Here is a 57368-nt window from a genome sequence, read left to right on the forward strand (position 1 = left end):
AAAACAGGGCATGGCAAAAAACAACAACAAACAAAAACCACCAAACACACTATTGAGTTCTCAAACAACACACCCGCACGGCCGCGCCACTAGTTCGCGGCTTTGAAGCCGCGTACTCGTAGTGCGGACGCTCAGGAACCCACCGAAGTGGGATTTCCCTCTGGGAGTCGCCGCGCTCTTCGGGCTTGGCCCGTGTCGCAGCGACGAGTCCATAAGTTACGTGAGGGAAAAGTAGGAGTCAAATGGCCTGATAGAACGGGTTTTTCAGATCGATACCCGTCGCGCGCACCGGAGTGCGTTGGCTCCTACCGATGGGGTTCAACGCTTCCCCCCGCGTTATTGTTCCCGCCTCGCTCGGGCCCTCAAGCCACCCGTTCGATGCCGGCAATGTTGCGCTTACCGCGACGCAGCACCAGCCATCGCTCATGCAGGAAGTCAGTGGGCTGTGGAACCCAGTCTTCGCTATCGACCCGGGCGTTGTTGACGTAGACGCCGCCTTCGGCGACGGTGCGCCTGGCCGCACCCTTGCTCGGCGAGAGCCCACTGGCCACGAGCAGGTCGATGATCGTGTCGGGCCCGCCGGGGTCCAGCTGAGCCACGGCGGCCTCGCGCAGCGCGGCACCCAGCGTCGGCTCGTCCAGTTCTGCCAGCTCGGCCCGGCCGAAAAGGGCCTGGCTGGCGTGCTCGACGGACTGCGTCGCGGCTTCGCCGTGCACCAACGTGGTGAGCTCGCGCGCCAGGCGTCGCTGCGCGGCACGTTCGTGAGCCCGCTCCGCGGTCGCCTGTTCCAGCTCGGACAACTCCTCGGGCGACAGGAACGTGAACCAACGCAGATAGCGGACGACGTCCGCGTCGGCGGTGTTGATGAAGTACTGGTACCAGGCGTACGGGCTCGTCATCTCGGGGTCCAGCCACAGGCTGCCGCCTCCGGTCGACTTACCGAACTTCTTGCCTTCGGAGTCGGTCACCAACGGGGTGGTCAGAGCGTGCACCGTGGCTCCGTCCTTCTGGCGGACCAGCCGGACGCCGGCAATGATGTTGCCCCACTGATCGGAACCGCCGATCTGCAGAGAACAGTCGTAGCGCCGATGCAGCTCCACATAGTCGTTGGCCTGCAGCAGCATGTAGCTGAACTCGGTGTAGGAGATGCCCTCGCCCTCGAGGCGGCGCCGGACCGTGTCGCGGTCGAGCATGACGTTGACAGAGAAGTACTTGCCGACGTCGCGCAGGAACTCGATCGCCGACAGCGGACCGGTCCACGACAGGTTGTTCTCGACGACGGCCCCGGTGTCGGTGTCGTCGAACTCGACGAAGCGCTCGAGCTGCCCGCGGATACGGTCCGCCCATTCCGCGACGGTGTCGGCGGTGTTCAGCGTGCGCTCCCCGGCATCGCGGGGGTCACCGATCATGCCGGTCGCACCGCCTGCAAGAACGATGGGCCGATGGCCCGCCTGCTGGAAGCGGCGCAGTGTCAGCAGTGGGATGAGATGGCCCGCATGCAGGCTCGGAGCGGTCGGGTCAAAGCCCGAGTAGACGGTGACCGGTCCGGCCCCAAATGCTTCGGCCAGCGCGTCGCGGTCGGTGGATTGCGCGATCAGCCCGCGCCACTCCAATTCGTCGAGGATCGACGTACCCATGCGTGCGATCTTTCCGTACTAGTCGCTTTCTCCGGGAGCCGGTGCCCGCGGGCTCCGCCGATACGCCGACACCTCGGGCCGGCCTTCCAGCCAGAATCGCCAGGGACGGTCGGCGGCCTTGCTCACGCCGACGCGCGGCCCCTCGGCGGACACATGCCGCTCCCCCAGCGTCAACTGGACCGGGCTGTCGGGGTCAAAGATGTCGATCCCGTTGTCTTCCATCGTGATTCCCAGTGCCGAGCACAGGTTGCCCGGCCCTCGAGCCAGCGCGGCGGGGCGGACCGACTCTCCGCGGCGGGCGTATGCGGCACTCAAACCCGCCTCGATGGCGGCGGCCCTGAGCAGCACGGCACCTGCCACGCCGTCGGTCGCGCACACGACGTTCGCGCAGACGTGGACGCCGTGGCTGCGGTAGGTGTACAGCCGCCCCGGCGGGCCGAACATCACGCGATTGCGCGCTCCGGGTCCGCGGTACGAATGGGCGGCGGCGTCGGGCCACGGTCCGTCCGGTGGCCCGCCGTAGGCCTCGACCTCGACGATCATTGCGCTGACCCCGCGGCAGGTGAGGTCGGCGCCGAGCAGTCGATGGGCAGCGGTCAGCGGGTCGACCGACAAGAGTTCAGTGGTCACCGTCGACCGGGGCCTTCTCGATTCATCGATGGCGATCCTACGGAGGCTCTTGACACAACGACGCAGCGCGAGGATATTTCATCACATGACGATTTCATCGTATGATGAATTATTCGAGCAGCGTGTTTCTCCGGCTGTTGAGATCAAGAATCTGCGGGTCATCCGCGGTAATCGCCTGGCGGTCGATGACGTCACGGTGTCCGTCGCCCCCGGCACGATCACGGGCCTGCTCGGACCATCCGGCTGCGGCAAGACGACGCTGATGCGAAGCGTTGTCGGCACCCAGATCGTCAGTTCCGGCACGGTGACGGTGCTCGGGAAACCGGCCGGCTCGGCCGGCCTCCGCCACCGTGTCGGCTATGTCACCCAGAACCCCACGATCTACGACGACCTACGGGTCATCGACAACGTTCGCTACTTCGCTTCGCTGTACGGCACCGGCGCCGACTCCGCCGACGACGCCGTAACCGCCGTCGGGCTCAACGACCACAGAACAGCGTTGGGGGCCAACCTTTCCGGCGGCCAACGCACGCGGGTCTCGCTGGCGTGTGCGTTGGTCTCGCATCCCGATCTGCTGGTGCTCGACGAACCCACCGTGGGACTCGATCCCGTCCTGCGCGTGGAGCTGTGGGCCCATTTTCAGCAGCTGTCCCGCCAAGGGACCACTCTCCTGGTCTCCAGCCATGTGATGGACGAGGCCGATCACTGCGGCGACCTGCTGCTCATGCGTGAAGCCCGGGTGCTCGCCCACACCACGCCCGCGAAACTACGAGAGGACACGAGATGTCAGTCACTGGAGGAGGCGTTTCTGTCCGTCATCAAGCACAGCACCGCAGCCAGCGCAGCCGGAGCCGCCTGAGTCCGCAGGCGTACCTGGCCACCACCGGGCGCATCCTGCGCCAACTCGCCACCGATCACCGCAGTGTCGCGATGATCCTGATCGTGCCGAGCGCAGTCATCGCCCTGATGTACTTCATGTTTCAGAATTCCCCGCACCCGCCCGGCGCACCGAGTCCGTTCAACACCGCCTGCCTGATCATGCTCGGTCTGTTCCCGCTGGTGGTGATGTTTCTGATCACATCGATAACGATGCAGCGGGAACGGGTTTCGGGCACATTGGAGCGGATCCTGACCACTCCCCTGCGCAGGCTCGACCTGCTCGCGGCGTACGGCACCGCGTTCTCGCTTGCCGCCGCAGCTCAGGCGACGATCGCGTGCGTCGTCTCCTACGCGTTCTTCGGCCTGCACACCGAAGGCAGCCCGGTGTGGGTCTTCACGATCGCGATCATCAACGCCGTCCTCGGAGTCGGGTTGGGATTGTTGTGTAGCGCGTTCGCGCGCACCGAATTTCAGGCCGTGCAGTTCATGCCCGTGGTGATCGTCCCCCAACTTCTGCTGTGCGGGATCATCGTGCCGCGCGCCATGCTGCCGGAGTGGCTGCAGTGGATCAGCAACGTGATGCCGGCAAGTTACGCTCTGGAGGCGCTGCAACAGGTCGGGGCATACGCAGAGCCGACGTTCACCGTGGTGCGCGACGTCGCGGTCGTCATCGGCTTCGCGGTCGTCTCCCTCTGCCTGGCCGCGGCCACGCTACGACGAAGGACACCGTGACTACGTTGACCACCAACGCCGAACGTAAACGGCCGGGACGCCCACCCGGGCCGTCCGATACCCGCGAACGGATCCTGAACAGTGCGCGGGAGTTGTTCGCGCGCAACGGTATCGACAAGACCTCGATACGCGCGATCGCCGCGGCGGCGGGCGTCGACCCCGCGCTGGTACATCACTATTTCGGAACCAAGACCCAGCTGTTCGCCGCGGCGATTCACATTCCGATCGATCCCATGCAGGTCATCGGCCCGCTACAGCAGGTCCCCGTCGAGGAGATCGGCCGCACGCTGCCGTCCCTTCTGCTGCCGCTGTGGGATTCGGAACTGGGTAAGGGTTTCATCGCGACGCTGCGGTCGATCATCGCCGGCAACGACACCTCGTTGGTGCGGTCGTTCCTGCAGGAAGTGATCGCCAGAGAAGTCGGTTCGCGCGTCGACGATCCCCCGGGCAGCGGACCGGTCCGCGTGCAGTTCGTCGCCTCGCAACTGGTGGGCGTGGTAATGGCCCGCTACATCCTCGAACTCGAGCCGTTCAAATCGCTGCCGGTGGACCAAGTCGTCGACACCATTGCCCCGAACCTGCAGCGTTACCTCACCGGAGAGCTACCCGGGTTCACCTGATGCGCGATCCAGCATCCGCTGATGCTCGGCGTCATCGGTGATGTCGACGGCCTCGTCGATCAGCAGCACCGGGATGCCGTCGTCGATGCGGTACGCCCGGCGCAGCCGCGGGTTGTAGAGGAATTCGTCGCCGATGAGCAGCAAAGAGCCCTGGTCCTGCGGGCATACCAGGATGTCGAGCAGTTTCTCGTCGAGGGCCACGGCGATCAGCCGGCTGGGACGGGGACGGCGGGCGTGACGGGAATCCCGGCGATCGATCCGCCGCCGGCAGTGGCCTGCTGCGCGGCGCGCGCCTGCATCTTGCGCTGGTGGGTGATCGTTTCCTTGAGCGCTTCGACGAGCGGCGTCTGATTCGGCCGGTCCTCGAGGGCTTCCTTGAGCGCGGTGGCGTTCGCGTTGGACGGTCGGAAGCCCAGCCTGCGCAGCTTCACGGCGTCGTCGATCAGCACAGAGACCTGACCGCCGCCGTCGCCCTGCCGGTACTCCTCGTGGATCATCTGCAGCACCTGGTCAGCGTTGACCTTCGGTGCGGTCTCCTCGGCCCTGTTGCAGTCATCGCCGGTGCACGGTGTCTTCGGGCCATCGGCTTGCGGCTCGGGCGCCTCGGTCTGAACGGTCGGCTCGGCGGGCTGCGCCACCGCGGTCGGACCCGCGACAGCGGTGAGCACACCGACTGTCAACACGCCTCCGGCCATACCGCCGATGACGAGGCGGCGCCAGATGTCGCGTGGGCTACCGGTTCGCGATGTCATCAATCCTCCAGCTCGGTGGCGCGGTCGCCAGGCTGCCGACTTGCCGCCAGCGGGAGCCTAACAGCGCTCGGCCCCGCCGGCAGGTCGTCATGACCGACCTTCGCTACTGGCCTTCGGCGATCTCGGAACGGACCGCCACGGTCAGCCGCTTGTACCGATTCGTATCGGGGTCGAGGTACCACGCGTTACGCGACGGCTTCGGAACGCCTTCCGCTTGCAGCGGTCTGACCAGCGGCCGGTATGACGCGCTGAGCGCCATCCCCGGCACCACGTGGACGATGTCGGGTGGTTCGCCGACCGCCAGGTCCGCGAGGGCCTCGGTCAGGTCCGCGGACGGAATGCTGCCGCCGGGCTGCAACTCCAACGCCGTGATGGCCAGCTGGCGTCCGTTGGCTTGCACCCCGTAGGTGACCGCGAGGTCGACCGCGCCGAGGCAGCCGACCGCATCGTTGACGGTCGATGAGTAGACGCAGCCACGGTCGGTCTGGATGACCAGTCCCCGGCTGTCGACAAGCCAGTAGTCGCCGTCGTCGTCGCGGCGGAACAGGTACTCCGTGGACACCCAGGTGTCGGCCGGAGCGAAAACGCCCCGCTTGATCGGGGCGGTCGGGTCGATCGGCCCGCGTGGTCGGGCGAGCAGCACACCAACCTCGTTGGTTTCGGCACGGCGGACGAAGCCCTGGTCGTCCTCCAGAATCAGGTCCTCGGCGGGGTCGTAGGCCGCCAGCGCCAGTTCGCGTGCACCCGGCAGCGGGCGACCCTTGCTGCCGATCTTCGCGCCGGACACGTTGGCCAGCACGGCTTGTCCGTCGGTGGTCGCGAAGAACTCGACGACGTGGGCGGGTTGGAAGATCTCGACCACCCGCTTCCACAGTCCGGTCGGCATGCCAGAACCGATGAACAGCCGAACCGGGTGGCTGCCGTGCAGCGCGAACGACGGGTCGTCGATGACGTCGCGCAGCATCGCCCACGTGTAGCTGACGACCGTGACGCCGTACTGGCGAAGCTCGTTGAGGAATCGGTCCGGCCGCAGGCTGCGCGACAGCGCGATCCGCGAGCCGCCGACGGTGGCGCCGCCGATCGCCACCAGCAGACCGGACTGGTGGTGTAGCGGCGTCAGGCAGTAGACCGTGTCGCTGCGGCTGAGATTGGCCGCCGACGCGGTGCCGAACGCTGAGATCGCCCACCGAGCGTTGGTGATCTGGCGAGCGACCAGGTCGCCGCTGATCGAGCTGAAACCGATGAAGGCGAGGTCGCGGGCCAGACCGGGGTTCGGCCGGTACCACCCGGGCAAGTCGACCGCTTCCGGGTCGATCTTCTCCATGTCGATGACGTCGCTGTCCTCGGGAACGTCGAGGTCGCGTGCCTCACCGCCACCGAGCACCAGCACACGCATATCGAGTCGCCGGGCGGCTTCGAGGTTGCTGGGGTCGGTGATGATGTCGGACACCGAGCCGAGCCGGGCAGCGGTGGGCAGATCGACGTCGGGCGGCATGAGCACCGCCACCGCGCCCAGTCGCGAGAGCGCGGCGATCGCCACCAGCGCGCTGGGCCTGGTCTCCATCAGGACGCCGACGCGCGTGCCTTGGCGTACCCCGACCTCGATGAGGCCTCGGACGACGTTGTTGATGCGTCGGTCCACGGCTTCGTAGGTGTGGACTCGGCCGTCGAACAGCAGGCAGTCACCGCGCGGGAAGTCGCGGGCCTGTTCGGACATGATGCGGCCGAACGAGATCCGCGTGTGCTCGTTGATCTGGCCGAGCCGGGCCAGGCGCGGCAGCGTGCGGGCCGTCTCGACGGCCAGGGCTCTGGCCGACTTGTTGGCGCTCACCACGGCATCGGCAGCCGAGCGGGCCAGGGTCCATGCCATCTCGGTCGCCGCGGCCGTGCCGTGCGCCAGGCGCGAGCTGATCGAGACGCCGGTCTCGTTGGGTTCGGCTTGCTGCAGCGCCATCGGGTTGACGCCTTCGGGCCGCTCGCCGGTGCCGTCGAGCCACTTGACCCACTGCGCGACCGCCGGCCACGTCTGGCTGGACGCCTTCGAACCGACGACAAGCCCGAAATGGCCTGCGCGAATGAGGAATTCGTACACGTTGGCCTTCGGGGCGGCGCGCTTGATACCGCGCACCGAAGCCGGCTGGCCGATATCGTCGACTTCGCCGACCACGGCCAGCACCGGGCACTCGATATCCGACAGCGTGACAAGGTCACCGTGAATCGAGAAGCCACCGCTCATCATCCGGTTGTGCGCGATGAACTGTTTCAGCAACTCGGCGATGGCGGGGCCCGACCACGCGATCCAGCCCTCGGAGGCCAGGAACCGGCGTTGTTGCTCGCGGGGCAGCAGGGCCTCGCGATCGTGTAGTTGGCGCAGGAAGTCGAGGCGCGACTGGGCGGTCTTGATCGGATCGAGCATCTGGAAGCCGGTGCGGGCCAGCCAGCCCGGGATGTCGATCCGGCTGAACACGTGGTCGGCCATGAAATCGGCGGCCACGGGCGCGACGCTGGCGGGCAGGTTCATCGGTAGCGCGGCCAGGGTGTCGACCGGCGAGCCGAACGCGATGATGCTCGCCAGATCTTTCGACCTGCGGTAGGCCGCGACCTGGTAGGCGAACATCCCGCCCTGCGAGTAGCCGGCCAGGTGCACGTCGCGACCGGTGACCTCTTTGACGGTGTCGATGGCCTCGCTCAGCGCGACGACGTGGTCGGCCAGCGTGCGCTCCATGCCGCCTTCAACCTTGTCGGGCGAGCCGAAGTCGATGACCCACGGGTCGATGCCCGCGTTGTGCAGGATGCCGACGGCCCCGTCGTCGCGGGTGACGTCCCACATGTCGGCGGACATCATCATCGGGTGCACCATCAGCACGGGTGGGCCGGGTTGCTTCGCTCCCGGCCTCGTGTCGGGCGGGAAATAGCGCCGCAACCGGTACATCGGCACGCTCTGGATGATCTGGAACGGCGAGGGTACGGCGCCGGTCTCCAGGCCGCCGTAGCGCAACACTTCCAGCCCGTTCTGGGCGGTCGCCACCAGTCGTCCGACCGGCTTGGTTATCGCCGACAGATCCACGCCGCACGCTCCCCTTCTGGCCGCCATAGAACCCCCGAATCGACCGACGTCATCATGGCACAGGGGCCCGGCCGGCAGGGCCGACCTATCATCGGCGGCTGATGGCGAACCTGATCAATGTCGAGCGCGTGACCGTCGGCTACGGCACCCGCACGCTCCTCGATGCGATCAGCCTGGGCATTGACGACGGTGACGCGATCGGCGTGGTCGGGCGCAACGGCGACGGTAAGACCACGCTGCTGCAGATCTTGACGCTCACCCGCGAGCCGGATTCGGGCCGGGTGACCCACACCTCGGGGTTGTCGGTGGGCTATCTGCGGCAGAGTGACGACTTCGCCGCCGAGTCCACCGTGCGCGACGTGATCGTCGGTGGCCGTCCCGATCACGTCTGGGCGGCCGAACCCGAGACCCGCGACGTCGTCTCGCATTTGTTGGCCGACGTCTCCCTCGACAGTGCGGTCGGCCCGCTCTCGGGCGGAGAGCGGCGCCGGGTGGCGCTGGCTGCAGTGCTGATCGCCGGTCATGACGTCCTCGTGCTCGACGAGCCGACCAACCACCTCGACGTCGAGGTGATCGGATGGCTGGCCGCACACCTCAAGCGGCGCCGGGCCAAGGCACTGGTGGTGGTCAGCCACGACCGCTGGTTCCTCGATGCGGTGTGCACCAGGACGTGGGAGGTGCATGCCGGTAGCGGAAAAGGGAAGGTAGAGGGCTACGAAGGCGGTTACGCGGCCTACGTGCTCGCGCGGGCCGAGCGGATGCGGCTGGCGGCCGGCGCCGAGGCGCGCAGGCAGAACCTCATGCGCAAGGAGCTGGCATGGCTGCGGCGCGGACCGCCGGCGCGGACGTCGAAACCGAAGTTCCGCATCCAGGCCGCCAACGAGTTGATCGCCAACGAACCGCCGCCACGGGACTCCCTGGTTCTACAGCGGTTCGCCACCAACCGGCTGGGCAAGGACGTGTTCGACCTGCACCGGGTGCGGCTCGAGGTGGGCGACACCGTCGTGTTGGACCAGGTCGACTGGTCGATCGGCCCCGGCGCGCGCATCGGGCTGGTCGGCGTCAACGGCACCGGCAAAACGTCGGTGCTGCGACTGCTGGCAGGTGAGCTGGCGCCGACGGCGGGCACGATCAAGCGGGGCGCGACGCTGCGGATCGGTTACCTCAGCCAGGCCCTGGCCGAACTCGACGGCGCCGACCGGGTGCTGGACGCGGTCGAGGATCGGCGAAGAATCACCCAACTGGCCGGCGGCGGCGAGATCAGCGCCGACACGTTGCTGCGGGACTTCGGGTTCACCGGCGACAAGCTGACGACGCGGGTGTCAGAGCTCTCAGGTGGTGAACGGCGCAGGTTGCAGTTTCTGCGGCTGTTGCTTGATGAACCGAACGTGCTCCTGCTCGACGAGCCGACAAACGACCTCGATATCGACACGTTGACCGTCATCGAGGATTACCTCGACGGCTGGCCGGGCACGCTGATCGCCGTCACCCACGATCGCTACTTCCTCGAACGGGTCTCCGATGTCACCTACGCGCTGACGGGTGGTGGCCGCTGCGAGCTGTTGCCGGGCGGAATCGAGCAGTACCTGGCGGACCGCGCGGCGGCCGCATCACCAGCACCTGCATCGACGGCGAGTGCAGCGGCGGCGGGTTCGCAAGGCGAAACGGCGTCGGCGCGGGAGCGCCGCACCGGCAAGGAGATGGCACGCATCGAGGGGCAGCTGGAAAAGCTGGAGTCGCGCATCGCCGCACTCCACGAGTTGATGGCGGAGGCCGCCGCGGACCATGTCCGGTTGGGCGAGCTCAACGCCGAGCTCCAGGAGCTGTTGAATCGCAAGGAATCTCTCGAAGAAGCGTGGCTGGCCGCCGCAGGCGGCTGACGCCGTAGCCTGGGAGCATGGCAACCAGATCGACCGGTGCCACCGCGCTCGCCGGGGTCGCTCTGCTCCTGCCGGGGTGCGGCTCGGGCGCCGAACCCCAGTCCACGGTGACCGTCACGGAGTCCGCCTCGCCCTCGAACAGTCCGCAGGCCACGCCGACCCAGAACACACCGCCGCCCGCGGCGCCGCAGACGGGAGTCGCCGCCCCCGCCCGGCCCGGCCGCAACCAATGCGTCCGCCTCGAACCCGCCCCGGATGGTCGCTACCAGGTGTACGACGCGGGGTCAGCAGTCGTCACGTTCGCTGACGGTCGCCTCACCCTCGAGTCGGTGACCCCGGCGGAGGGTTGGACGCATCAGGTCGACGATCAGGAACCCGAGGAGGTCGAGATCTCGTTCCGCAGAGGAGCTGAGGACCTCGACCTGGAAATCGAGGTCGACGACGGTCGTCTCGAGGTCAGCATCTGCAACGACGACGACTGATGCCGGGCGGCTAACCGAGGACCCGGCGCAGGAATGCGATCTGATCCGCAATCACGCGCTGGCGGACGTCGTCGCGGTAGAAGTCGAAATGGGCGAGGTCGTAGCTCTTTAGCTCACCTCGGGGCGCGAGTTCGGCCAGTCGTGCCGCATCGGCCTCCTGAGTTTCCTTGTCTCGCTTGCCGACGCACACCAGCACGGCCGCAGACACGTGCGGTGCGTGGTTGCCGGGTTTGTAGCGCATCATCGCGAACAGCGCTCGCGGTGCGACCTCGTTGCGCCACGTCGCGCTCTGCATGCCCTCGATGGTCTGGTGTGCCTCGGAACTGGCAATGACCGCGAGCTCACCCGGATCCCCGATCGCTTTGATGTAAGCGGGCGATGCACCCAGAGCGCCGCGCACGGTGTCGGTGGTCATCGCCCACAGCAGCCGCAGCGTGGCCGCCGTCGACCGGCCCTCGACCTCCTTGGGGAATCCGTTGAACGGGATCTGGGCGATCACGGCCGCGATCCGTGGATCCCGTGCCGCCGCCGTGACCACGTGGCCGCCACCGAGCGAGCTGCCCCACAACACGATGCGGTCGGGGTCGATACCGCTGCGGCCGCGGGCGAACGTGACCGCAGCGGCGATGTCGTCGAGTTGACCGCCGATGTCCACCAATTGCCTAGGCTCACCATGGCTTTCACCGAAGTTGCGGTAGTCGAACGTGAGGGCCGCGTAACCGGCGGCGGCGAAACTCCGCGCGTTCGCCGTCAACGCCGGGGTGTCCTGCGTGCCGCCGAAGCCCTGGCACAGCACCACACAGGGCCGGGGTTCGTCCTGGCCGCCGTCATAGAGGTGGCCCACCAGAGTCGTCGCACCGGAGCTGAACTCGACGCGTTCGGTCATCTCCTCAACCGTAGCCGCAGCCGCTCAGCGGTTTCGCGCACGGCACCGAGCTGCCGGGCGACCTGCGTCGGTGCGGTGCCGCCGCGGGCGTCGCGGGAGTCCACCGATCCCTCGATGGTCAGGACCTCACGCACCTGCGGGGTGAGTTCGGGATGGATTGCCGCGAGTTCGGCGTCCTCGAGTTCTTCCAGCCCGATGCCGCGCGCTTCGGCCGCGCGCACCGCGGCACCCGCGGCCTCATGCGCTACCCGGAACGGCACTCCCCTGCGCACAAGCCATTCGGCGACGTCGGTGGCCAGGGTGTAGCCGAGCGGCGCGAGCTCGGTCATCCGGTCGACGTCGAAGCGCAACGTCGCGACCAGCCCCGCCATGGCCGGCAGCAGGAGTTCGAGCTGGGCGACGGAGTCGAACACCGGTTCCTTGTCCTCCTGCAGGTCCCGGTTATAGGCCAACGGTTGAGCTTTGAGCGTCGCCAGCAGCCCGGTGAGGTTGCCGATCAACCGGCCGGACTTGCCGCGAGCGAGTTCGGCGATGTCGGGGTTCTTCTTCTGCGGCATGATGGAGCTACCGGTCGACCAGGCGTCGTGAAGGGTGACGTAGCCGAATTCGGTTGTGCTCCATAAGATGATGTCCTCGGCCAACCGGGACAGATCGACGCCGATCATCGAGAACACAAATGCCGCCTCCGCGGCGAAGTCCCGCGATGCGGTGGCATCGATCGAATTGTCGGCGGCGGTGTCGAAGCCGAGATCCTCGGCGATCGCGTCGGGATTCAAGCCCAGGGACGACCCGGCCAGCGCGCCGGACCCATAGGGCGACACCGCAGCCCGCTTGTCGAAGTCGGCCAGCCGGTCGACGTCGCGCAGCAACGGATGCGCATGCGCCAGTAGGTGATGCGCGAGAAGCACGGGTTGCGCGGACTGCAGATGCGTCTTGCCCGGCATGATCGCGGTCGGGTGGGCGGCCGCCTGGGCGGCCAACGCGTCGACGACCTGCAGAGCGCCGTCGGCGACGCGCCTGATCGCGTCGCGCAACCACATCCGGAACAGCGTGGCCACCTGATCGTTTCGCGACCGGCCCGCCCGCAACCGCCCACCGAGTTCCGCGCCGACCCGATCGATCAGGCCGCGCTCGAGGGCGCCGTGCACGTCTTCGTCCGTCACCAAGGGTCCGAAGCTGCCGTCGGTGACATCGGCAGCCAGGCTGTCGAGGCCCGCGAGCAGCCCGTCGCGCTGATCGTCGGTCAGCAACCCGGCGCCGTGCAGCACCTGCGCGTGCGCTTTGGATGCCCGGATGTCGTAGGGAGCGAGCACCCAGTCGAAGTGCGTCGACCTCGACAGGGCCGCGAGCGCGTCGGACGGTCCGTCGGCGAACCGTCCGCCCCACAGCGAACCTTCGTTCGTGCTCATCTCAGGACCCTCACTTCCCTCGAGTGACCGCGTTTGTACGCCCGAACCCGGTGTGTCGCCGTACAGACACGGTCGCTCGCGGTAGTGGATCGGAGGGCATCACGTATCGAGGTCCCGGCGGGCGGCGATGCTCGACGACAGACCGTGGATCTGCACGAAACCGCGGGCCGCCGATTGGTCGAACGTATCGCCCTCGTCGTAGGTGGCAAGGTTGAAGTCGTAGAGCGACTCGGCGCTGCGACGGCCGTTCACCGCGATGTGTCCGCCGTGCAACACCAGCCGGATCTCTCCGGTCACGTGCTCCTGGGTCTTGGCGACGAAGGACTCCAGCGCGGTCTTCAGGGGTGAGTACCAGAGCCCGTCGTAGACCAGCTCCCCCCACTTCTGGTCGGTGTGGCGCTTGAAGCGGCCGAGTTCGCGCTCCAGCGTGACGTGTTCGAGTTCGGTGTGCGCGGTGATCAACACCATCGCGCCCGGCGCCTCGTAGATTTCGCGGCTCTTGATGCCGACCAGCCGGTCCTCGACCACATCGAGCCTGCCGACACCTTGTTCACCGGCCCGGCGGTTCAACTCCTCGATCGCCTGCAGCACCGTCACCGGGCGGCCATCGATCGACACCGGCACGCCACGCTCGAAACCGATGATGACCTCGTCGGGTGTGCTCCAGTTGACCGTCGGATCCTCGGTGTAGTCGTAGACGTCCTTGGTCGGGGCGTTCCACAGATGCTCGAGGAAGCCGGTCTCCACCGCGCGACCCCAGACGTTCTGGTCGATCGAGAACGGCGAACGCTTGGTGACGTTGATCGGGATCGCATTCTCCTCGGCGAACGCGATCGCCTTCTCCCGTGTCCACGCGTAGTCACGCACCGGCGCCAGCACCTTGAGATCCGGTGCCAGCGAAGCGAACCCAACCTCGAAGCGGACCTGGTCGTTGCCCTTGCCGGTGCAGCCGTGCGCGACGGTGCCGCCGCCGTGTTCGCGCGCCGCGGCCACGAGATGCTTGACGATCAGCGGTCGGCTCAGCGCCGAGACCAGCGGGTAGCGGTCCATGTACAGCGCGTTCGACTGGATCGCGGGCAGGCAGTACTCGTCGGCGAACTCGTCCTTGGCGTCGACGACGACGGCTTCCACGGCGCCGCAGTCGATGGCGCGCTTGCGCACAACCTCCATGTCCTCGCCGCCTTGGCCGAGATCGATTGCGACAGCGACGACCTCGCGCCCGGTCTCCTTGCCGATCCAGCTGATCGCCACCGAGGTGTCCAGGCCACCGGAATATGCCAGGATGACGCGTTCGGACATCAGCAGGTCTCCTTTTGTCTAATGCTCTCGAGTTTCGTTGCCAGTTCGGCGCCGGTCATCGGCTCACGCGCGACCACCAGGATGGTGTCGTCACCGGCGACGGTACCGACGACGAACGGAAGTGCCGCGCGGTCCATCGCGCTGGCAAGGTAGTGCGCCGCCCCGGGCGGGGTGCGCAGGATGGCCAGGTTGCCGCTGGAGTCGGTCGACACGAGCAGTTCGGCCAGCAGCCGCGACATCCGCTCGGTGCCACCGGAAACGCCGCGCACCGGGCTGCCGTCCTCGGGGACGATGTACACGCCGACGCCGCCGTCGGCACCGCGCAGTTTCACCGCGCCGAGTTCTTCCAGATCGCGCGACAGCGTGGCCTGCGTGACCTCGATGCCCTCCTCGGCCAGCAGGGCGGCCAGCTCGGTCTGGCTGTGCACCGACCGCGACGACAGGATCGCCACGATGCGGGCCTGCCGCCCGGCACGAGTCGCCGCCGACGTCACTGCCCGGCTCCCGCCCGCTCCAGCAGCCACACCAGCAGCGCCTTCTGCGCGTGCAGGCGGTTCTCGGCTTCATCCCACACCGCGCTCTGCGCGCCGTCGATCACCTCGTCGGTGATTTCTTCACCGCGGTGCGCCGGAAGGCAGTGCAGCACAACCGCATCGGCGTCGGCACGGCCTAGCAGGGCTTCGTTGACCTGGTACGGCCGGAACGGCCCTACCCGGTCCAGGCCGTCGTTCTCCTGACCCATCGACGTCCACGTGTCGGTGACCAGGACGTCGGCGCCGTCGGCGGCTGCGTTCGCATCATCGGTCACGGTGACCGTCGCACCGGTCTCCGAAGCCCGTTTCTGCGCGGCGTCGACGAAGTCCGGATGCGGGTGGAAGCCGTCCGGTGCCGCGATCGTCACATTCACACCCGCGGTGACGCCGCCCAGCATCAGCGAGTGCGCCATGTTGTTGGCGCCGTCGCCGAGGTAGGTCATCCGCAAGCCCGACAGCCTGCCTTTGCGCTCGGCGAGCGTCTGCAGATCGGCCAGCACCTGGCACGGGTGGAACTCGTCGGACAGCGCGTTGACGATCGGCACACTCGCACCCGCCGCCATCGCGGTCAGCCGGTCCTGGGCAAAGGTGCGCCACACGATCGCCTTGACGTAGCGCGAGAGCACCCGGCCGGTGTCCTCCAGTGTCTCGTCTCGACCCAGCTGAGTGCTGCGGCCGTCGACCACGACGGCGTGGCCACCGAGTTGGGCAACGCCCAGCTCGAACGAGAACCGGGTCCGCGTGGAGTTCTTGTCGAAGATCACCGCCACGCCGCTCGGGCCCTCCAGAGGGCGACGGCTGAACGGCTGGGCCTTCAATTCGGCTGCCAGAGCGAGCACCTCGGCCTGTTCGGCGGGGCTCAGATCGTCGTCACGCAGGAAGTGCCGGATGGTTGCGGTCATGAGGTTGCGCCCTTTTGGAGGCCAAGGTCGAGGACGGCGGGAAGCGCGGCGAGGAAGTCGTCGACCTGAGCCTCGCTGATCACCAGCGGCGGGGCCAGCCGGACCACGTCGGGAGCCGCGGCGTTGACGAGGAAGCCGGCGTCGCGGGCCGCGGCCTCGACGGCTTTGGCGGCTTCGGCGGTCAGCACGACACCGAGCAGCAGGCCACGGCCGCGGACGTGGTCGATCAACGGATGCCCAGTGGCCTCGATGCCCGTCGACAGCGTTTTGCCGAGCACGTCGGCGCGGCTGATCAGATCGTCGTCGGCCAGCACCCGCAGCACCGCCAGCGCGGCGGCGGTGCAGACAGGGTTGCCGCCGAACGTGCTGCCGTGCAATCCGGGCGTCAACAGCTCCGCGGTGGCGCCCGTCGCGATGCATGCGCCGATCGGCAACCCGCCGCCGAGGCCCTTGGCCAGGGTTACGACATCCGGAGTGATCCCGTCGTGCTGATGCGCGAAAAACGCTCCGGTGCGGCCCATTCCGGTCTGCACCTCGTCGAGCACCAGCAGTGCGTTGTGCTGCGCAGTGATCTCGCGGGCGGCGACGAGGTAGCCGGCGGGCGGAACCACGACCCCGCCTTCGCCCATGATCGGCTCGAGGAACACCGCGGCGGTTTCGTCGTCGACGGCGGCTCGCAGCGCATCGATGTCGCCGTAGGGCACATGGGTCACCTCACCCGGCAGCGGCGCGAACGGCGCCTGCTTGGACGGCTGACCGGTGAGGGCAAGAGAGCCCATGGTGCGACCGTGGAAAGCGCCTTGCGCCGCAACCAGTTTCGTGCGCCCAGTGAGTCGTGTGATCTTGAAAGCGACTTCGTTGGCTTCGGTGCCGGAGTTGCAGAAGAACACCTTGGCCGGCGCGGCCGGGCCCGCTCCGAGCAGCCCGACCAGCGCTTCGGCCAGCGCGACACCGGGTTCGGTCGCATACAGGTTCGACGTGTGGCCCAGCGTGTTGAGCTGAGCGGTGACGGCTTCGATGACCGCGGGATGTCGGTGGCCCAGGATGTTGACCGCGATGCCGCCGAGCAGATCGACATAGGTCTTGCCGTCGACGTCGGTGACCACCGCGCCGTCACCGCTGGACAACGCCAGCGGCGGGGTGCCGTAGTTGTTCATCATCACGGTCTGCCACCGCTCGAGCAGGGTCATGACCGCACCACTTTCGTCCCCGTCCCCTCGTCGGTGAGCAGTTCGACCAGCACGCAGTGCTCGACGCGGCCGTCGATGACATGTGCGCTCGGCACACCACCGGCCACCGCGCGCAGACACGCCTCGATCTTGGGCACCATCCCGGCCTCCAGTGTCGGCAGCATTTGCGTCAGTGTGGCGGAGTCGATCTCGCTGACCAGCGAGCCGCGGTCGGGCCAATTCGTGTACAGGCCCTCGACATCGGTGAGCATCAGCAGTTTCTCGGCGCCCAACGCCTCGGCCAGCGCGGCGGCTGCCGTGTCGGCGTTGATGTTGTGCACCACCCCGCCGATGTCGGGGGCGATGGTCGACACCACCGGAATCCGACCCGCGGCAATGAGATCCAGCAGCGATTCGGCGTTGACCCTCTCGACGTCGCCGACCAGGCCGATGTCGGTGGCCACACCGTCGACGGTCACGCTGCGCCGCACCGCGGTGAACAACTGGGCGTCCTCGCCGGTGACCCCGACCGCGTACGGGCCGTGGGCGTTGATCAGCCCGACCAGTTCCCGGCCGACCTGACCGAAAAGCACCATGCGCGCCACGTCCAGCACCTCGGGTGTGGTGACCCGGAACCCGCCCTTGAAATCGCCTTGAATGCCGAGGCGTTTGAGCATCGCGCTGATCTGTGGACCGCCGCCGTGCACGACGACGGGATGGACGCCGCAGTTGCGCAGGAAGACCATGTCGGCGGCGAACGCGGCCTTGAGCACGTCGTCGGTCATCGCGTTGCCGCCGTACTTGATCACGACGGTCTTGCCGTGCAGCTGTTTGAGCCACTCCAGCGCTTCGGCCAGAACCTTTGCCTTGATCGGGGTTTCGACGCTCATGAGCTGTACGCCGAGTTCTCTTCGACGTAACCGTGCGACAGGTCGGTGGTGCGGACGGAGGCCTGGGCCGCCCCGTCGCCGAGGTCGATGGTGACGGTGATGTCGGCACCGGAGAGATCCACGTCGCGCGAACCCGGTTGCGGCGTCCCATCGCACCAGACCGCAAACCCGTTGAAGGACACGGTGACCCGCTCCGGATCCACCTTGAACGGCGCCATGCCGATGGCTGCCAGCACCCGGCCCCAGTTCGGGTCCGAGCCGAACAGCGCGGTCTTGACCAGGCTGTCCCGCGCGACGATGCGGGCGCCGAGCAGTGCGTCGTCCTCGGAAGCCGCACCGGCCACCGTGATGAGGATCCGTTTCGTCACACCCTCGGCGTCGGCCTGCAGCTGTTGGCACAGGTCGTCGCACACCCTCAGGATCGCCTCGTCGAGTTCGCTCTGGCTGGGCTTGACCGCGCTGGCGCCGGACGACAGAAGCAATACCGAGTCGTTGGTCGAACAGCTGCCGTCGACGTCGAGGCGGTCGAAGGTGAGCGAGGTGGCCTTGCGCAGCGCCTCGTCGAGTGCGGTGGAATCGGCGACCGCGTCGGTGGTGATCACGCACAACATGGTGGCCAGCGACGGGGCGATCATGCCTGCGCCCTTGGCCATTCCGCCGACGGTCCAGTTGTCGGCGTGGTGCAGCGCGACCTGCTTGGGCACGGTGTCGGTGGTCATGATGGCCCGCGCGGCCTCTTCACCGCCGTGGAGTCCACCCGACAGTTCGTGCACGATCTCGGTGACGCCGGGCAGCACTTTGTCCATCGGCAGCCGGTCTCCGATCAGCCCGGTCGAACAGACCGCGACCTCGATCGCGCCGGTTTCGGTGCCCCAGTCGCTCATCGCCGCCGCGACCGCCTCGGCGGTGGCGTGGGTGTCCTGGAAGCCCTGCGGCCCGGTGCAGGCGTTGGCGCCGCCGGAGTTCAGGATCACCGCGCGTAGGCGGCCGGTGGTGAGCACTTGGCGGCTCCACAGCACCGGCGCGGCCTTGACCTGATTGCGGGTGAACACCCCCGCAGCGGCGTAGTCGGGGCCCTCGTTGAACACCAACGCCAGGTCCAGCGCGCCGGATGCTTTGATGCCTGCGGCGATTCCGGTCGCGCGGAAGCCTTCGGGGGCCGTGACGCCCTGGGTGCGAAGCAGCCGGGTGCCGGAAGTCACGGTGCCATGCCCACGATCGAAAGCCCCTCGGTCTCGGGCCAGCCCAGCGCCAGGTTCATCGACTGCACCGCGGCGCCGCCGGTGCCTTTGACGAGGTTGTCGATCGCGGCGACGGCGATCAACGTCTTCGCATCCTCGTCCAGGGCGACGGCCAGCTGGGCGGCGTTGCTGCCCAGCACCGAACCCGTCTTCGGCAGTTGTCCTTCCGGCAGCACATGAACGAACGGTTCGGCATCGTAGGCCTTTTCGTAGGCGGCGCGGATCTCCGGAAGCGAGGCGTCGGTGCGCGCGGTGCAGGTGGCCAGGATGCCGCGAGACGTCGGTATGAGCACCGGCGTGAACGACACGGTCACGTCCTTGTTACCGACCGCGCGCAGCCCCTGGGCGATCTCCGGTGTGTGCCGGTGCTTACCGCCGATGTTGTACGGGCGTGCCGATCCGATCACCTCGGCGCCCAGCAGATCGGGTTTGGCGGCCCGGCCCGCCCCCGACGCGCCGCTGACCGACACCACGGTCACGGCCGGCTCGATGAGGTCTTCTGCCACCGCGGGCCACAGCGCCAGCAGGGCCGCGGTCGGATAGCACCCGGGCACCGCGATCCGCTTCGCACCGCGCAGCCGGTCGCGCGCACCCGGTAGCTCCGGCAGCCCGTAGGGCCAGGTACCGGCGTGCTCGGAGCCGTAGAACCGCTGCCAGGCCGCGGCGTCGGCGAGCCGGAAATCGGCGCCGCAGTCCACGATCAGCGTGTCACCGCCGAGCTGTTCGGCCAGCTGAGCGGAATGCCCGTGCGGTAACCCCAGAAACACCACATCGTGTCCCCGCAGCACCTCTTTGTCGGTGGCCTCCAGCACGCGGTTGGCCAGCGGCAACAGGTGCGGATGGTGCTCGGCCAGCGCGGTGCCCGCACTCGCCGCTGCGGTCAGCGCGCCGATCGTCAGCCGGCCGTCGGCATAAGCGGGATGTCCGAGAAGCAGGCGTAGGATCTCACCGCCGGCGTATCCGCTGGCGCCCGCTACCGCAACTGAAACCATGCAGGCAATTCTGCATGTTTATGCATACCTATGCAAATTCATTAATATCAGCGGCGTTGCTCGGCGCCGATGCGCTCGGTCGCGGCCTGCACGGCCGCTTCGCGTGCCGCGCTGGCCTCGTCCTCGGTGAGCGTGCGATCGGCGGCACGGAACCGCAGCGCGAACGCCAGCGATTTGCGGCCCTCGCCGACCTGCGGGCCGGTGTAGACGTCGAACAGCCGCACGTCCTCCAGCAGCGGCCCCGCTCCGGCCCGCACCGCCTCGACCACGGCGGCCGCGGCGACGTCCTCGTCGACGACCAGGCTGATGTCCTGAAACACGGCGGGAAACGGCGACACCCTCGGAGCCGGAAGTCGCTCGACGATGGGTATGGCGTCCAGATCCAGTTCGAGGGCACAGGTGCGCTTGGGCAGACCCGACCGCTCGACGACCGCCGGGTGCAGTTCACCGGCGTGGCCGACGACGGTTCCGCTCTGCCGGTCGCCCAGCACCACTTCGGCGCAGCGCCCCGGATGCCACGGCAGGCGCTGAGCGGCGCGCAGGCTCAGCTCGACACCGGCGGCGCGAGCGATCACCTGCACCGCCTCGAACACGTCGCCGGGCTGCACCGCGCGACCCGGACCCCATGGGCCTGCGGGTTCGCGCAACCCGGCCACCACCAGGGCGACGTGCTGGGGCTGTCGCGGCAGCGACGCGTTCAGGGCGGCGATCTCGTCGTCGCTGGGTCGCCGGTCGGTCGGTATCCGCTCGAGGGAACGGGTGTCCGGCGTCGGTTGGACGACCTGCTGGATCGCGAACAAACCGACGTCCACGGTTCCGCGAGACACGTTGCGGCTCAACGCCTCCAATAGTCCCGGCAGCAGGGTGGTGGCCAACCGCGGGCGGTCGGAATCCAGCGGGTTGAGCACGTTGGTCGTGGTACGGCGGGGGTCGTCGGCGGGCAGGCCCCACTGGTCGAACACGCCCGCCGGCAGAAACGGGGTGGGCAGGATCTCCACATACCCGTTGAGCCCCAACGACTTACCGACCGCACGCCGTCGCCTCTGCACCGGAGTCAGCCCGCGGCCGGCCGGGGCCAGCGGCAACACCGACGGAATGGTCTCCAGATCCTCGAGACGCAGCACCTCTTCGACGAGGTCGGCGGGTTGACGCAGATCGGGCCGCCAACTCGGCGGCGTGACGGTGAGCGTGCCCTCGGCGGCGACGACCCGTGCGCCGATCTGAGTGAGCCGCCGTTCTGCGGTGCCCGGTGCGTAGTCGACACCGGCGGTGCGGTCGGGCAGGTCGGCCGCCATGGCGACCGGCGGTTGCGACCAGTCGTCTCGGGGTGGCTCGCCGCGCCAATCGGTCAGCGTGGGTTCGACCGTGCCGTTGGCGATCTCGGCGAGCAGCACAGCGCAGCGGTCCAACGCGGCGACCGAAATCGCCGGATCGACGCTGCGTTCGTAGCGCCGACCCGCCTCGCTGTACAGGCGCAGCCGCCGCTGCGTGCGCGAGACGGCGGCTGGGTCCCACACGGCGGCCTCCAGCAGTACGTCGGTGGTCGTCTCGCGCACCTCGGTGGTGCCCGCGCCCATAACGCCGCCGATCGCGGCGGTCGCTTCGTCGTCGACGATCAGCACATCGGCCGTGTCGAGGCGGCGTTCGACATCGTCGAGGGTGACCACGGTCTCCCCCGGTTCGGCGAAGCGCACGCGGAATCCGCCGGTGATCAGGCTGCGGTCGTGGGCGTGCATCGGGTGGCCGAGCTCGAGCATCACGTAGTTGGTGACGTCCACCGCGGGAGAGATGGCCCGGATGCCGGACAACAGAAGCCGTCGCTGCAGCCACCACGGCGAGACGGCGCCGGCATCGATGCCGGTCACCGGGCGTAGTCCGAACCGCTGGACTCCGGTGCCCGGGTCGATCGACACGGGCAGCGCCTCGCCATCGGCCGGTAACGGGGCAACGTCGGCGGGGTCGACGTAATCGAGGTCGTAGGCGGTGGCGACCTCGCGGGCCAGCCCGCGCACCGACAGGCAGTAGCCCCGGTCCGGTGTGATGGCCAGGTGGAAGACGACGTCGTCGAGGCCGAGGAGATCGGCGGCGGGGTGACCCGGTTCGGCGGTGTCGGCAGGTAGCACGAGGATGCCCGAATGGTCGGTGCCCAGATTCATTTCGGCCGTCGAGCAGATCATCCCGTCGGAGATCCGGCCATAGGTCTTGCGGCTGGCGATGGTGAAGTCGCCGGGCAGCACCGTACCGGGCAGTGCCACCACGACCAGATCGCCGACGACGAAGTTTGTTGCACCGCAGACGATGTCCCGTGGCTCGGCTTCTCCGACGTCGACCTTGACGGCGCGGATGGGCTTCTTGAACTCGGTGAGCTCCTCGATGGCGGCCACCCGTCCCACCGTCAGCGGGCCCGTGACGGGGCCGACCGGAATGACCTCCTCGACCTCATGGCCGATGCGGATCAACGTCTCTTCGAGGTCGGCGGGGCTCACGTCCCAACCCGGCGCGCCGGCCCGCACGACGTCGCGCAGCCAGCTGTACGGCAGCCGCATCAGGCCCCGACCCCGAACGGCAGGGAGAACCGCACGTCACCTTCGACCATGTCGCGCATGTCCGGAATTCCGTTGCGGAACTGCAGGGTTCGCTCCAGGCCCATGCCAAACGCGAAGCCGGAGTAGGCATCAGGATCGATCCCGCAGGCGCGCAGCACGTTCGGATTGACCATGCCGCAACCGCCCCATTCGACCCAGCCGGCTCCGCCCTTCTTGTTCTCGAACCAGATATCGACCTCGGCCGACGGTTCCGTGAACGGAAAGAAATGCGGACGGAACCGTGTGCGCGCCTGAGGACCGAACTCGGAGCGGGCGAAAGCATCCAGCGTGCCGCGCAGATGGGCCATCGTCAGTCCTTTGTCCACCGCGAGGCCTTCGACCTGATGGAAGACCGGAGTGTGGGTGGCGTCGAGTTCGTCGGTGCGAAACGTGCGCCCGATCGAAACGATGTAGACCGGCGGCTCGCGTTCTAGCAGCGTGCGGATCTGCACCGGTGAGGTGTGGGTGCGCAACACCTGCCGCGATCCCTCGGGGCCGATGTGGAAGGTGTCCTGCTCGCTGCGCGCCGGATGGTCGGGAGCGAAGTTCAGCGCATCGAAGTTGAACTGCTCGGTTTCGACCTCGGGTCCCTCGGCGAGTTCCCAGCCCATCGCGACGAACGTGTCGGCGATGCGCTCGCCCAGAATCGTGATCGGGTGGCGGGCGCCGACCGGTTGTCGGGTCGAGGGCAGCGTCACATCGATACGCTCGGCCACCAGCACCTCGGCGTCGCGCTCTGCCCGCAGCGCCGCCAGCCGCTCGTCGTACGCGCTCTGCGCCTGTGTGCGGGCGACGTTGACCCGTTTACCCGCGTCAGCCCGCTCGGCCTTGGACAGCGACCCAAGCGACTGGCGCGCCAACGCGATCGGAGACCGGTCGCCGAGATGCTCGGTTTTCGCCCGCGCGAGCGCATCGAGGTCGGCGGCCGCGTCGAACGCACGCCGAGCAGCGCTGACAGCCTCGGTCAGCGCTTCTTCGGACAGGTCTGCGGGCCGATCAGCCACCCGGCGATCATAGGCGATGTGCCGATGGCCCTCGAACGCGTGCCGAGGCCGGCGCACGCACCGCAGCCCGCTATTCCGTCGCGGGCCGCTCCTCGTCGTCGCCAGCGTCCGGCGGGTGACTGAGAGTCTTCAGTCGATACATGACGAGATCGGCCGGGACACCGTCGTGTTTCGCAGCGAAGAGTTGCCGACGGAGTCGTTTGGCCTCGACTTCGAGCGAATCGAACTCCTCGGCGGAGATGCGGTCCAGTGTGGTCTGCGACACCACCAGCTCTCCGCGCGTCGCGCGGCCCATCACCCGGGCCGCGATGTTGACATCGACTCCGACCCAGTCCGACCCGATGCGCTGGGGATGGCCGGTGTGCACACCGACCCGCATTCGCGGCGTGAACCCTTCGACGTCAATGCTTTTCACCCCGTCGCGCGCGGCGATCGCGGCCCGCACCGCCGTCGTCGGATCGCGGAAAACCGCCATGAGGCCGTCGCCCATGCGCTTGACGATCTGCCCGCCGGCCTCCAACAGGGGCGGCTCGGCCACCTGGGACACGCGGCGCAGCAGCCGCAGTGTGGCCTCGTCGCCCGCATCGAGCGACCACGTCGAGAAGCCGACGAGATCGGTGAAGACCAGTGTCGCCTCGCGGTTGGCCGGTTTTCCGGACACGCGCTCAGTAAGGGCCTGCCAGACTTGCAGCGCGCCGAGGCTCACCTCGCGGGTGGCGACGTTGTGCTGGAGCAGCCGATCGGCGGCGCGGGCGGCGGCGCGCGGCCCACCCACCCCGTCTGCCGACAGGGGATCCCCGAACTCCGGATCACCGGGCAGCGCGCGCCGCGTACGTCGCAGGAACGCGATGATGTTCTCGTTGCGATTCGTGTTCTTCAGCCAGCCCAGGGGCCCGGTCGACCGCCCGAACGGCTCGACATCCACGCCCGCCAGCCTAAGCGGGCCGCTCGACGCCGAGCAATCTCCTAAAGCGAAGCGGTCGTCCGAATGACGAAAACGGAGCCCCTGAAGCGGCTGGTCACGGGTTTGTGGCGAGCCAGTAGCCGCTGAATAACGTTGTCCGACGACGCGCCCCGCAAATCGTAGACAACGTTGGTTGTCAACATTATCGTGGAGTTCGACGCCGATTCAGCGAGGAATCACATGACCGCGAGCAGCACCGCCAACCCCTTAGGTCCCGACTCGTTGACGTGGAAGTACTTCGGCGACCTCCGCACGGGATTGCTGGGTGTGTGGATCGGCGCCGTCCAGAACATGTATCCGGAACTGGGCGCAGGCGTCGAGGACCATTCGATCCTGCTGCGCGAACCGCTACAGCGCGTCGCGCGCTCGGTGTATCCGATCATGGGTGTGGTCTACGACGGTGAACGCGCTTCCCAGACCGGCGAGCAGATCAAGAGCTACCACACCACGATCAAGGGTGTGGACACCGAGGGCCGCCGCTACCACGCGCTGAACCCCGAGACCTTCTACTGGGCGCACGCCACCTTCTTCATGCTGATCATCAAGACGGCCGAGTACTTCTGCGGCGGCCTGACCGAGGCCGAGAAGCGACAGCTGTTCGACGAGCACGTGCAGTGGTACCGGATGTACGGCATGAGCATGCGGCCGGTGCCGGACAGCTGGGAGGAGTTCTGCGAGTACTGGGACTGCAAGTGCCGCGAGGAGCTCGAGATCAATCGCGCCACCCTCGACATCTTCTCGATCCGGATTCCCAAGCCCTGGTTCGTGTTGATGCCCACCGGGCTGTGGGACCAGCTCTTCAAGCCGATGGTCGGCGCGCAGCGCTGGATCGCGGCGGGCGTGTTCGACGACGCCCTTCGCGAGAAGGCCAACATGCGCTGGACGCCCGGGGATGAGGTGCTTCTTCGGCTGTTCGGCAAACTGGTAGAATTCGCTTTCGTGGCGGTGCCCGACGAAATCCGTTTGCACCCAAGGGCTTTGACTGCCTACCGGCGGGCCCAGGGCCGCCTTCCCTCCGACGCTCCACTGGTCGAGGCGCCTGCGTTCATGGCACCGCCGAGCGATCGGCGCGGGCTGCCGATGCACTACGTCCCGCCGCGCAAGTCGCTGCTCGATCGGGCCGGGTCGCTGGTGCACACCACGTTCTCTTTGGCGGGGCTGCGTCCGGCCCGCGGACGCCATAAGGCAGCCTAGGGGGCATGCTCGAATGGTCTGATGTCGATCTCGCCGTGCGCGATGCCGTCCGCGAGTTCGTCGATAAGGAAATCCGCCCGCACGTCGATGCGCTGGAAAGCGGCGAGATGGAGCCCTACCCCATCGTCCGCAAGCTGTTCGCGACGTTCGGCATCGCCGACATGGCGCGTGAGTCGCTGAACAAGCGCCTGGCCCGGCTGCGCGACGGCGGCGGTTCGTCGGAGAAGTCCTCGGGCGGCGGCATGTTCGGCGAGGGTTCCGGCGGTATGGGGTTCGTCGTGGTCAGCGAGCTGTGCCGGGTGTCGATGGGCGTCGTCACGGGCATGGGGGTCAGCCTCGGCCTGACGGTGCCGACGATCATGAGCCGCGGCACGCTGGCCCAGCAGGAACGCTGGCTACCCGATCTGGTCACCTACGACAAGGTCGGCGCATGGGCGATCACCGAGCCCGACTCGGGCTCTGATGCGTTCGGCGGTATGAAGTCCTACGTCGTACGTGACGGCGACGACTACATCCTCAACGGCCAGAAGACCTTCATCACCAACGGCCCCGACGCCGACGTCGTCGTGGTGTACGCGAAGCTCAATGAAGACGAAGCGGGCGGCTCGGTTTCGGACAAGCGCGATCGCAAGGTGCTCACCTTCGTGCTCGACCGCGGCATGGAAGGTTTCGTGCAGTCGAAGCCGTTCCGCAAGATGGGAATTCACAGCTCACGCACCGGCGAGCTGTTCTTCAACAACGTGCGGTTGGGCCGGGACCGGTTGCTCGGCGAGACCGAGGACAATTCCGCCGGTGACGGGCGTGCCAGCGCACGGTCGAGCTTCAGCGCCGAACGCATCGGCGTCGCCGCGATGTCGCTGGGCGTGATCGAGGAATGCCTTCGGCTGTGCGTCGACTACGCCAAGAGCCGCACGCTGTGGGGTCAGGAGATCGGCCAGTTCCAGCTGATCCAGCTCAAGCTCGCGAACATGGAAGTGGCGCGGATGAACGTGCGCAACATCCTGTTTCGCGTGATCGAGGCGGCGCAGGCCGGTGTGTCGATCTCACTGCCGGAGGCGTCGGCGATCAAGTGGTACTGCTCGCAGGCCGCCACCGACGTCGCGATGGAGGCGGTGCAGCTGTTCGGCGGCAACGGTTACATGACCGAGTACCGCGTCGAACAGCTTGCGCGCGACGCCAAGTCGTTGATGATCTACGCCGGCAGTAACGAGGTGCAGATCACCCACGTGGCGCGGGGCTTGTTGAGCTAGCGGCGGTGTGCGCGTGCGCTCTGGTATAGGCAGATCGCCGCGGCCGCGGCCACATTGAGGCTCTCGGCGGCCCCCGGCATCGGGATGTGAACGCGATGCGTGGCCGACGCGGTCAGTTCTGCGGGCAGACCGTGGGCCTCCGGCCCGAACAACCACGCCGTCGGTTCGGCCAGCGCGGCCTGCAGAGCGGGGCTGTCCAATGACATCTCGCCCTCGATGGTCGTCGCCAACACCTGCAGGCCGGTGCCCGCGAGCTCCGACAGCGCCGAACCGGGATCGTCCTCGGTGACAACGGGAATCGAGAAGATACTGCCCGCGGACGCGCGCAAACACTTGCCGTTGTAGGGGTCCACGCTGTGCCCGGCGAACACGACGGCGTCCGCCCCCATCGCGTCGGCGATCCGAATCAGCGTGCCCGCGTTGCCCGGTTCGGAGATCTCGACCGCGACGGCGACCAGCCGCGGCGAGGCGGCCAAGACCTCGCCCAGCGACGTCTCCGGTGTCGCGCACACGGCGACCAGGCCGACGGGAGTCACCGTCTCCGACAACGCTTTGGCGGCGCGTTCTGTCACCAGGTGCACCGGGACATCGGCCAGCATCGCAGCGAACCGGTGCGCGGCGTCCTCGGTGGCGAACACCTCGGATACGAGTCCGCGCCGCAACGCCGCCTCGAGGAGGTTGGGACCCTCGGCGAGGAAGCGTGCGGCGCGGCGTCGCCCGACGTGGCGGTGCAGCTTGACCGCTGCGACCACCCGGGCGGAGCGTTCGGTGAGCGTCAGGCAGCCTCGCCCGACGGCGCGTTCACGTCCGCGGGCAGTGCGCCCTTGGCGACCTCGACCAGCGCGGTGAACGCCGCGGGATCGCTGACGGCGATCTCGGCGAGGTTCTTGCGGTCCACCTCGACGCCAGCGGCCTTCAGCCCCTGGATCAGCCGGTTGTAGGTGATGTCGTTGGCGCGGGCCGCGGCATTGATACGCGAGATCCACAGCTTGCGGAACTCACCCTTGCGGGCGCGCCGGTCACGATAGGCGTAGTTGAGCGAATGCAGCTGCTGCTCTTTGGCCTTGCGGTACAGCCGCGACCGCTGCCCCCGGTAACCCTTGGAGGCCTTGAGGATTGTCCGCCGCTTCTTCTGGGCGTTGACTGCGCGCTTGACGCGTGCCATGGGAATGTCCTTCGTTCAGGTCGTACGTGTTCGTCGGTCAGCCGTTGAGCATCTTCTTGATGCGGGCGTTGTCGGCGGCCGACACCTCGGTGCGGCCGGCGAGTCGCCGGGTGCGCTTGCTCGGCTTGTGCTCGAGCAAGTGGCGGCGGTTGGCCTTCTGGCGCACGATCTTGCCGGTCCCGGTGCGACGGAACCGCTTGGAAGCGCCGCTGTGGGTCTTCGCCTTGGGCATAGGTCCTCTGCTCTGTTGTTCTAACTGTTTCGGTCGGGTGCTGCGGCCGGCTCTGCGGAGCCTTCGGCCTGTTGCGCCGCCTTGGCGCGAGTCTTCGCGCCGCGGTGCGGGGCCAGCACCATCGTCATGTTGCGGCCGTCCTGCTTGGCCGAGGTCTCGACGAAGCCGTAGTCGGCGACGTCGGCGCCCAGCCGCTGCAGGAGACGGAAGCCCAACTCGGGTCGCGACTGTTCGCGGCCGCGGAACATGATCGTCACCTTGACCTTGGACCCGGCCTCCAGGAAGCGGATCACGTGACCCTTTTTGGTCTCGTAGTCGTGCGGGTCGATCTTGGGACGGAGCTTCTGTTCCTTGACGACGGTCTGCTGCTGGTTCTTGCGAGACTCGCGCGCCTTCTGAGCCGTCTCGTATTTGAACTTTCCGTAGTCCATGATCTTGCAGACCGGGGGTTTGGCATCCGGTGCTACTTCGACGAGATCGAGATCGGCATCCGCGGCGACGCGGAGGGCATCTTCGATGCGCACGATGCCTACCTGTTCACCGCCCGGTCCGATCAGGCGGACTTCAGGTACGCGGATACGCTCGTTGACGCGGGTCTCAGTGCTGATGGGGCCTCCTATGTTGTCCTCTAGGAGCCCACTCCGTCAGCTCTGCTCAATGAACAGAAAAGCCCTGCTCAAAGCAGGGCCCGCAGCCGACCAGGACAGGCAATTTGTTGCCTGTGACCGGACCGCTGAGCCGGTATGGCCAGCGGTGGGAGGGGGACTCCACTTGCTGTCCCTGGCGTTTGCCGGGACGGTCGCGCATGCCAGTCTAGCAGGCATGACCGATGACCCGAACTCAGCTGACCTCGAGAACGCCGGCGTTCGTGAACTCGCGGAGATCCCCGCCGTCGAGGTGATCACCCGGTCGGCCGTGATGCTGATGAGCGCCGCCGCTGAGAAGCTCGGGCTGTCGTCCGACTGTCCCGACGAGAGCCCGTACCGCGATCTCGACGAGGCCCGCAGGTTGATCACCGCCCTGGCCGGGTTGGTCACCGCGTCCGCGGAGTATCTCGGACCCCACGCCGGACCGGTGCGGGACGGCCTGAAGACGCTGCAGCTGGCCTTCCGTGAGGCCAGCGCATCACCCGACGAACCAGGGCAAGGCCCCGGCGAGAAATTCACCGGACCCGTCTGGTCGTGAGTCGCCACCCATTTGGGTCCCAACCGAATAATGTCGCGGCCTATGACCGTCGCTAGCCTGCCCGTTACCCGCCGCAGGTTGAGGTACTGGTGGGTGCCCGCGGCGGCGGGCTGGACGGTCGGCATCATCGCCACGCTCTCGTTGTTGGCGAGCGTCTCGCCGTTCGTGCGGTCGGCCATCCGGGTTCCCCGCGAGTTCGTCAATGACTACATCTTCAACTTCCCTGACACCAGCTTCGCGTGGGCGTTCGTGCTGGCGCTGCTGGCCGCCGCGCTGGCGGCGCGCAAGCGGATCGCCTGGTGGATCCTCGTCGCCTACATGGTGGGCGCGATCGTCTTCAACATCGCGGACCTGGTGTCCGGCGACGAGTCGGTGGTCGAGGAGATCGGCGAAGTCATCGGCCTGGTCTTCCACATTGCCGCGATCCTGTTCCTGCTGTTGGCTCGCGGCGAGTTCTGGGCGAAGGTGCGCCGCGGCGCCCTGTTGAAGGCAGCGGTCGTGCTGGTCGTGGGAATGGCGATCGGCACCCTGATCGGATGGGGCCTGCTCGAACTGTTCCCGGGCACGCTGACCAGTGACGACCGGTTCTGGTACGCGCTGAACCGGGTCAGCGCGTTCGCGGGCGCCGACTCCTCGAACTTCACCGGTCATCCGCACGTCCTGATCAACGCTGTGCTCGGCCTTTTCGGCGCACTGGCCCTGATGGTCGCGGCGATCGTGTTGTTCCAGTCCCAGCGCGCCGAAAACGCGCTGACCGGTGAGGACGAATCCGCGCTGCGCGGGCTGCTGGAGTTGTTCGGCAAGAACGACTCGCTCGGGTACTTCGCGACGCGCCGCGACAAGGCGGTGGTGTTCGCGCCCAACGGGCGGGCCGCCATCACCTACCGCGTGGAAGTCGGCGTGTGCCTGGCGAGCGGGGACCCGGTCGGCGATCCCAAGGCGTGGCAGGCGGCGATCGAGGCGTGGCTTACGTTGTGTCAGACCTACGGCTGGGCCCCCGGGGTGATGGGCGCGAGTTCGGCGGGCGCCGAGGCGTTCCGCGAGGCCGGGCTCAACGCCCTGCAGCTCGGCGACGAGGCCATTCTGTATCCCGACAGTTTCCGGCTGTCCGGGCCGGATATGCGCGCGGTCCGGCAGGCCGTGACCCGGGCGCGGCGTGCGGGCGTGAGCGTGCGCATTCGCAGGCACCGCGACCTGAGCGCCGAAGAGATGGCCGACGTCATCGCCCGCGCCGAGGCCTGGCGCGACACCGAGGACGAACGCGGCTTCTCGATGGCACTCGGCCGGCTCGGCGACCCGGCCGACGGCGACTGCCTGCTTGTGGAGGCGGTCCAGAACGCGGGCGGGACAGACGAAGTCGTCGCCATGCTGTCACTGGTGCCCTGGGGCACCAACGGCGTCTCGCTGGACTTGATGCGGCGCGCACCCCACTCCCCCAACGGCACCATCGAACTGATGGTCAGCGAACTGTGCATGCAGGCCGAAGACATCGGCATCACACGGATCTCGTTGAACTTCGCCATGTTCCGCTCGGCGTTCGAACAGGGTGCCCAGCTAGGGGCGGGCCCGGTCGCTCGGCTGTGGCGCAGCCTGCTCGTGTTCTTCTCCCGGTGGTGGCAGCTCGAGACGCTGTACCGCTCGAACATGAAATACCAACCGGAATGGGTGCCGCGCTACGCCTGTTACGACGACGCCCGGCTGGTGCCCCGGGTCGGGGTGGCGTCGGTGATCGCCGAAGGGTTTCTGGTGCTGCCCTTTTCACGGCGTCACGAACAGCCGCACACCGGACACCATACGGCGGTGCCGCAGGATCTGATGGCGACCGGACTGCTGCACCACGACGGCACGGCCCCCGACGTCGGCGGCTTGGCTGCGGATCTGCCCGACGCCGAAGAAACGCGGCTGCCAGAACAGGTGCGGGTGCGCATTGCCAAGCTGAAGGCTTTGCAGGACAACGGAGTCGATGCCTATCCCGTAGGTACGCCGCCGTCACACACCATCGCCGAGGCGATCGAGGCCGACGACGACGTTCCGGTGACGGTGGCGGGCCGCGTGCTGCGCAGCCGCGACTACGGCGGCGTGCTGTTCGCCCAGCTGCGCGACTGGTCCGGCGAAGTCCAGCTGCTGCTGGACAATTCGCTGCTCGAATCGGCGACGACGGCTGACTTCACGCACGCCATCGATCTCGGCGACCTCATCGAGGTGTCGGGCACGATGGGCTACAGCAAGAAGGGCACCCGCTCACTTCTGGTCCGTGACTGGCGGATGATCGGCAAATGTCTGCGTCCACTGCCGGACAAGTGGAAGGGGTTGACCGACCAGGAAGCCCGTGTGCGCGCCCGCTACGTCGACCTGGCGATCAACGCCGAGGCTCGCGACCTCATCCGCGCGCGTAGCGGCGTGCTGCATGCGATTCGGGAAACGTTGGTGGGCAAGGGGTTCCTGGAGGTCGAGACGCCGATCCTGCAACAGATCCACGGCGGCGCGAACGCCCGGCCGTTCCTCACCCACATCAACGCCTACGATCTGGACCTCTACCTGCGGATCGCTCCCGAGCTGTACCTCAAGCGGCTCTGCGTGGGCGGTGTCGAGCGAGTTTTCGAGCTAGGCAGGGCGTTCCGCAACGAAGGCGTCGACTTCAGCCACAACCCCGAATTCACTCTGCTGGAGGCGTATCAGGCGCATGCCGACTACAACGTCTGGATCGACGGCTGCCGGCAGCTCATCCAGAACGCCGCCGAGGCCGCCAACGGTGCCCAGGTGTTCTACCGGCCGCAGGAAGGCGGTGGACTCGAACCCGTCGACATCTCCGGTCAGTGGACGGTCAAAACCGTGCACGATGCGGTGTCCGAAGCCCTCGGTGAACAGATCGGCCCCGACACCGAACTGCCACGGTTGCGCAAACTGTGTGACGCCGCGGCCATTCCGTACCTGACGCACTGGGATGCAGGCGCGGTGGTGCTGGAACTCTATGAGCGGCTGGTCGAGGACCGCACCGAAGCGCCGACGTTCTACAAGGACTTCCCGACGTCCGTGTCGCCGCTGACCCGTCCGCACCGGAGCATTCCCGGCGTCGCCGAGCGCTGGGATCTGGTGGCCTGGGGAGTCGAACTCGGCACCGCCTACAGCGAACTCACCGATCCGGTCGAGCAGCGACGCCGGTTACAGGAGCAGTCGCTGCTGGCCGCAGGCGGCGATCCGGAGGCGATGGAGCTCGACGAGGACTTCCTGCAGGCGATGGAGTATGCGATGCCGCCCACGGGCGGTCTGGGCATGGGTGTGGACCGCATCGTCATGCTGATCACCGGACGCAGTATCCGCGAGACGCTGCCGTTCCCGTTGGCCAAGCCTCGTTGACAGCTTCTCCACAGCGCACCACAAAGCATCACCCCTCATCCTGTTGTCCGTGACACTGGTGACACTGGCTCATTCGCTGCGTGGGCACCTGTCGTTGATGCATGGCTGGATTCCGACCACGGTTCAGATCGCCGCGGCGATAGTGCTGCTCGCCGCCGTCGGATGGCGCACACGTCGATGGCGGCTGGTGTGGGTGCCGTGGGCCGCGCTGTGCGGTATAGCGCTGGCAATGGCAACGTACGCGTACATTGCATCGGAAGGGCTTGCCGCCAACCCCGCTCCGCTCTCGTTGTGGGTGTGGGTGGCACTGACGGGTGCGGCGTGCGCCGTGCTGGTTGCGGGTTGGCGTGGCGTCCGGTGGTGGCGACGCGGCGTCTCGCTGATGTCGACGCCGCTGTGCCTGCTGTGTGTCGCACTGTCCGTGAACCTCTGGGTGGGCTATGTCCCGACCGTGGGGGCCGCGTGGAATCAACTGACCGCGGGCAGCAGGGACTCCCGGCAAACCTGCAGGACTACGACGGACAGTACGACTGCGTCGCGGCACCGACGAAGAACCCGCTCTGGTCCAGGCTCCAGTGGGCCGGTTCGCTGATCTCGACCGCGACCTGTTCGGGCTTCTGCCCGGCGGCCACGTAGTCACATACCGCGTGGGCGAGGGTGATTGCGTCCTTGGGTGTCGAGAACGGGATTCCCTCTTCTTCGAGCACCGCGACGAAGATGTCGTCGGTCTCGTCGGCCAGGGCCGGCGCCGCCGTGCCCAGCGCCATGGCGACGCCGACAACCCCTGAGAAGATGATGGTGCCGCGCATGGTGGTTCCTTTCGCAGTGATAACGGCAAGACGCTACGCGCAGCGTTCGCGCAGCGCCGGACTTTCGTCAAAATTGTCACAACAGTCTTGACCTGTGAGCGGGTAGCGTGGACGGCATGTCGGGCGACGCCACTCCGGAACAGGACCAGCAACCCGCCGTCGAGGCGGAGGTCGTGGATCCGAAACCCGAGTCCACCACGCCGGTCGAGCCCGTCGACAGCGGCTACACACCGGGTGGTGTGCCGACGTTCGACGCCGTGCGGGAGAAGGTCGAGACGCGCTACGGCACGGCGATCGGGGCCTCCGAGCTCGCGGCTGAAACCCCCGAGGGTCGAAGCGTCGCCGAGCAATACGACGAGCGCCAGCGAGCAGCGGCCGAGCGTCTCGAACAGATCCGCGAGCAGATGCGCAAACAGTCCGACGAATCTCAGTAATCCGATTCGGCGGCAAGGATCTCGGCCAGGAACGCATCGGGGCCGGGTCGATCCATCCGCGACCGGGCGAACGCGCGGACCCGGTGGCGGGTGTGCGCCGACTCGTCGACATCGGCGCCCACCACCACCCTCGTGCCGCGCCAGTCATGGTTCCAGGCAACCGCTTCGGTGATCGGTGTCGCGTCGGTGTCGGCAACGGGAAACGACGCACGCCCGTCCGCGCCGAGTACGCCCGCCCCGCCGACGGGCCCGGACTCCAACCGCACCGCGATGCCGTGGGGTGAGCCCAGCCCCGTCAACTCCACCCCGACGACCGCATCCACACCGTCGTCGACCGCTTCCACCGACCATTCGACGGTGTCCTCGGCGGCGTCGAAGACACCCGGTGGTAGGGCCGCCCAATTGAGCGAGGCGGTGCCGCCGGCGATGACCGCGGGACCTCGGACTCGCGAGTCCGCCCCTGCCGCAAGCGCATAGTCGGCGCGCCGACCGCTCACCTCGTCTGCATCGAGTGCGACTCCGACATCGGCGGCCACATCGCGACACAGCTCGATGAGCGCGGTGACCCGTGGATCACCTTCGTGCGCAGCAGTATTCAGTGCCGCGGCATGCGGAGCAAGCAGATGGGCGATTTCCGAGTCGAAGGTGTCGTCGCCGAAGTAGTCCTGCGCCGCGGCCGTCAGCAGCGCGACTTCGGCATCCAGGAGCGCCCCGTCGAGCGTCGCGATCGCATCGCGCTGACTTGCCGGCCACCAGCGCCGCAGCCAGTGGCCGAGCGCGAGGCGGCGCAGCGGTTCGACCGCTTCGGGTACCAGGGCCACACCGCTCACCTCGATGCTGTCGACTGCGGCGCGGTCACCCAGCGCGGAGATCACGGCGTGGTGGCCCGCCTCACCGATCACCCGCCACAACCAGTCCGCCCGCGCCGGATCGGTGAACGTGATCTGGGCATCCGTCGGCTCGTCGACCGTCCACGACAGCACCGCACCGCTGACTTCGAGAACGGCGATCACCGGAGCCGGGGCCATCAGCGGTCCCGTCGTCCACAGGCCCGAATCGGCCATCAGCCTCATCCCGCCACCTGCATCTCGAGCATCGTCTTGATCCGCTGGCGGTGGTCCAGGCTGACCGACCTCGCCACCCCTTCGAGCACCGCTCGAACCTCATCGACGTCGCCACATGGCTCCTGCCACACGTCACGGCCGTGCAGCCTGGCCCACAACCGGCTCAGGTACGGGCGCGCGAACATCGCCAACTCGTCGATCACCTGTTGTTGGCGCGGATGGATCGGTCCGTCGGCGGCCAGATAGCGGCGCGCGTGCAGCACGTATGCCTCTTTGCGGAGCCGCGCCTGAATCTGGCGGGCCAACTCGTAGCGGGGCTCGCCACCATCGGCCAGCGGGGCGAGATGCACCGCGACCTCGATTCCCGCGACCAGCGTGGCCTGCTTGTCCTCTCCTATCAGCCCCCAGGGAGCGCACGCCCGGTCGACCTCTTCGGCGCACAATGTCGGCACATCGGGAAGTCCGTCGCGGTCCATCGCCCTTCGCAGCGTTGCGCGCACCCTGTCGATCACGCTGCGGTTCAGGGGCCGGTCGTGGTCCGGCCCACCGATGATGCTCGGCTGCTGTTGTGGTTCAACAGAACTCAGGCCGAGGTTGACGATCGACCATGGCAGCTCGGCCAGTCCGCTGCGTGCCTTGGCTCCGAGGTTGTACGGCGCGGCGTCGGCGATCAACGCCTGCCACACACGCTGTCGCGCGGCGGCGGCAGAGTGGCCGTCGGCGGGGCCGAGCACCGTGGTCAGTCCGGCCATGAACGGACCGGTGATATCGGTACCCGCGCGAACATCTCGCCAACTGCGGCTCAGCTGCCTCTCCAGTTCTGCGATGACCTTCTCGTCGGACACGAACCGGTTCAGTACTTCGATCGCGGTGCGGTCGCGTTCATCGTGGATCTCGCGCAGCACCTCCTCGGCACCGGAACCATGTTGTGCAGGCGGTCCTTTCGTCACGGCCAGCTCGAAACACACCGGGAAGTACAGCTCTTGGGCATTGCCCGAGGTGATGCGCAACCGACGCCGCTCCCGTTTGAGGACGTCGAACCAGGTCGCGGTGTCCCGCAGTTGCGTACTGTGCCCGAGGATCGCGTCGTACATCGCGTCGGCCACATCGGGCGCCACGAACGGCGCCGAGAATCGGGTGTTCGATCGCAGCCGCAGGACCAGCGGATCGATGATCCGTTTCACCGTTCGCCGCAGCGGCCCGCCGTCCTCGCTGCTGAGCACCTCGACACCGGGCCCGATGGCGCGCCAGGCGCGGTCGATGACCGCCCGGCGCGGATGGGCGACGGCGACGGCCGTCCCGGTGCTCATCAGGACAGGATAGAAGTAGGTTCCGGTTGTGGACAGCAGGAAAGTTGGGTTCGGTAGCGGCGCGGCCGCCCGACCCTTGAGGTCATGTTCACTGCGCTGTTCGCGTTCGTCTGCATCGTTTACATCGGCACGACGGCCGCTTCGTTACGACCCGCTTGGAGGCTCTCCCGAGTGGATTGCGGTGAGGCCGACGAGCGCCTGGCTACGGCGGAGGACATCCTCGCCGCGCGAGCGGAGTTCGACCGGACGATGGTGCGCAAAGGCCTGCTCACCCGCGACCGACTCGAGTTGATCCGCAACGGTGTCCGCTCACCGGCGGTCGTCACCGCAATGCGGCCCACCGGGCACGGGCTCGAGGACTGCCGGGAAGTCGAACTCGATGTGATGGTCAGAAAGCCTGGAGGCGGGCAGTTTCCCGCCCGGGAGACCGCGTTGGTGCCGGCGTCCGCACTGATCAAGGTCTCCCCCGGCAGCGTTATCGACACCTACTACCGTCCCGGTGACGAGACCGCCGTGGCGATCTGCGTGGCGCCGGTCTGATCAGCGCGCGCCGTCAACGGCGAAGCTGGCCAGCGCCGCCCAATACAGCGGGCTGGCGGTCAGATCGCCACCGCGCCAGTCGCGCATCCGGTCCCGCTGCCAGCGGTTCACCGCCCGGCCGGCCTCGTCGGCCTCATGGGCGCGGTCGACGGCGACGATCGCCTCGCTCATCGGGTCGGCCTCGCATGCGGCGAACTGCCGGTAGCCCGCCGTCGTCGGCAGCGACCACAACGTGGCAGTGACCAACTGGGCGCCACCCAGGACCATCGCCGCCACCAGCCCACTGGCCTCGTCGAACTGATAGTCCCCGCCGGATGCGCACGCCAGCAGCGCAACCCGTGGAGGAAAGGGCAATCTCGCCGCCATGAGCTCACCCGCGGTGAGCGGCCGCTCTTCGGCGAGGTGCAGCGCCGCGCGGTCTGCGTGGCCGGCGTCGCCGTCGGCGGCGCTGGCATGCCCGACGTACACCATGCGGCCAGGCCGGCGCGCGAGTTGACCGGCGAGCCAACTGCGGTCGGCGTCGGTACGCCGGAACAGTTCGGTGACGGCCGCCACGTCCGGCAGCACCGCGCGGCGATCGGCGAGATCGGCGAAATGACGAGCCAGGACGGTATCGGGCGACGGTTTGCCGAGCACGGAGCCCAACGCCGCGTCCGGGCGCTGGCCGGGCACGCGCGGGTCGAGCACCAACAGTACGGGGTTGTTGCTTCTATCGATCCAATTCGTCGGCGCCCGCGGCGAATTGACGATATTGGGTGGCACGGCCATCATGACGTCGGCCAGCTCCATCAGCCGGATGCCGTCTTCCTTCGGCGCCGCCAGCAGACCCCAGGGGATCCTGGCCAGCCGCGCGCTCGGCGACACGAACAGCGTCGCGCGCGGTGACGCCGCATGCTCGACGAGCAGCTGCCAGGCGGCGGGGGCGATCAGTTGTGTGCCCAGTGCGCGGGCGAGTTCGAATTCGGTTGTGGGCGCGGCGAAGGCGCCTCGGGCGATCGCGCGGTCGAGTGCGTCGCGGCGGTTCTCGGTGCCGATGGGGTCGGGCAGCGCCTCGGCGAGCCGCTGTTCGGCTGCGACGAGGTCCGGCTGTTCGACCACCCAGGTGACGGTTCGCGACGGGTCTCCCACGACCCGCAGCCCGGCGTACGTCGCCACCCCGACGTCGGCGAACCGCAGGACGAGAGTTTTGCTCAGGGCCACGTGCACCACGCGGGCTCGTCCGCGGTCACGTCGCGGCCGTACCGCTCGGCCGCCAGGGCGCGGTAACGACCGATGATCGGCGCGGTGGCCGGGTCCATCACCAGCGGCGGCAACGGTCCGAGTCTGGTCAGCGACGCGCTCGCGGTGACCATCGGCCCGGCGGCGACCAGCGCGTACTCGTCGGCGGACTCCACGGGTACGGCCGCCGTCGCGGTGCCCGCCCAATCCATGGTGTCGGCGGAGGCGGGTTCGGCGGTGAAGGTTCCGCGCGCGCTGTGGTATTCGATGAGCTCGCTGACCAGTTTGGTGTTACCCCACTCCCATGCGACAGCGAATGCGCCAGCGAGGATCGGAGCGGAAACGTAGGTGGCCCAACGCATCCGGGCGTCGGCATTGGGGATCGCGTACCGCACCGAGTCGACGGCCATCGCGGCGGGGAGTTTGAGTTCAGCGGCCTTCTGGAGCTTCTCCGCCGCGTGAACGGGATCGGCCAGTGCGTCGGCCCGCCAGATGTTGCCGAGCTGGTCGTCGAGGCGGGCGTACTGCAGCCAGCTGTGGCGGGGCCACGCGTCCAGCAGTTCACGCGCCTGTCCGACGCGCTCGAGTGCTGCGGCGAAGTCCTTCCGGAAGATGTCGACCCAGCTGCGCTGCAACAGGATCCGGTGGATGTGCAGCGGCTTCTCGATCTCACGCCAGTGCCGTTCGGCATGACCGAGGCGTTCGTCGGCGTCGTCGAGCGCGTTCACGGAGATGCTGATCAGCCCGAAGTACAACCAGCACCGCGAGACATCGTGTGCGCGAAGATGTTCGGCGATAGCGGGATATGCCTCGTGGACCAATGTCTGCGCCTGCGGCCGGTCCCCCGCCGACCACGCCGCCGTCGCACGTTCGAGTTGGGTGCGCGCCACTGCGAGCCTCCACCCACGCGCCTCCGCGCGCGCCCCCGCCCGCCGCAGCCAGGGCTCGGCCGCAACGAGCCGGCCGGTCTCGACGCAGAACCTGCCATAGCCGGTGGCTCCCAGGACGAGGAGGTGATCGTGGTGTTCGCCACCGTCGCCCGGACGGTCGATCACGTCGATCACGCGCTCCCACAACGGGATCGACTTCACGTGCAGGTCGTCGTCGCACAGCGCGACCGCACACAGGATCTCGGCGTAGGCGACCAGGAATCGGTGTTCGGCGGCGAGTTCGGCGACCGGCTCGTCGTCGGTCAGGGCGATCAACGCGGCCTCGGCGGTCTCATGGTCGCCGTGCGCCGCGGCCAACCCGGTCTGCAGGAACTGCGCGCGCCGCGAGTACCGGCGCACCATCAGCTCGATCTCGGCCGTCGACATCGTCACCTGTGCCGCGGCCTCGGGCTTGTTACCCGCGAGAATCGCCGAATAGACGGCCAGGCATTCGCGCATCCGGTTCAGGCATTCCTCGGTGCCGTTGTATGCGGTGCGGACGAGATAGATCTCGCCGAGCAGCGCATACACCTCGAGCATCCAGTCGTCGCGGCCGGCCTGCTCGATCTGCGGCACCAGAGACAGCAGGAGATCCTTGGCCGCTTCCTCGTTGGCGGCGAACGCGAGGTGACGCGCACGCTCGAGGTCCGTGGGGATCGCCACCGCGCAATCATAGAAAGCGGCGGGCATGCCTGGCACGCCCGCCGCTTCAGGAGGTGGATCGCTCAACTGCAGTTGACCTTGACGGTGAACGGCTTGGTGATCGACCCTGCCATCGGGTTCGAGATGTCGGCTCCCGCCGCTTCGCCGGTGATGGTGTAGGTGTCCCCGTCGACCTTCACCTCGGCCGAACCGACCTTGGCACCCATGGTGTTGCTGACCGCGAGGGCGTTTCCGTCGACAACCATGCCCAGCGACTCCACCTTCGGATTCGCCTCATCGCTCATCACGATGCCCAGGCCCTGCTGGCCGCCGATCGCGCCGCTGGCGACGTTGATCCGGCCGCCCTGCTTCACGCAGGTGACGGTGTTGAGGTCCAGGCCCTCGAGATCCTTGCCGTCGACCTTCACCTCCGTGCTGCCACCGCTGCTCACGCCCGCCGCGCTGGCCGCGGGGGCACTTCCCTTGTCGTCCGAACAGCCCACCAGCACGGTGGCGCCGGCGACCAGTCCGATCAGACCCACAACAACGCGATTCATCGATCTACCCTTCGTTGGGACGTCGCCCCGATGGCGCCCGTCATAGCGGTAAGTCAAAACCGCACCGGTCGCTACCGATCCCAAACTTCTGTCGGCGCGCACCGGTACGGTTCGCAGGCGATGCGCAGATTCACGGTCGACGAACGGCGGGCGCGGCTGGCCCGTCGGCACTTCCTCTGTGCGCCTGCGGACTCCGTCGGCGCCGTCGTCGACGGTGTGCTCGGGCTGCATGCGACCGATCCGGCGACCCCCTACCTGTCGCTGTGGGCACGACTGGCGGAGTTCGGCGTCGCCGATCTGGACGCCGAACTCTACGAGCGGCGCTCGCTGGTCAAACATCTCGCGATGCGCAGGACGCTGTGGACCGTCCACGCCGGCGACATGCCGCTGATCCAGTCCGCGGCAAGCGATCGGGTCGCCGACACCGAGCGTCGCCGGCTCATCGCCGACGCGCAGAAGGCCGGTGTCTGCACCGATGGCGACGCGTGGCTCGACGCGGCCCGCACGGCGGTCCTCACGCATCTGAGTGAGCATGGGGCGATGAGTGCGAAGGATCTGCGCGAGGCGCTGCCGGAGTTGGCAGGGTCGTGGGATCCGGCCCCTGGTAAGCGGTGGGGCGGCAAGACCCCGTTGGCACCGCGCGTCCTGACCGTGCTGGCGGTGCGCGGCGACATCATGCGCGGCCCCAACGACGGGAAGTGGACGACGTCGCGACCCCGTTGGGTCGCCACCGCCGAGTGGATCGGCACCGCCGGTGTCGCCGACCCGCAGGCGGCCCGCTCCGAGGTCGTGCGCCGCTGGCTTGCCGCATTCGGCCCCGCCACCGTGACCGACATCAAGTGGTGGTTCGGCAACACGTTGACCTGGGCGCGAGAGGCGTTGCGCGACATCGGCGCCGTGGAGGTCGACCTCGACGGCACACCGGGTTTCGTCCTACCCGACGATGTCGACGCCGAACCCGAACCCGAATCGTGGTGTGCACTTCTGCCCGGACTGGACGTCGCGACGATGGGCTGGTTCGACCGCGACTGGTACCTCGGACCGCACCGGGCGCAGGTGTTCGACCGGAACGGCAACGGCGGTCCCACGGCATGGTGCGACGGCAGGATCGTCGGTGCCTGGGGTCAGGACGATGCCGGTCGCGTCGAGCTGCGGCTGCTCGAGGACGTGGGTCGCTCGGCACAGACCCGACTGCGCGAGCGCGCCGACCAGCTGACCGAGTGGCTCGACGGTGTACGGATCAGCCCGCGGTTTCCGTCGCCGCTGTCGAAGGCTTAGCCCCGAAGCTGAAGATCTGCACGAGATGGCCGCGGAATTCTCGAACACAAGCTCAGTTTCGACGGGCTGTCAGGCGCTGACCTTGGTACGTTTGGCGTTGCGCGCCTTGGGTTTCGGCCGTGCAACGCCCAGACACTCGGCGAGGAAGTGGCCCGTGTAGCTGTCGGTGTTGGCGGCGACGTCCTCCGGCGTTCCGGACGCGACCAGGGTGCCGCCTCCTGCGCCGCCTTCCGGGCCCATGTCGACGATCCAGTCCGATGTCTTGATGACGTCGAGGTTGTGCTCGATGACGATGACCGTATTGCCCTTGTCGACAAGCCCGTTGATGACCTTGAGCAACTTGCGGATGTCCTCGAAGTGCAGGCCGGTGGTCGGCTCGTCGAGGATGTACACCGTGCGTCCGGTCGACCGCTTCTGCAGCTCGGAGGCCAGCTTCACGCGCTGGGCCTCACCACCGGACAGCGTCGGGGCCGGCTGGCCCAGCCGCACGTAGCCCAGACCGACATCGACGAGCGTCTTCAGGTACCGGTGTATCGAGGTGATGGGGGCGAAGAACTCCGACGCCTCCTCGATCGACATGTCGAGGACCTCGGCGATGGTCTTGCCCTTGTAGTGCACCTCGAGCGTCTCGCGGTTGTACCGGGCGCCGTGGCACACCTCGCACGGCACGTACACGTCGGGAAGGAAGTTCATCTCGATCTTGATGGTGCCGTCGCCGGAACACGCCTCGCAGCGACCGCCCTTGACGTTGAACGAGAAACGCCCCGGTTGATACCCGCGCACCTTGGCCTCGGTGGTGGCCGCGAACAGCGTGCGGATCTTGTCGAAGACGCCGGTGTAGGTGGCGGGGTTGGAGCGCGGTGTGCGGCCGATCGGGGATTGGTCGACCCGGACGAGTTTGTCCAGCTTGTCGAGCCCCGTCACCCGGGTGTGGCGGCCCGGCACCTGCCGGGCACCGTTGAGCTTGTTCGCCAGCACCGACGCCAGGATGTCGTTGACCAACGTGGACTTACCCGAGCCCGAAACACCGGTGACCGCGGTCAGCACGCCGAGGGGAAAGGACACGTCGATCTCGCGCAGGTTGTGCTCGCGGGCCCCGACGACCGTCAGCAGCCGCTTCTTGTCGACCGGCCGCCGGATCGCCGGCACCTCGATCTCTTCCTTACCCGAAAGATAAGCTCCGGTAAGCGATTCCGGGTTCTTCAACAACTCCTCGTAAGGTCCGCTGTGCACGATCTGGCCGCCGTGCTCGCCCGCCGCGGGGCCGATGTCGACGACCCAGTCGGCATGGGCGATGGTGTCGAGGTCGTGCTCGACGACGATCAGCGTGTTACCCAGATCCCGCAGCCGGACGAGCGTGTCGATCAGCCGGCGATTGTCGCGCTGGTGCAGCCCGATCGACGGTTCGTCGAGCACGTAGAGCACCCCGACGAGGCCCGACCCGATCTGGGTGGCGAGCCGGATACGTTGCGCCTCACCGCCGGACAGCGTGGCGGCGGCCCGCGACAGCGACAGGTAGTCCAGTCCGACGTCGAGCAGGAAGCCCAGTCGCGACTGGATCTCCTTGAGCACCTGACCCGCGATGGCCTGCTCGCGTGCGCCCAGCGTCAACGCATTGAGAAACTCCGAGCATTCGGCGATCGACAGCTCGGCGACCTCGGCGATGGACTTCGGCCCGAACTCCCCCGCGGTCAGGGTCACCGCGAGGATTTCGGGCTTGAGCCGCGTGCCCTCGCACTCCGGGCAGGGCACATCGCGCATGAAGCCCTCGTAACGCTCCTTCATCTGCTCGGAGTCAGTCTGCTCCATCCTGCGCTGCAGGAACGCCATCACGCCCTCGAAATCTGCGTAGTACGAGCGGGTTCGGCCGTAACGGTTCTTGTACCGCACGTGCACCTGCTCGTCGCAGCCCTCGAGGATCGCCCGGCGCGCCTTGGCGGGCAGCTTCTTCCACGGCGTGTTGACATCGAACCCGAGCGCGTCACCGAGGCCCGCCAGCATCCGGGTGAAGTACTCCGCGGTCTGCCCCATCGACCAGGGCGCGATCGCCCCCTCGGCCAGGGTCAGGTCCGGGTCCGGCACCACCAGTTCCGGATCGACCTCCTTGCGGATGCCCAGGCCCAGACATTCGGGGCAGGCGCCGTAGGGCGAGTTGAACGAGAACGAGCGCGGCTCGAGATCGTCGACGGCCAGCGGATGTCCGTTGGGGCAGGCCAGCTTCTCGGAGAACCGCTGTTCGCGGTGCGGATGGTCGTCCTCGCGGTCGACGAACTCCAGCACGACGATGCCGTCGGCCAGATTCAGCGCCGTCTCGATCGAGTCCGTCAGCCGCTGCTTGGCGCTGGCCTTCACCGTCAGGCGGTCGACGACCACCTCGATGTCGTGTTTCTCCTGCTTCTTGAGCTTCGGCGGATCGGTGAGCGGATACACCACACCGTCGACGCGCACGCGGCTGTAGCCCTGCGTGTTCAGCTTGTCGAACAGGTCGACGAACTCGCCTTTACGGGTGCGCACCACCGGTGCGAGCACCTGGAAACGCAGCCCCTCGTCCATGGCCAGCACCTGATCGACGATCTGCTGGGGCGTCTGCCGGGCGATGCGCTCACCGCAGATGGGGCAGTGCGGGGTGCCCGCGCGCGCATACAGCAGCCGCAGGTAGTCGTACACCTCGGTGATGGTGCCGACCGTCGACCGCGGGTTGCGGTTGGTCGACTTCTGGTCGATGGACACCGCGGGCGACAACCCCTCGATGAAGTCGACGTCGGGTTTGTCCATCTGACCGAGGAACTGGCGGGCATAGGCCGACAGCGACTCGACGTAGCGGCGCTGGCCCTCCGCGAAAATCGTGTCGAAGGCCAGCGACGACTTCCCCGAACCCGAGAGGCCGGTGAAGACGATCAGCGCGTCGCGTGGTAAATCAAGATCGACACTTCGCAGGTTGTGCTCGCGCGCACCCTTGACGACAAGGCGGTCAGCCACCCGGTTCCTCCCGAAGACATAGTTCAAAACCACTCTATGTGGACCCACCGACAAGCCCCAGACAAGGCGGATACGGTGAAGAACATGACCGTCGTCGACGACAACTACACCGGCCACGTCGAGCCAGGAACCGCGGCCCGGCGCACGCTCCCGGGCGCCTCGATCGTCAAGGTCTCGGTCGGCCCGATGGACAACAACGCCTACCTGGTCACGTGTTCCCGAACCGGCGAAACGCTATTGATCGACGCCGCCAACGACGCGCCGATCCTGCTCGAAGTGATCGAGAAGCACGCGCCGAGACTGTCGCTGATCGTGACGAGCCACCAGCACTTCGACCACTGGCAGGCGCTGGAGGAAGTGGCCAAGGTCACCGGGGTGGCTACGGCGGCGCACCAGCTCGACGCGGACCCGCTGCCCGTGCGGCCCGATCGGATCCTCGCCCACGGCGACACCGTCGACATCGGCGAGCTGTCCTTCGACGTCATCCATCTGCAGGGCCACACCCCCGGTTCGGTGGCGCTCGCGCTCGACGGCGCCGACGAGGCCACCCACCTGTTCACCGGCGACTGCCTGTTCCCGGGCGGTGTCGGCAAGACGTGGGAGGACGGGGCTTTCGACCAGTTGCTGGGCGATGTGACCCGCCGCGTGTTCGACGTCTACGACGACTCGACAGTGGTCTACCCGGGCCACGGCGACGACACCACGCTCGGCACGGAACGGCCGCATCTGGCCCAGTGGAAAGAACGCGGTTGGTAGACGCGCCGATCGCGGTCGTCACAGGTGCCAGCCGCGGTGCCGGACGCGGGATCGCGCACGCGCTGGGCAACCACGGCTGCACGGTGTATGTCACCGGGCGCACCGAGCGCGCAGGCCAGTCCGTGCTCGACGGCACGATCCACGAGACCGCCGAACTCGTCACGGCCGCAGGCGGCACCGGAATCGCCGTCCGCGTCGACCATGCCGACGACGAGCAGACGAAGGCCTTGTTCGAGCGGATCAGACGGGAACAGGGCCGGCTGGACATCCTGGTGAACAACGCGGTGATCATCCGCGAGGAGATGATGGGCCGAACCCGGTTCTGGGAAGAGCCCGTCAACGTCATCGACACCCTCGAGGTCGGCCTGCGCAGCAGTTACGTCACGACCGTGTACGCGGCCCCGCTGATGCTCGCGCGGCGGCGCGGGCTGGTGGTGTTCACCTCCGCGCCCGGTGCGGCCCACTACGTGTTCGGCCCCGCCTACGGCGTTCACAAAGCGGGCACCGACAAGATGGCTGCCGACATGGCGGTCGACTTCAAGGACTTCGGCATCGCGACGGCGTCGATCTGGATGGGCGTGCTGCTGACCGACCGCTTCAAGAAGCTGATCGGCAACGCGCCCGACAAGCTCGCTCACCTGCTCGACAACACCGAGACGCCGGAGTTCACGGGACACCTGATCTGGGCACTGTTCAACGACCCACACCTGATGGACAAGAGCGGCCAGACCTTCATCGGTGCGGAGCTGGCGACGGAGTACGGCATCAAAGACGCAGCAGACCGCGAGCCGCCGTCGTACCGCGACCTGCACGGAATTCATCCGATCAGGCAATTCGACCGCATCTTGCGGTGACACTGAGGGCCGCAGCGTCATCCGCACCACCACCCGCGCCGAGCGTCGGGAAGATGACGTGGATCCCGGCGAAAACCGTCAACTTCGCGACTCTCAACGCTTTTTGGGATAGTGACCGGACGTTGAGCGGCCATCTGACGCTCGGCCGTGCGAACTTCGATAGATTGCCTGGTGACGAAGAAAGGGCAGACATGAACACCGATCAGTTGAAGAAGGCGCAGAGCGGCGCCGGGTTCATCGCGGCACTCGACCAGAGCGGCGGCAGCACCCCCAAGGCGCTGAAGCTCTACGGGATCGCCGAGGACGCCTACTCCGGCGACGACCAGATGTTCGACCTCGTGCACGAGATGCGCACCCGGATCATCACCAGCCCCGCCTTCGACGGCGACCGCATCATGGGCACCATCCTGTTCGAGCAGACGATGGACCGCGAGATCGAGGGCCGTCCGACCGCCGACTACCTGTGGAACGTCAAGAACATCGTTCCGTTCCTCAAGATCGACAAGGGTCTCAACGACGAGCAGGACGGCGCGCAGACGATGAAGCCGATGCCCGGCCTCGACGACCTGCTCGACCGCGCCGCGGCGAACGGGGTCTTCGGCACCAAGGAGCGTTCGGTCATCAAGCTGCCCGGCGCCGGGCTGGACGCGGTCGTCGCCCAGCAGTTCGAGGTCGCCGAGCAGGTCCTCGCCAAGGGCCTGGTGCCGATCATCGAACCCGAGGTCGACATCAAGAGCTCGAAGAAGGCCGAGGCCGAGGAGCAGCTCAAGGCCGCGCTGCTCGACGGTGTCGGCAAGCTCGGCGACAAGAAGGTCATGCTCAAGCTCACGCTGCCCGACACCGACAACCTGTACAAGGATCTGGTCGAGCATCCGAACGTGCTGCGGGTCGTGGCGCTGTCCGGCGGCTACAGCCGCGACGAGGCGAACGAGAAGCTGTCGCGCAACATCGGTGTCATCGCGAGCTTCTCGCGCGCGCTGACCGAGGGCCTGACCGCCCAGCAGAGCGACGAAGAGTTCAACTCCACGCTCGACCAGGCGATCGCGAGCATCGCTAAAGCGTCGAGCACCTGATCTCGCTGCGGGGCTACGCGTCGGCGGTCCTCGCCGGCGCGTTCCCCGCGCTCGCGTCCCCGGCGCCCGCCCTGTGGTGGCTGGCCTGGATCGGGCTGGTCCCGCTGCTGCTCGTGCTCCGAGCGGCGCCGACGGCCGGACAGTCCGCCGCGCGAGCCTGGTTGGCGATGGCGGCGTTCGTCGGCGTCACCCAATACTGGCTGTGGCCGAGTACCGGTCCCCCGCTGCTCGTGCTCGCCGCCGGACTCGGCGCGCTGTGGCTGCCCTTCGGGTGGGCGGCGCACCGCCTGCTCTCCGGCGACGTCACCGCCGCACGAGGCGTCAGCGCCGTTGCGGTACTGCCCAGCCTGTGGGTGCTCGCGGAAGCGGTCCGATCGTGGGACCGGCTCGGCGGGCCGTGGGCCGTCCTTGGCGCATCGCAGTGGAATCAACCCGCCACGCTGGCGCCCGCCGCGGTGGGCGGCGTGTGGCTCGTCAGCTTCCTGCTGGTGGCGGTCAACACCGCGGTTGTCGCGGCCCTGGTGCGGCGTTCGGCGGCACCGGCGGTGCTCGCGGTGGTTCTTCTGGCGGTGGGTCCGGCCTGGTTTTGGTGGGGGCCGACCCCTACGTCCGGCCCGACGGTCCGCATCGCGCTCGTCCAACCGGGTGACATCGCCGAATCCACGGCGCGACAGGCCGCGAGCGAGGCCCTGACCTCGGAACTGGCCGGGCAGCCACTCGACCTGGTCGTATGGGGCGAGAGCAGTGTGGGCGTAGACCTGGCGGCCCGCCCGGACGTCACCGCGCGGCTCGCCGCCCTTTCGCGGCGCGTCGGCGCGGACCTGCTGGTCAACGTCGACGCCCGGGGGGCATCGGGCGGCATCTACAAGTCGTCGGTGCTGGTCGGACCGGACGGTGTGCAGGGCTCATACGCGAAGACGCGCCTGGTCCCCTTCGGGGAATACGTGCCGCTGCGGCCCCTGATCGGCTGGGCCACATCCAACACCCAGGCCGCGGGCGAGGATCGCCGCCGCGGGCAAGGGCCCGTCGTCCTGCGCACCGACGTCGTCGCGATCGGACCGCTGATCAGCTTCGAGACGATGTTCTCCGACCTCGCGCGGGCAGCGGTCCGACGGGGAGCGGAGTTGCTCGTCTACCAGAGTTCGACGTCGTCATACCAAGGCAGTTGGGCGCAACCGCAGCTGGCGGCGATGCCCGCCGTACACGCGGTCGAAACAGGCCGTCCCGCGGTTCACGCCGCGTTGTCGGGGGTCAGTTCGGCGTTCGACGCCCGCGGCCGCCAGCTGGCATGGATGCCGGCCGCCGAGTGGGGAGTCACTGTCGTTGACGTCCCGCTGGACGCGCGGACGACCCTCTATCAGCGGTGGGGCGGCTGGACGATCGTGGCGGCGCTGGTGGTGGTTACGGCGTGGTGTGCACAATCAACACGTCGCTCTTGGAGCGGCGTGCGACGTTGGCGGGAACGGAACCGAGCAACCGGCCGGCGATTGTGGAGAGGCCGACGTTACCGACGACCAGCAGATCCGCCTTGACCTCCTCGGCGAGTTCGACCAGCGCGTCGACGGGGGCGCCGACGATGGCCTTCTCCTCGACGTTCGTGGCACCCGCCTGGTGGGCGCGTTCCTTCGCCTCGCGCAGGATCGCGTAGATCGGCGCGTTGCCGGACATCTTGTAGCCCTCGTCCTTGAGCACGTCGGCCGCGCGCTGATCTTCGTTCTGGGGGAAGTACGCCGTGGCGATGACCAGCTTGGCGTCACCGGCGATCTGACCCGCTTTCTCGACCGCGCGCAACGACGAGTCCGATCCGTCCGTGCCAACCAAGACGGTCTGATAGGCGCTCATCCATATCCTCCCAGTTCAGTTCGTTGCCACCCGGAACAGTAGCCGCTCAGGTGGCATTTGCCTGCGATTTCGTCCTACTTCGCACCCAACGTCACGCTGGACCGGCCCAGGTGACGCCGCCTACACCCGGGCGCGCGAAGCGATCGTCAGCGGCGTCGGCACCTCGGTCGTCGTGACTTTCATACCGCTTCGGCAAGCGCTGCGCGAGGGTGCACGCTAGCGTTTTGCCGTTCGCGGGAAGGGTGGGTAACAGGGCGTGGATCTGTCGCTGGGACCGCAACGCCTCGCGCGCCTCAACCCGTCGGGATCCCTTCGCGCCGGCCGGTTCGACGCCGCGCTGACGGCACTGTTCGCGGTCGCGGTGTCGGCGGCGGGTGCGGCTCGGCCGTCGCTGTGGTTCGACGAGGCGGCCACGATCTCGGCCTCGACGCGGTCGATTCCCCAACTCTGGGGCCTGCTGCACAACATCGACGCGGTGCACGGCCTGTACTACCTGCTGATGCACGGGTGGTTCGCGGTGTTTCCGGTCACCGAGTTCTACTCCCGGCTGTCGAGCAGCCTCGCGGTCGGGCTGGCGAGCGGCGGCGTCGTCGTCCTGGCGCGCCGCTTCGCCTCGCGGACGACGGCCGTATGTGCGGGCATCGTGTTGGCGATCCTGCCCCGCGTCACGTGGGCGGGTATCGAGGCGAGGTCCTATGCGCTGACCGTGGCCGCGGCGGTCTGGCTGACGGTGTTGTTGCTGCTCGCGGTCCGCCGCAACGCCAGATGGCTGTGGGTCTGCTACGGGCTGGCGCTGGTCGGGTCGTCGCTGCTGAACATCTTCGTCGTGCTGATGGTGCTCGTGCACGCCGTGACGCTGACCACGGTGGCGGCACCGCGAGCGGTCGTGCGCCGGTGGATCGTGACGGCCGCGGTGGCGATCGCGGTCCTGGTCCCGTTTCTGGCGTTCAGCAGGACGCAGGTCGCCCAGGTGCGGTGGATCTCCCCGCCGGGCTGGCACACGGTCGCAGAAGTGGTGCAGGAGCAGTACTTCGACCACAGCGTGGCGTTCGCGGTCACGGCGGGGCTGGTGCTGGCGCTGCTCGCGATGCGACGGTTCCGGCCGACGGATCGCGGCGTCCGGTCGCTGGTGGCGATCAGCGCTGCGTGGATCGTGCTTCCGACGGCAGTGCTGTTGCTGTACTCCGTGTGGTGGGAGCCCGTGTACTACCCGCGCTACCTGAGCTACACCTCGCCGGCGATGGCGCTGCTGTTGGCGGTCGGCATCACCGCGGTCGCCAGAGCGCGCGAGGCCGTCGCGGTGGTGCTGACGGTGCTGGCGATGGCGGCGACGCCGAACTATCTGCTCGAACAGCGAGGCCCTTACGCCAAGGAGGGCATGGACTTCAGCCAGGTGGCCGACGTCCTGACGGCGAACGCCTCCCCCGGCGATTGCCTGGTCCTCGACAACACCACCAACTGGGCGCCCGGCCCGATTCGCCCGTTGACGGCAGCGCGCCCCGAGGCGTACGCGGCCCTGGTCGACCCCGGCCGCGGTCGCCGCGCAGCGGACCGAAACCGCTTGTGGGACTTCCATCTTGGGATTTGGGGTGTGGCCGACCGGCTTCGGCCCTGCACCGTGTTGTGGACGGTCTCACAACGCGACGCCACCGTCCCGGATCGGGAGAGCGGGCGCGCGCTCGACCCGGGACCGCGTCTGCGCCGAGCACCTGCATACCGGGTGCCGCAGGCGATGGGCTTCCGGATCGTCGAGCGCTGGCAGTTCAGCTTCGCGCAGGTGGTCAAGTCGACCCGGTAGCGCGAGTGGCGGCTGCATAAGCGGGTAACCGTTTCTCATGCCCGCAAGGCCAGCCCACACCGCGGCGGAGTTCGTACCCGAGACCCGCGAGCTCGATGCGCTCGCCGACGCCGCGCACGGTTGCAAGGGATGCGATCTGTACCTCGACGCAACGCAGGTCGTGTTCGGCGGCGGTTCCTCCAGCGCGGACATGATGCTGGTCGGCGAGCAGCCCGGCGATCAGGAGGACAAAACCGGACGGCCGTTCGTCGGCCCCGCGGGCAAGCTGCTGGACAAGGCGCTGGTGCAGGCCGGTATCGACCGTGAACGGGTGTACGTGACCAATGCGGTCAAGCACTTCAAGTTCACCCTGCCCGAACGCGGCAAGCGGCGGATCCACAAGACTCCGGGCCGCACGGAAGTCGTGGCATGTCGACCGTGGCTGCTGGCCGAGCTCGATGCCGTCAGACCCGAGGTGCTGGTGCTGATGGGTGCGACCGCCGCACAGTCGCTGCTGGGCAGCAAATTTCGGCTGACCGCACACCGCGGCGAGGCGCTGGAACTCCCGGCGATCGAACTCGACGTCGCGCCCGACGTCGCCGTGACCGTGCATCCGTCGTCGGTGCTGCGCGGGCCACCGGAGGATCGGGAGAAAGCCTTCGACGCGCTGGTGTCCGATCTGCGGTTCGCCGACGGCCTGCGTGCACGCCGCTGAACCGTTGTCGTGGAGCGACGAAGCCAGGGGCCCCTAGCAGGCGGCCGGCGGCACCCACATCGAGACGGCGGGAGGCACCCAGGCGCAGGGCCCGCCGTAATGCGGACCGTAGTAGGCCGGGCCGTCCCACCGCGGACCACGACGCTTGTCCCAGTCGTCCCAGTCATCCCACTTGTCGAGCTTCCAGGTCACGCTTGGTGTGCTGGGCACCGCTTCCTCGGCGTTGGCGACACCCGCTCCGACGCCCAAGGCAGAGAACGCCAGTGCACCGACCAGTCCCGCTTGCACTCCGACCTTCTTTACGCTCACGACCAATCCCTCACTACTGCAATGAATTATCGGTTCCGACTCGCGTCGATCCTATACGCGCGACCATCCTGTCGACGATCCCGCCTGCGCCCGGCGTGGCTCACTTCGCAGCAGCAAAACCCGGCGCAGAGCCGTGGAGAGTGCGCTGAACAAAGCTGTCGCACAGTTCGGTTGGGAAACGTCAATTTGCCCGCCGGAGGCCGTCAGGTGCGCTTTGGCGTCCTCGGCTAAAGCGGGTCCCACAGCGCGGCCGGCCGCTCCGTGTCGACGCGACCAGGCCCACCGCGGCGAGCCCGGCGAAGGCCGCCAGCAGCCACCGCGCCGGCGTGGCGTCGCCGCTGTCGGTCATGTTCACCAGCACTCCGGCCAGCCCCGCTCCGAAGGCGCCGGAAATCAGCTGAACGGTGTTGATCGCCGCAGCCGCAGTGGGTCCCTCGGACGGGTCATCCACCCGGCTCATCGCCCATGCCGACAAATGCGGCCAGGCGATCCCGATCCCGGTGCCCGCCACGATCAGCGCGACCGCCCAGACCGCTACCGCGGCAGCCGATGCGTCGTCGCGCATGGCCACCGCCGTGAGGGCGAGACCGGTGGCCATCACCGCCGGCGCGATGGCGACCGTGCGCTTGATCGCGCGCGGGTCGCTCATCGAAGCACTGCCGATCTCACCGACCGTCCAACCGAGCGCCAGGCCCGCCCCGAGAAAACCCGCCGCGACCGGCGTGAGATCGGCCAGTCGCTGACCGAACAGCGGGATGTACATGTCCGCCATCGTTGCGGCCATCAACACAGCGAGGGTCAGATAAATCCACTTCAGCGGTCCGCGCCCGAAAGTGCTGGGCGGCAACACCGCTGCGGGTTGGCGCCGATCGACGAACAAGAACACCGCCACCATGACGGCGCCCAAGCCCAGCAACGCGACCGTGAGCCACACATCGCGCGGGATACCGGCCGCGCTGACGGCCAATGCCGCACCACCCAACAACATCAACGACCACACGGGAATCGGTGTCCGCGGCGCATCGACGTCGGCGCTCGTGCGTCTGGGCAACGCCAGCGGGACCAATACACCGATGGCCACGGTCAGAATCGCCAGCGCACCGAAAGCCCAACGCCACGAACCATACTGGGAGAACAGACCCCCGGCGGCGGGACCCAGCAACGTCCCGACGCCCCACATCGCCGATACCAACGCCGACGCCTTGGTCCACAACCACTCGGGCAACGCCGTGTTGATCACCGCATAGCCCAACCCGGCCAGCAGCCCGCCCGCCAGCCCCTGCACGGTGCGCCCCACAAGCAGGGCTTCCATCGTGGGCGCCGCGGCGCAGGCCAGGCTGCCCACACCGAATACGCTGAGCGCCCCCAGATACGACACCCGCGGCCCGAAACGCATCAACGTCGAGTGCACCGTGGTCGCCGCGACCACCGAAGCGACCAGGTACACCGTCGTCACCCATGCGTACAGCCGGTAACCGCCGATGTCGGCCACCGCGCTGGGCATCAGGCTGATGGTGAGGAACTCGTTGGTGGCATACAGCGCGACGCCGCCGGCCAGGACGGTGCTGGCGCCGAGGTACTTCGGCCCCAATAGGTCGCGCCAGCGTCCCGCAGGGGTCGTCGGCGCAGTGTCGGTCACGCCGGACACGCTACGAGCTCAACCATCGTTCAGGTCAAGCGGCGACCTCAGCCGGCAGGAGTGATGAGCCCGTAGTGGCCGTCGTAGCGGTGGTAGAGCACGGCTGCACGACCTTGCGCCGCGTCGATGAAGAACATGAACGGCAGCCCGAGCATGCCCATCCGCTCGGCGGCCTGCTCGACGGTGTGAAATGGCGGCGGGTGGGGGCTGATCGTCAGCGGCAGTTCAAACGGTGCCAGTTCGTCTTCCGCAGCCGGTTGCACCTGCGCCAGCCGGTATTCGGACGGACCGCTCTTGTAGAGGACGCTCGCCATCTGAGTGCGCTCCTCGGTGAACAAGTGGAAGTCGTAGTCGAGCAGGTTCATCTCCATCGCCGCCTCGTCCACCGTGCACGGCGCCAGGGTGAACGACTTGCGCCGCACGATCTGGCGCTCCTCGGGCGGAAGGGCAAGGCGGTTGGGTTGCTGCGCGGAATCGTCGGTGTCCTGCGGAGCTCGTACCGTTCGGCCGTCGCGGCGCGCCTGCCAGTGCTCGGCGGCCCGCCGGAGCTGGCTTCGAAGGCGCTCCCCGAGGCGGTCGATCGCATCGCGCGCGGTGTCGCCCGAAGCCTGCGCGCGGATCAGTCGGCCGTCGACGTCGAGATTGGCTTGCGCGATTACCGGACGTTCCAGTTCCGGGTCGCCGTGGCGCGTCAGCTTCACGTGGGCATGTGTCAACGGTCGGTGCGCGAACCGGCTGACGTCGTCGATCTTGCTCCGCGCGTAGTCGGCCGCGCCGGGAAGATCACCGCGCGTCGTCACGTCGACGTGGACTGGCGATTCGATATCCGCTCTGTCACTCATACTTTCGTTTGTACGCGAGGCGACCGGTCGGGACTAGGGCCGAAGGTCCCGACGGTGTCCGTACTACTTCAGACCCGCGGCGTCCATGCCGCGCAGTTCCTTCTTCAGATCGTGGATCTCGTCGCGGATGCGCGCGGCCAACTCGAACTGCAAATCCCGCGCTGCGGCCATCATCTGTTCAGTCAGATCCCTGATCAGATCGGCCAACTCGGCTCGCGGCATATTCGCGGTGTCACGGCCCTCGATGATGCCTGCGCTGACCGCCCGCCCGGGCTCGCCCTGCGCCCGGCGCCCCCGCGAGGCGTTCCGTCCCGAACCGCCGACCTCGACGGCTTCATCGTCGCTGGCCTCCCTATATACCTGGTCGAGAATGTCGGCGATCTTCTTGCGCAACGGTTTCGGATCGATGCCGTGGGCCTCGTTGTAGGCGATCTGCTTGGCACGCCGGCGCTCGGTCTCGTCGATGGCTTCCCGCATCGATTCGGTGATGTTGTCGGCGTACATGTGCACCTCGCCCGACACGTTGCGGGCGGCGCGGCCGATGGTCTGGATCAGGCTGCGGGTCGACCGCAGGAACCCCTCCTTGTCCGCGTCGAGGATCGCGACCAGCGACACCTCCGGCAGGTCGAGACCCTCGCGGAGCAGGTTGATGCCGACCAGCACGTCGTAGTCGCCGAGGCGCAGTTGACGCAGCAATTCGACGCGACGCAGCGTGTCCACCTCGGAGTGCAGGTAGCGAACCCTGATCCCCATCTCGAGCAGGTAGTCGGTCAGGTCCTCGGCCATCTTCTTGGTCAGCGTGGTCACGAGCACCCGCTCGTCACGCTCGGTGCGCGTGCGGATCTCCCCGATCAGGTCGTCGATCTGCCCCTTCGTCGGCTTCACGACCACCTTGGGATCCACCAAACCCGTTGGGCGGATAACCTGTTCGACGAACTCACCGCCGGACTGGCTCAGCTCGTACGGTCCCGGCGTCGCCGACAGGTACACGGTCTGCCCGATGCGGTCGGCGAACTCCTCCCAGGTGAGCGGCCGGTTGTCGACGGCCGAGGGCAATCGGAAGCCGAAGTCGACCAGGTTGCGCTTACGCGACATGTCGCCTTCGTACATGCCGCCGATCTGCGGCACCGTCACGTGCGACTCGTCGATGACGAGCATGAAGTCCTCGGGGAAGTAGTCGAGCAGCGTGGCGGGCGCAGAACCAGCGGGCCTGGCGTCGATGTGACGCGAATAGTTCTCGATACCCGAGCAGAAGCCGACCTGGCGCATCATCTCGATGTCGTAGTTGGTGCGCATCCGCAGCCGCTGCGCCTCCAGCAGCTTGCCCTGGCCCTCGAGCTCGGCCAGCCGCTCCTCGAGTTCCTGTTCGATGGTCGAGATCGCGTGTGCCATGCGCTCCGGGCCTGCGACGTAGTGGGTGGCCGGGAAGATCCGCAGCGAGTCGACCTTGCGGACGACGTCTCCTGTCAACGGGTGCAGGTAGTACAGCTCCTCGATCTCGTCGCCGAAGAACTCGATGCGGACCGCCAACTCCTCGTAGGACGGGATGATCTCGACGGTGTCCCCGCGCACGCGGAACGAGCCGCGGGTGAACGCCATGTCGTTGCGGGTGTACTGCACGTCGACGAGCAGCCGCAGCAGCGCGTCGCGCGGCACCTCGTCACCGATCTTGAGCTCGACGCTGCGGTCCAGGTAGGACTGCGGTGTGCCCAGACCATAGATGCAGGACACGGAGGCGACCACGACCACGTCGCGGCGGGACAGCAGGCTCGAGGTCGCCGAGTGGCGCAGCCGCTCGACGTCGTCATTGATCGAGCTGTCCTTCTCGATGTAGGTGTCGGTCTGGGCGATGTACGCCTCGGGCTGGTAGTAGTCGTAGTACGAGACGAAGTACTCGACGGCGTTGTGCGGCAACATCTCCCGCAGTTCGTTCGCCATCTGCGCGGCGAGCGTCTTGTTCGGTTCCATCACCAGCGTCGGCCGTTGGACCCGCTCGATGAGCCACGCCGTCGTCGCCGACTTACCGGTGCCGGTGGCACCCAGCAGCACCACATCGTGCTCCCCCGCCTTGATCCGGCGCTCCAGCTCGTCGATGGCGGCCGGCTGGTCGCCCGCCGGTGAGTAGGGGCTGACCACCTCGAAGCGGTTGCCCGTGCGCACGATCGCATCGACCGGGCGGTACTCCGAGTGCGCGAGCACGGGGTGTTCAGTAGCGAAAGCCATAATCACTCAGGGTAAGCGCGTACTCCGACAAGTTCATTCCCGCTGCGCCCTATCCTGTTCTCATCCACGCTCCCAAACACGAGACGTTCGACCTCGTCGCCCGCACCAACACCGATCCGAAGGGCATCGTGCGGGCGGTCGACGTCTACACGGTCCAGCCCTGGGGCCTCTACATGGCCCGTCCGACCCCGGGCCGGGCGCAGTTCCACTATCTGGAGTCCTGGCTGCTGCCCTCGCTGCGGCTGCGCGCGACGGTGTTCCACTTCAACGCAGGTCACGAGCTCGACCAGGACTACTACCTGGACGTGGGCCACTACGCACCGGGCCCCAAGATCTGGCACGCCGAAGACCACTACCTCGACCTGGCGGTCCGCACCGGCCGGGGCGTCGAGCTCCACGACGTCGACGAACTGCTCACCGCGGTCCGGCACAACCTGCTGGCGCCCGAGACCGGAGAACAGGCGGTCCAGACCGCGGCGGCCGCGATCGACGGGCTGGCCAGGCACGACTACGACCTCAACCGGTGGCTCGGCGGTCTGGGCATGCCGCTTACCTGGCGCGATGAGTAGTCATGCCCGAACTACCCGACGTCGAGGGCTTTCGCAGGGAGCTGGCGCGTGAGCTGCCGGGGCGTCGCATCCG

At 67.8% G+C, this 57368-nt stretch carries 52 protein-coding genes and 1 pseudogene (1 of these 53 running past the window's edge); 20 read left to right on the top strand and 33 right to left on the bottom strand.

The window, feature by feature from the left end; all coding sequences use genetic code 11:
- Nucleotides 1-362 precede the first annotated feature (362 nt).
- Nucleotides 363-1637, bottom strand: a complete 1275-nt coding sequence (gene tyrS / locus AU192_RS09975; protein WP_064395652.1) for a tyrosine--tRNA ligase — start codon at nucleotides 1635-1637, stop codon at nucleotides 363-365.
- An 18-nt stretch (nucleotides 1638-1655) separates the two neighbouring features.
- The gene (locus tag AU192_RS09980) at nucleotides 1656-2267 is read right to left on the bottom strand and encodes a DNA-3-methyladenine glycosylase (protein ID WP_064395653.1); all 612 of its coding nucleotides are present in this window, start codon (nucleotides 2265-2267) and stop codon (nucleotides 1656-1658) included.
- Between the two features lie 85 nt (nucleotides 2268-2352).
- Between AU192_RS09980 and AU192_RS09985 the strand changes: the two genes are divergently transcribed.
- The 3 genes from AU192_RS09985 to AU192_RS09995 are packed head-to-tail and all read left to right on the top strand — an operon-like array spanning nucleotide 2353 to nucleotide 4498.
- Nucleotides 2353-3126 (top strand): ABC transporter ATP-binding protein, encoded by a 774-nt coding sequence (locus AU192_RS09985; RefSeq protein ID WP_064395654.1) that lies wholly within the window; start codon nucleotides 2353-2355, stop codon nucleotides 3124-3126.
- Nucleotides 3051-3878 (top strand): ABC transporter permease, encoded by an 828-nt coding sequence (locus AU192_RS09990; RefSeq protein ID WP_082694963.1) that lies wholly within the window; start codon nucleotides 3051-3053, stop codon nucleotides 3876-3878. Before AU192_RS09985 ends, AU192_RS09990 begins: the two co-directional genes overlap by 76 nt.
- A 5-nt stretch (nucleotides 3879-3883) precedes the next feature.
- The gene (locus tag AU192_RS09995; RefSeq protein WP_064395718.1) at nucleotides 3884-4498 is read left to right on the top strand and encodes a TetR/AcrR family transcriptional regulator; all 615 of its coding nucleotides are present in this window, start codon (nucleotides 3884-3886) and stop codon (nucleotides 4496-4498) included.
- On the opposite strand, the gene AU192_RS10000 is transcribed toward AU192_RS09995, so the two are convergent.
- The 3 genes from AU192_RS10000 to AU192_RS10010 form a co-directional block, all read right to left on the bottom strand.
- Entirely contained in the window at nucleotides 4481-4705 is a 225-nt protein-coding gene (locus AU192_RS10000) for a Trm112 family protein (protein ID WP_207544923.1), read from the bottom strand. The genes AU192_RS09995 and AU192_RS10000 overlap by 18 nt on opposite strands.
- A complete protein-coding gene (locus AU192_RS10005) occupies nucleotides 4705-5250 on the bottom strand; it encodes a hypothetical protein (RefSeq protein WP_064395657.1) in 546 nt (181 codons plus the stop codon). The genes AU192_RS10000 and AU192_RS10005 overlap by 1 nt, the downstream gene beginning before the upstream one ends.
- A 103-nt stretch (nucleotides 5251-5353) precedes the next feature.
- Nucleotides 5354-8344, bottom strand: coding sequence for an acyl-CoA synthetase (locus AU192_RS10010; protein ID WP_423202683.1), 2991 nt, complete (start codon nucleotides 8342-8344; stop codon nucleotides 5354-5356).
- A gap of 74 nt (nucleotides 8345-8418) precedes the next feature.
- Between AU192_RS10010 and AU192_RS10015 the strand changes: the two genes are divergently transcribed.
- Both AU192_RS10015 and AU192_RS10020 read left to right on the top strand, forming a co-directional pair.
- The gene (locus AU192_RS10015) at nucleotides 8419-10197 is read left to right on the top strand and encodes an ABC-F family ATP-binding cassette domain-containing protein (RefSeq protein ID WP_064395659.1); all 1779 of its coding nucleotides are present in this window, start codon (nucleotides 8419-8421) and stop codon (nucleotides 10195-10197) included.
- 17 nt (nucleotides 10198-10214) lie between these two features.
- On the top strand, nucleotides 10215-10679 hold the full coding sequence (locus AU192_RS10020; protein ID WP_064395660.1) for a hypothetical protein: 465 nt from the start codon (nucleotides 10215-10217) through the stop codon (nucleotides 10677-10679).
- A gap of 10 nt (nucleotides 10680-10689) precedes the next feature.
- On the opposite strand, the gene AU192_RS10025 is transcribed toward AU192_RS10020, so the two are convergent.
- The 12 genes from AU192_RS10025 to AU192_RS10080 all read right to left on the bottom strand — a co-directional run bounded on the left by AU192_RS10025 (nucleotide 10690) and on the right by AU192_RS10080 (nucleotide 24514).
- Nucleotides 10690-11565, bottom strand: a complete 876-nt coding sequence (locus tag AU192_RS10025; protein ID WP_064395661.1) for an alpha/beta hydrolase — start codon at nucleotides 11563-11565, stop codon at nucleotides 10690-10692.
- Complete coding sequence (argH, locus tag AU192_RS10030; RefSeq protein ID WP_064395662.1) at nucleotides 11562-12974, bottom strand: argininosuccinate lyase; 1413 nt, start codon at nucleotides 12972-12974, stop codon at nucleotides 11562-11564. The genes AU192_RS10025 and argH overlap by 4 nt, the downstream gene beginning before the upstream one ends.
- 99 nt (nucleotides 12975-13073) lie before the next feature.
- Nucleotides 13074-14273, bottom strand: a complete 1200-nt coding sequence (locus tag AU192_RS10035; RefSeq protein ID WP_064395663.1) for an argininosuccinate synthase — start codon at nucleotides 14271-14273, stop codon at nucleotides 13074-13076.
- Nucleotides 14273-14797 (bottom strand): arginine repressor, encoded by a 525-nt coding sequence (locus AU192_RS10040; protein WP_197505904.1) that lies wholly within the window; start codon nucleotides 14795-14797, stop codon nucleotides 14273-14275. Before AU192_RS10040 ends, AU192_RS10035 begins: the two co-directional genes overlap by 1 nt.
- Nucleotides 14764-15708 carry an ornithine carbamoyltransferase gene (gene argF / locus AU192_RS10045; RefSeq protein WP_064395665.1) on the bottom strand — a complete coding sequence of 315 codons (945 nt, stop codon included), beginning with the start codon at nucleotides 15706-15708 and terminating at the stop codon, nucleotides 14764-14766. The genes AU192_RS10040 and argF overlap by 34 nt, the downstream gene beginning before the upstream one ends.
- The gene (locus AU192_RS10050) at nucleotides 15705-16898 is read right to left on the bottom strand and encodes an acetylornithine transaminase (RefSeq protein WP_064395666.1); all 1194 of its coding nucleotides are present in this window, start codon (nucleotides 16896-16898) and stop codon (nucleotides 15705-15707) included. Before AU192_RS10050 ends, argF begins: the two co-directional genes overlap by 4 nt.
- Nucleotides 16895-17767, bottom strand: a complete 873-nt coding sequence (gene argB, locus AU192_RS10055) for an acetylglutamate kinase (RefSeq protein WP_064395667.1) — start codon at nucleotides 17765-17767, stop codon at nucleotides 16895-16897. Before argB ends, AU192_RS10050 begins: the two co-directional genes overlap by 4 nt.
- A complete protein-coding gene (gene argJ / locus AU192_RS10060) occupies nucleotides 17764-18969 on the bottom strand; it encodes a bifunctional glutamate N-acetyltransferase/amino-acid acetyltransferase ArgJ (protein WP_064395668.1) in 1206 nt (401 codons plus the stop codon). Before argJ ends, argB begins: the two co-directional genes overlap by 4 nt.
- Nucleotides 18966-20000: an N-acetyl-gamma-glutamyl-phosphate reductase gene (argC, locus tag AU192_RS10065; protein WP_064395669.1), complete on the bottom strand. Its 1035-nt coding sequence runs from the start codon at nucleotides 19998-20000 to the stop codon at nucleotides 18966-18968. Before argC ends, argJ begins: the two co-directional genes overlap by 4 nt.
- Nucleotides 20001-20047: 47 nt before the next feature.
- Nucleotides 20048-22546 carry a phenylalanine--tRNA ligase subunit beta gene (gene pheT / locus AU192_RS10070; RefSeq protein ID WP_064395670.1) on the bottom strand — a complete coding sequence of 833 codons (2499 nt, stop codon included), beginning with the start codon at nucleotides 22544-22546 and terminating at the stop codon, nucleotides 20048-20050.
- Entirely contained in the window at nucleotides 22546-23589 is a 1044-nt protein-coding gene (gene pheS, locus AU192_RS10075; RefSeq protein ID WP_064395671.1) for a phenylalanine--tRNA ligase subunit alpha, read from the bottom strand. Before pheS ends, pheT begins: the two co-directional genes overlap by 1 nt.
- Nucleotides 23590-23659: 70 nt before the next feature.
- Complete coding sequence (locus AU192_RS10080) at nucleotides 23660-24514, bottom strand: adenylate/guanylate cyclase domain-containing protein (RefSeq protein WP_235630238.1); 855 nt, start codon at nucleotides 24512-24514, stop codon at nucleotides 23660-23662.
- Between the two features lie 219 nt (nucleotides 24515-24733).
- Between AU192_RS10080 and AU192_RS10085 the strand changes: the two genes are divergently transcribed.
- Complete coding sequence (locus tag AU192_RS10085; RefSeq protein ID WP_064395673.1) at nucleotides 24734-25747, top strand: oxygenase MpaB family protein; 1014 nt, start codon at nucleotides 24734-24736, stop codon at nucleotides 25745-25747.
- Nucleotides 25748-25752: 5 nt separating this feature from the next.
- Complete coding sequence (locus tag AU192_RS10090) at nucleotides 25753-26997, top strand: acyl-CoA dehydrogenase family protein (protein WP_064395674.1); 1245 nt, start codon at nucleotides 25753-25755, stop codon at nucleotides 26995-26997.
- Here the strand turns inward: AU192_RS10090 and AU192_RS10095 are convergent.
- From AU192_RS10095 to infC, 4 genes are read right to left on the bottom strand one after another with little or no spacing between them, the layout of a single operon-like run.
- Entirely contained in the window at nucleotides 26994-27749 is a 756-nt protein-coding gene (locus AU192_RS10095) for a TrmH family RNA methyltransferase (RefSeq protein ID WP_064395675.1), read from the bottom strand. The genes AU192_RS10090 and AU192_RS10095 overlap by 4 nt on opposite strands.
- Before the next feature lie 23 nt (nucleotides 27750-27772).
- The gene (gene rplT, locus AU192_RS10100; protein WP_064395676.1) at nucleotides 27773-28162 is read right to left on the bottom strand and encodes a 50S ribosomal protein L20; all 390 of its coding nucleotides are present in this window, start codon (nucleotides 28160-28162) and stop codon (nucleotides 27773-27775) included.
- A 37-nt stretch (nucleotides 28163-28199) separates the two neighbouring features.
- Entirely contained in the window at nucleotides 28200-28394 is a 195-nt protein-coding gene (gene rpmI / locus AU192_RS10105; RefSeq protein WP_064395677.1) for a 50S ribosomal protein L35, read from the bottom strand.
- A 20-nt stretch (nucleotides 28395-28414) separates the two neighbouring features.
- On the bottom strand, nucleotides 28415-29002 hold the full coding sequence (gene infC / locus AU192_RS10110; RefSeq protein ID WP_082693995.1) for a translation initiation factor IF-3: 588 nt from the start codon (nucleotides 29000-29002) through the stop codon (nucleotides 28415-28417).
- Between the two features lie 214 nt (nucleotides 29003-29216).
- Between infC and AU192_RS10115 the strand changes: the two genes are divergently transcribed.
- Both AU192_RS10115 and lysX read left to right on the top strand, forming a co-directional pair.
- Complete coding sequence (locus AU192_RS10115; protein ID WP_064395679.1) at nucleotides 29217-29579, top strand: DUF1844 domain-containing protein; 363 nt, start codon at nucleotides 29217-29219, stop codon at nucleotides 29577-29579.
- Between the two features lie 42 nt (nucleotides 29580-29621).
- Entirely contained in the window at nucleotides 29622-32936 is a 3315-nt protein-coding gene (lysX, locus tag AU192_RS10120; protein ID WP_064395680.1) for a bifunctional lysylphosphatidylglycerol synthetase/lysine--tRNA ligase LysX, read from the top strand.
- 512 nt (nucleotides 32937-33448) lie between these two features.
- Here lysX and AU192_RS10125 read toward each other — a convergent pair.
- Nucleotides 33449-33745, bottom strand: coding sequence for a DUF732 domain-containing protein (locus tag AU192_RS10125; protein ID WP_064395681.1), 297 nt, complete (start codon nucleotides 33743-33745; stop codon nucleotides 33449-33451).
- 116 nt (nucleotides 33746-33861) lie between these two features.
- Here AU192_RS10125 and AU192_RS10130 point away from each other — a divergent pair, with 116 nt between their 5' ends.
- Nucleotides 33862-34179: a hypothetical protein gene (locus tag AU192_RS10130; RefSeq protein ID WP_235629756.1), complete on the top strand. Its 318-nt coding sequence runs from the start codon at nucleotides 33862-33864 to the stop codon at nucleotides 34177-34179.
- Here the strand turns inward: AU192_RS10130 and AU192_RS10135 are convergent.
- Both AU192_RS10135 and AU192_RS10140 read right to left on the bottom strand, forming a co-directional pair.
- Nucleotides 34173-35252: a hypothetical protein gene (locus tag AU192_RS10135; protein ID WP_064395682.1), complete on the bottom strand. Its 1080-nt coding sequence runs from the start codon at nucleotides 35250-35252 to the stop codon at nucleotides 34173-34175. The genes AU192_RS10130 and AU192_RS10135 overlap by 7 nt on opposite strands.
- Complete coding sequence (locus AU192_RS10140) at nucleotides 35249-36553, bottom strand: hypothetical protein (RefSeq protein WP_064395683.1); 1305 nt, start codon at nucleotides 36551-36553, stop codon at nucleotides 35249-35251. Before AU192_RS10140 ends, AU192_RS10135 begins: the two co-directional genes overlap by 4 nt.
- Before the next feature lie 84 nt (nucleotides 36554-36637).
- Between AU192_RS10140 and AU192_RS10145 the strand changes: the two genes are divergently transcribed.
- Nucleotides 36638-37093, top strand: coding sequence for a hypothetical protein (locus tag AU192_RS10145; protein ID WP_064395684.1), 456 nt, complete (start codon nucleotides 36638-36640; stop codon nucleotides 37091-37093).
- Here AU192_RS10145 and AU192_RS10150 read toward each other — a convergent pair whose 3' ends face one another.
- The 3 genes from AU192_RS10150 to AU192_RS10160 all read right to left on the bottom strand — a co-directional run bounded on the left by AU192_RS10150 (nucleotide 37094) and on the right by AU192_RS10160 (nucleotide 40439).
- On the bottom strand, nucleotides 37094-38302 hold the full coding sequence (locus tag AU192_RS10150) for a CHAT domain-containing protein (protein WP_082694964.1): 1209 nt from the start codon (nucleotides 38300-38302) through the stop codon (nucleotides 37094-37096).
- Nucleotides 38284-39903 (bottom strand): hypothetical protein, encoded by a 1620-nt coding sequence (locus tag AU192_RS10155; protein WP_064395722.1) that lies wholly within the window; start codon nucleotides 39901-39903, stop codon nucleotides 38284-38286. The genes AU192_RS10150 and AU192_RS10155 overlap by 19 nt, the downstream gene beginning before the upstream one ends.
- 62 nt (nucleotides 39904-39965) lie before the next feature.
- Complete coding sequence (locus AU192_RS10160; protein ID WP_064395685.1) at nucleotides 39966-40439, bottom strand: lipoprotein LpqH; 474 nt, start codon at nucleotides 40437-40439, stop codon at nucleotides 39966-39968.
- Nucleotides 40440-40559: 120 nt separating this feature from the next.
- Here AU192_RS10160 and AU192_RS10165 point away from each other — a divergent pair, with 120 nt between their 5' ends.
- Nucleotides 40560-41717, top strand: a complete 1158-nt coding sequence (locus tag AU192_RS10165) for a winged helix DNA-binding domain-containing protein (protein WP_064395686.1) — start codon at nucleotides 40560-40562, stop codon at nucleotides 41715-41717.
- A gap of 69 nt (nucleotides 41718-41786) precedes the next feature.
- Here AU192_RS10165 and uvrA read toward each other — a convergent pair whose 3' ends face one another.
- Nucleotides 41787-44696 carry an excinuclease ABC subunit UvrA gene (uvrA, locus tag AU192_RS10170; protein ID WP_064395687.1) on the bottom strand — a complete coding sequence of 970 codons (2910 nt, stop codon included), beginning with the start codon at nucleotides 44694-44696 and terminating at the stop codon, nucleotides 41787-41789.
- An 84-nt stretch (nucleotides 44697-44780) separates the two neighbouring features.
- Here uvrA and AU192_RS10175 point away from each other — a divergent pair, with 84 nt between their 5' ends.
- From AU192_RS10175 to lnt, 4 genes and pseudogenes are all read left to right on the top strand, one after another.
- Entirely contained in the window at nucleotides 44781-45452 is a 672-nt protein-coding gene (locus AU192_RS10175) for an MBL fold metallo-hydrolase (RefSeq protein ID WP_064395725.1), read from the top strand.
- 8 nt (nucleotides 45453-45460) lie between these two features.
- The gene (locus tag AU192_RS10180; RefSeq protein WP_064395727.1) at nucleotides 45461-46306 is read left to right on the top strand and encodes an SDR family NAD(P)-dependent oxidoreductase; all 846 of its coding nucleotides are present in this window, start codon (nucleotides 45461-45463) and stop codon (nucleotides 46304-46306) included.
- Nucleotides 46307-46497: 191 nt separating this feature from the next.
- On the top strand, nucleotides 46498-47379 hold the full coding sequence (locus tag AU192_RS10185; RefSeq protein ID WP_064395688.1) for a fructose bisphosphate aldolase: 882 nt from the start codon (nucleotides 46498-46500) through the stop codon (nucleotides 47377-47379).
- Nucleotides 47376-48815: pseudogene (gene lnt / locus AU192_RS10190) on the top strand (apolipoprotein N-acyltransferase); the annotation flags it as partial. The gene AU192_RS10185 and the pseudogene lnt, both read left to right, overlap by 4 nt.
- Here lnt and AU192_RS25930 read toward each other — a convergent pair.
- Nucleotides 48781-49221 (bottom strand): universal stress protein, encoded by a 441-nt coding sequence (locus tag AU192_RS25930; RefSeq protein WP_064395689.1) that lies wholly within the window; start codon nucleotides 49219-49221, stop codon nucleotides 48781-48783. The pseudogene lnt and the gene AU192_RS25930 sit on opposite strands and share 35 nt — an antisense overlap.
- Before the next feature lie 256 nt (nucleotides 49222-49477).
- Here AU192_RS25930 and AU192_RS10200 point away from each other — a divergent pair, with 256 nt between their 5' ends.
- Both AU192_RS10200 and AU192_RS10205 read left to right on the top strand, forming a co-directional pair.
- Nucleotides 49478-51019 carry a glycosyltransferase family 39 protein gene (locus AU192_RS10200; protein ID WP_064395690.1) on the top strand — a complete coding sequence of 514 codons (1542 nt, stop codon included), beginning with the start codon at nucleotides 49478-49480 and terminating at the stop codon, nucleotides 51017-51019.
- Nucleotides 51020-51056: 37 nt separating this feature from the next.
- A complete protein-coding gene (locus tag AU192_RS10205; protein WP_064395691.1) occupies nucleotides 51057-51713 on the top strand; it encodes a UdgX family uracil-DNA binding protein in 657 nt (218 codons plus the stop codon).
- 33 nt (nucleotides 51714-51746) lie between these two features.
- Here AU192_RS10205 and AU192_RS10210 read toward each other — a convergent pair whose 3' ends face one another.
- From AU192_RS10210 to uvrB, 4 genes are all read right to left on the bottom strand, one after another.
- Nucleotides 51747-52022, bottom strand: a complete 276-nt coding sequence (locus tag AU192_RS10210; RefSeq protein WP_064395692.1) for a hypothetical protein — start codon at nucleotides 52020-52022, stop codon at nucleotides 51747-51749.
- A gap of 181 nt (nucleotides 52023-52203) precedes the next feature.
- On the bottom strand, nucleotides 52204-53661 hold the full coding sequence (locus tag AU192_RS10215) for an MFS transporter (RefSeq protein WP_064395729.1): 1458 nt from the start codon (nucleotides 53659-53661) through the stop codon (nucleotides 52204-52206).
- A 47-nt stretch (nucleotides 53662-53708) separates the two neighbouring features.
- A complete protein-coding gene (locus AU192_RS10220; protein ID WP_064395693.1) occupies nucleotides 53709-54503 on the bottom strand; it encodes a ribosome hibernation promotion factor in 795 nt (264 codons plus the stop codon).
- Nucleotides 54504-54566: 63 nt separating this feature from the next.
- A complete protein-coding gene (gene uvrB, locus AU192_RS10225; RefSeq protein ID WP_064395694.1) occupies nucleotides 54567-56726 on the bottom strand; it encodes an excinuclease ABC subunit UvrB in 2160 nt (719 codons plus the stop codon).
- Between the two features lie 62 nt (nucleotides 56727-56788).
- On the opposite strand from uvrB, the gene AU192_RS10230 reads away from it, so the two are divergent.
- Both AU192_RS10230 and AU192_RS10235 read left to right on the top strand, forming a co-directional pair.
- The gene (locus AU192_RS10230) at nucleotides 56789-57295 is read left to right on the top strand and encodes a ribonuclease FAU-1 family protein (RefSeq protein ID WP_174523675.1); all 507 of its coding nucleotides are present in this window, start codon (nucleotides 56789-56791) and stop codon (nucleotides 57293-57295) included.
- A gap of 2 nt (nucleotides 57296-57297) precedes the next feature.
- On the top strand, nucleotides 57298-57368 hold the start of the coding sequence (locus AU192_RS10235; RefSeq protein ID WP_064395696.1) for an Fpg/Nei family DNA glycosylase. The gene runs 706 nt beyond the window's last position; only the first 71 of its 777 coding nucleotides appear in the window; its start codon is at nucleotides 57298-57300; its stop codon lies off the right edge, out of view.

Source organism: Mycobacterium lehmannii (assembly GCF_001499925.1).
Taxonomy (GTDB): domain Bacteria; phylum Actinomycetota; class Actinomycetes; order Mycobacteriales; family Mycobacteriaceae; genus Mycobacterium; species Mycobacterium lehmannii.

Coding starts and splice junctions, on each gene's coding strand:
- AU192_RS09985 (WP_064395654.1), top strand. CDS start 2,353: ATGACGATTTCATCGTATGATGAATTATTCGAGCAGCGTGTTTCTCCG.
- tyrS (WP_064395652.1), bottom strand. CDS start 1,637: ATGGGTACGTCGATCCTCGACGAATTGGAGTGGCGCGGGCTGATCGCG.
- AU192_RS10140 (WP_064395683.1), bottom strand. CDS start 36,553: ATGAGCACCGGGACGGCCGTCGCCGTCGCCCATCCGCGCCGGGCGGTC.
- lysX (WP_064395680.1), top strand. CDS start 29,622: ATGACCGTCGCTAGCCTGCCCGTTACCCGCCGCAGGTTGAGGTACTGG.
- AU192_RS10015 (WP_064395659.1), top strand. CDS start 8,419: ATGGCGAACCTGATCAATGTCGAGCGCGTGACCGTCGGCTACGGCACC.
- AU192_RS10115 (WP_064395679.1), top strand. CDS start 29,217: ATGACCGATGACCCGAACTCAGCTGACCTCGAGAACGCCGGCGTTCGT.
- rplT (WP_064395676.1), bottom strand. CDS start 28,162: ATGGCACGCGTCAAGCGCGCAGTCAACGCCCAGAAGAAGCGGCGGACA.
- AU192_RS10005 (WP_064395657.1), bottom strand. CDS start 5,250: ATGACATCGCGAACCGGTAGCCCACGCGACATCTGGCGCCGCCTCGTC.
- AU192_RS10130 (WP_235629756.1), top strand. CDS start 33,862: ATGTCGGGCGACGCCACTCCGGAACAGGACCAGCAACCCGCCGTCGAG.
- AU192_RS25930 (WP_064395689.1), bottom strand. CDS start 49,221: ATGAGCGCCTATCAGACCGTCTTGGTTGGCACGGACGGATCGGACTCG.
- rpmI (WP_064395677.1), bottom strand. CDS start 28,394: ATGCCCAAGGCGAAGACCCACAGCGGCGCTTCCAAGCGGTTCCGTCGC.
- AU192_RS10010 (WP_423202683.1), bottom strand. CDS start 8,344: ATGGCGGCCAGAAGGGGAGCGTGCGGCGTGGATCTGTCGGCGATAACC.
- argH (WP_064395662.1), bottom strand. CDS start 12,974: ATGAGCACGAACGAAGGTTCGCTGTGGGGCGGACGGTTCGCCGACGGA.
- uvrB (WP_064395694.1), bottom strand. CDS start 56,726: ATGGCTTTCGCTACTGAACACCCCGTGCTCGCGCACTCGGAGTACCGC.
- AU192_RS10205 (WP_064395691.1), top strand. CDS start 51,057: ATGCCCGCAAGGCCAGCCCACACCGCGGCGGAGTTCGTACCCGAGACC.
- AU192_RS09990 (WP_082694963.1), top strand. CDS start 3,051: ATGTCAGTCACTGGAGGAGGCGTTTCTGTCCGTCATCAAGCACAGCAC.
- AU192_RS10165 (WP_064395686.1), top strand. CDS start 40,560: ATGCGCAGATTCACGGTCGACGAACGGCGGGCGCGGCTGGCCCGTCGG.
- AU192_RS10085 (WP_064395673.1), top strand. CDS start 24,734: ATGACCGCGAGCAGCACCGCCAACCCCTTAGGTCCCGACTCGTTGACG.
- AU192_RS10125 (WP_064395681.1), bottom strand. CDS start 33,745: ATGCGCGGCACCATCATCTTCTCAGGGGTTGTCGGCGTCGCCATGGCG.
- AU192_RS10035 (WP_064395663.1), bottom strand. CDS start 14,273: ATGTCCGAACGCGTCATCCTGGCATATTCCGGTGGCCTGGACACCTCG.
- AU192_RS10145 (WP_064395684.1), top strand. CDS start 36,638: ATGTTCACTGCGCTGTTCGCGTTCGTCTGCATCGTTTACATCGGCACG.
- argB (WP_064395667.1), bottom strand. CDS start 17,767: ATGAGCGTCGAAACCCCGATCAAGGCAAAGGTTCTGGCCGAAGCGCTG.
- AU192_RS10050 (WP_064395666.1), bottom strand. CDS start 16,898: ATGACCCTGCTCGAGCGGTGGCAGACCGTGATGATGAACAACTACGGC.
- AU192_RS10135 (WP_064395682.1), bottom strand. CDS start 35,252: ATGAGGCTGATGGCCGATTCGGGCCTGTGGACGACGGGACCGCTGATG.
- pheT (WP_064395670.1), bottom strand. CDS start 22,546: ATGCGGCTGCCGTACAGCTGGCTGCGCGACGTCGTGCGGGCCGGCGCG.
- AU192_RS10220 (WP_064395693.1), bottom strand. CDS start 54,503: ATGAGTGACAGAGCGGATATCGAATCGCCAGTCCACGTCGACGTGACG.
- AU192_RS10090 (WP_064395674.1), top strand. CDS start 25,753: ATGCTCGAATGGTCTGATGTCGATCTCGCCGTGCGCGATGCCGTCCGC.
- argF (WP_064395665.1), bottom strand. CDS start 15,708: ATGACCGCAACCATCCGGCACTTCCTGCGTGACGACGATCTGAGCCCC.
- AU192_RS10160 (WP_064395685.1), bottom strand. CDS start 40,439: ATGAATCGCGTTGTTGTGGGTCTGATCGGACTGGTCGCCGGCGCCACC.
- AU192_RS10025 (WP_064395661.1), bottom strand. CDS start 11,565: ATGACCGAACGCGTCGAGTTCAGCTCCGGTGCGACGACTCTGGTGGGC.
- AU192_RS10175 (WP_064395725.1), top strand. CDS start 44,781: ATGACCGTCGTCGACGACAACTACACCGGCCACGTCGAGCCAGGAACC.
- argC (WP_064395669.1), bottom strand. CDS start 20,000: ATGGTTTCAGTTGCGGTAGCGGGCGCCAGCGGATACGCCGGCGGTGAG.
- AU192_RS10185 (WP_064395688.1), top strand. CDS start 46,498: ATGAACACCGATCAGTTGAAGAAGGCGCAGAGCGGCGCCGGGTTCATC.
- AU192_RS10020 (WP_064395660.1), top strand. CDS start 10,215: ATGGCAACCAGATCGACCGGTGCCACCGCGCTCGCCGGGGTCGCTCTG.